General features: G+C 61.4%; 49 protein-coding genes, 1 tRNA gene and 1 pseudogene. 12 read left to right on the forward strand and 39 right to left on the reverse strand.

Annotated features, from left to right (window positions below; all coding sequences use genetic code 11):
• Nucleotides 1–112 precede the first annotated feature (112 nt).
• Complete coding sequence (locus AC13EY_RS01590) at nucleotides 113–397, reverse strand: hypothetical protein (RefSeq protein ID WP_482876075.1); 285 nt, start codon at nucleotides 395–397, stop codon at nucleotides 113–115.
• 314 nt (nucleotides 398–711) lie between these two features.
• Here AC13EY_RS01590 and AC13EY_RS01595 point away from each other — a divergent pair, with 314 nt between their 5' ends.
• Complete coding sequence (locus tag AC13EY_RS01595; RefSeq protein WP_412779056.1) at nucleotides 712–999, forward strand: hypothetical protein; 288 nt, start codon at nucleotides 712–714, stop codon at nucleotides 997–999.
• 200 nt (nucleotides 1,000–1,199) lie between these two features.
• On the opposite strand, the gene AC13EY_RS01600 is transcribed toward AC13EY_RS01595, so the two are convergent.
• The 6 genes from AC13EY_RS01600 to AC13EY_RS01625 form a co-directional block, all read right to left on the reverse strand.
• On the reverse strand, nucleotides 1,200–1,796 hold the full coding sequence (locus tag AC13EY_RS01600; RefSeq protein ID WP_088273694.1) for an IMPACT family protein: 597 nt from the start codon (nucleotides 1,794–1,796) through the stop codon (nucleotides 1,200–1,202).
• Between the two features lie 95 nt (nucleotides 1,797–1,891).
• Nucleotides 1,892–2,317, reverse strand: coding sequence for a helix-turn-helix domain-containing protein (locus AC13EY_RS01605; RefSeq protein WP_235005708.1), 426 nt, complete (start codon nucleotides 2,315–2,317; stop codon nucleotides 1,892–1,894).
• Nucleotides 2,314–3,630 carry a type II toxin-antitoxin system HipA family toxin gene (locus AC13EY_RS01610; RefSeq protein ID WP_088273692.1) on the reverse strand — a complete coding sequence of 439 codons (1,317 nt, stop codon included), beginning with the start codon at nucleotides 3,628–3,630 and terminating at the stop codon, nucleotides 2,314–2,316. Before AC13EY_RS01610 ends, AC13EY_RS01605 begins: the two co-directional genes overlap by 4 nt.
• 189 nt (nucleotides 3,631–3,819) lie before the next feature.
• Nucleotides 3,820–5,619: an acyl-CoA dehydrogenase gene (locus AC13EY_RS01615; protein WP_482876078.1), complete on the reverse strand. Its 1,800-nt coding sequence runs from the start codon at nucleotides 5,617–5,619 to the stop codon at nucleotides 3,820–3,822.
• A 126-nt stretch (nucleotides 5,620–5,745) separates the two neighbouring features.
• On the reverse strand, nucleotides 5,746–6,930 hold the full coding sequence (locus tag AC13EY_RS01620; protein WP_088273690.1) for an acetyl-CoA C-acyltransferase: 1,185 nt from the start codon (nucleotides 6,928–6,930) through the stop codon (nucleotides 5,746–5,748).
• A gap of 53 nt (nucleotides 6,931–6,983) precedes the next feature.
• Nucleotides 6,984–8,318: a spinster family MFS transporter gene (locus AC13EY_RS01625; RefSeq protein WP_233048218.1), complete on the reverse strand. Its 1,335-nt coding sequence runs from the start codon at nucleotides 8,316–8,318 to the stop codon at nucleotides 6,984–6,986.
• A gap of 171 nt (nucleotides 8,319–8,489) precedes the next feature.
• On the opposite strand from AC13EY_RS01625, the gene AC13EY_RS01630 reads away from it, so the two are divergent.
• The 3 genes from AC13EY_RS01630 (at nucleotide 8,490) to AC13EY_RS01640 (ending at nucleotide 11,661) form a co-directional block, all read left to right on the forward strand.
• Entirely contained in the window at nucleotides 8,490–9,590 is a 1,101-nt protein-coding gene (locus tag AC13EY_RS01630) for an FAD-dependent oxidoreductase (protein WP_233048219.1), read from the forward strand.
• Between the two features lie 116 nt (nucleotides 9,591–9,706).
• A complete protein-coding gene (locus tag AC13EY_RS01635) occupies nucleotides 9,707–11,269 on the forward strand; it encodes a methyl-accepting chemotaxis protein (RefSeq protein WP_233048220.1) in 1,563 nt (520 codons plus the stop codon).
• Nucleotides 11,270–11,313: 44 nt separating this feature from the next.
• The gene (locus AC13EY_RS01640; RefSeq protein WP_233048221.1) at nucleotides 11,314–11,661 is read left to right on the forward strand and encodes a hypothetical protein; all 348 of its coding nucleotides are present in this window, start codon (nucleotides 11,314–11,316) and stop codon (nucleotides 11,659–11,661) included.
• Nucleotides 11,662–11,844: 183 nt separating this feature from the next.
• Here AC13EY_RS01640 and AC13EY_RS01645 read toward each other — a convergent pair whose 3' ends face one another.
• From AC13EY_RS01645 to smc, 4 genes are all read right to left on the reverse strand, one after another.
• Entirely contained in the window at nucleotides 11,845–12,837 is a 993-nt protein-coding gene (locus tag AC13EY_RS01645; RefSeq protein ID WP_233048222.1) for a tRNA dihydrouridine synthase, read from the reverse strand.
• The gene (gene ligA / locus AC13EY_RS01650) at nucleotides 12,834–15,209 is read right to left on the reverse strand and encodes an NAD-dependent DNA ligase LigA (RefSeq protein ID WP_233048223.1); all 2,376 of its coding nucleotides are present in this window, start codon (nucleotides 15,207–15,209) and stop codon (nucleotides 12,834–12,836) included. Before ligA ends, AC13EY_RS01645 begins: the two co-directional genes overlap by 4 nt.
• 155 nt (nucleotides 15,210–15,364) lie before the next feature.
• The gene (zipA, locus tag AC13EY_RS01655; RefSeq protein WP_228246150.1) at nucleotides 15,365–16,201 is read right to left on the reverse strand and encodes a cell division protein ZipA; all 837 of its coding nucleotides are present in this window, start codon (nucleotides 16,199–16,201) and stop codon (nucleotides 15,365–15,367) included.
• An 89-nt stretch (nucleotides 16,202–16,290) separates the two neighbouring features.
• A complete protein-coding gene (gene smc / locus AC13EY_RS01660) occupies nucleotides 16,291–19,785 on the reverse strand; it encodes a chromosome segregation protein SMC (RefSeq protein WP_482876082.1) in 3,495 nt (1,164 codons plus the stop codon).
• A gap of 170 nt (nucleotides 19,786–19,955) precedes the next feature.
• Here smc and AC13EY_RS01665 point away from each other — a divergent pair, with 170 nt between their 5' ends.
• The gene (locus AC13EY_RS01665; RefSeq protein WP_233048225.1) at nucleotides 19,956–21,272 is read left to right on the forward strand and encodes an MFS transporter; all 1,317 of its coding nucleotides are present in this window, start codon (nucleotides 19,956–19,958) and stop codon (nucleotides 21,270–21,272) included.
• A gap of 18 nt (nucleotides 21,273–21,290) precedes the next feature.
• Here the strand turns inward: AC13EY_RS01665 and AC13EY_RS01670 are convergent, their stop codons facing one another.
• The 10 genes from AC13EY_RS01670 to ccmA form a co-directional block, all read right to left on the reverse strand.
• Nucleotides 21,291–21,653, reverse strand: a complete 363-nt coding sequence (locus AC13EY_RS01670) for a SpoIIAA family protein (protein WP_233048226.1) — start codon at nucleotides 21,651–21,653, stop codon at nucleotides 21,291–21,293.
• 104 nt (nucleotides 21,654–21,757) lie between these two features.
• Entirely contained in the window at nucleotides 21,758–22,960 is a 1,203-nt protein-coding gene (ccmI, locus tag AC13EY_RS01675) for a c-type cytochrome biogenesis protein CcmI (RefSeq protein ID WP_228246154.1), read from the reverse strand.
• Nucleotides 22,953–23,435: a cytochrome c-type biogenesis protein gene (locus tag AC13EY_RS01680; protein WP_233048227.1), complete on the reverse strand. Its 483-nt coding sequence runs from the start codon at nucleotides 23,433–23,435 to the stop codon at nucleotides 22,953–22,955. The genes ccmI and AC13EY_RS01680 overlap by 8 nt, the downstream gene beginning before the upstream one ends.
• Nucleotides 23,432–23,980 (reverse strand): DsbE family thiol:disulfide interchange protein, encoded by a 549-nt coding sequence (locus AC13EY_RS01685; RefSeq protein WP_228246156.1) that lies wholly within the window; start codon nucleotides 23,978–23,980, stop codon nucleotides 23,432–23,434. The genes AC13EY_RS01680 and AC13EY_RS01685 overlap by 4 nt, the downstream gene beginning before the upstream one ends.
• Nucleotides 23,980–25,953 (reverse strand): heme lyase CcmF/NrfE family subunit, encoded by a 1,974-nt coding sequence (locus AC13EY_RS01690; protein ID WP_228246157.1) that lies wholly within the window; start codon nucleotides 25,951–25,953, stop codon nucleotides 23,980–23,982. Before AC13EY_RS01690 ends, AC13EY_RS01685 begins: the two co-directional genes overlap by 1 nt.
• Nucleotides 25,954–25,962: 9 nt before the next feature.
• Complete coding sequence (gene ccmE / locus AC13EY_RS01695; protein ID WP_482876087.1) at nucleotides 25,963–26,421, reverse strand: cytochrome c maturation protein CcmE; 459 nt, start codon at nucleotides 26,419–26,421, stop codon at nucleotides 25,963–25,965.
• Nucleotides 26,421–26,588 carry a heme exporter protein CcmD gene (gene ccmD / locus AC13EY_RS01700; protein WP_088273675.1) on the reverse strand — a complete coding sequence of 56 codons (168 nt, stop codon included), beginning with the start codon at nucleotides 26,586–26,588 and terminating at the stop codon, nucleotides 26,421–26,423. The genes ccmE and ccmD overlap by 1 nt, the downstream gene beginning before the upstream one ends.
• Nucleotides 26,585–27,328 carry a heme ABC transporter permease gene (locus AC13EY_RS01705; RefSeq protein ID WP_482876089.1) on the reverse strand — a complete coding sequence of 248 codons (744 nt, stop codon included), beginning with the start codon at nucleotides 27,326–27,328 and terminating at the stop codon, nucleotides 26,585–26,587. Before AC13EY_RS01705 ends, ccmD begins: the two co-directional genes overlap by 4 nt.
• Before the next feature lie 19 nt (nucleotides 27,329–27,347).
• Nucleotides 27,348–28,022: a heme exporter protein CcmB gene (gene ccmB / locus AC13EY_RS01710; protein WP_482876091.1), complete on the reverse strand. Its 675-nt coding sequence runs from the start codon at nucleotides 28,020–28,022 to the stop codon at nucleotides 27,348–27,350.
• A complete protein-coding gene (ccmA, locus tag AC13EY_RS01715; RefSeq protein WP_482876093.1) occupies nucleotides 28,022–28,660 on the reverse strand; it encodes a cytochrome c biogenesis heme-transporting ATPase CcmA in 639 nt (212 codons plus the stop codon). The genes ccmB and ccmA overlap by 1 nt, the downstream gene beginning before the upstream one ends.
• 168 nt (nucleotides 28,661–28,828) lie before the next feature.
• On the opposite strand from ccmA, the gene fliK reads away from it, so the two are divergent.
• Together fliK and AC13EY_RS01725 are read left to right on the forward strand one after the other, a co-directional pair.
• Nucleotides 28,829–30,541 carry a flagellar hook-length control protein FliK gene (gene fliK, locus AC13EY_RS01720; protein ID WP_482876095.1) on the forward strand — a complete coding sequence of 571 codons (1,713 nt, stop codon included), beginning with the start codon at nucleotides 28,829–28,831 and terminating at the stop codon, nucleotides 30,539–30,541.
• Nucleotides 30,541–30,864, forward strand: a complete 324-nt coding sequence (locus AC13EY_RS01725) for an EscU/YscU/HrcU family type III secretion system export apparatus switch protein (RefSeq protein ID WP_373314989.1) — start codon at nucleotides 30,541–30,543, stop codon at nucleotides 30,862–30,864. The genes fliK and AC13EY_RS01725 overlap by 1 nt, the downstream gene beginning before the upstream one ends.
• 13 nt (nucleotides 30,865–30,877) lie before the next feature.
• On the opposite strand, the gene AC13EY_RS01730 is transcribed toward AC13EY_RS01725, so the two are convergent.
• From AC13EY_RS01730 to flhA, 14 genes are all read right to left on the reverse strand, one after another.
• Nucleotides 30,878–31,288, reverse strand: a complete 411-nt coding sequence (locus AC13EY_RS01730; RefSeq protein ID WP_228246161.1) for a DUF2802 domain-containing protein — start codon at nucleotides 31,286–31,288, stop codon at nucleotides 30,878–30,880.
• A 3-nt stretch (nucleotides 31,289–31,291) separates the two neighbouring features.
• Nucleotides 31,292–31,771, reverse strand: coding sequence for a chemotaxis protein CheW (locus AC13EY_RS01735; RefSeq protein ID WP_088273668.1), 480 nt, complete (start codon nucleotides 31,769–31,771; stop codon nucleotides 31,292–31,294).
• Nucleotides 31,772–31,841: 70 nt separating this feature from the next.
• On the reverse strand, nucleotides 31,842–32,606 hold the full coding sequence (locus tag AC13EY_RS01740; protein ID WP_228246162.1) for a CheW domain-containing protein: 765 nt from the start codon (nucleotides 32,604–32,606) through the stop codon (nucleotides 31,842–31,844).
• Between the two features lie 101 nt (nucleotides 32,607–32,707).
• A complete protein-coding gene (locus tag AC13EY_RS01745) occupies nucleotides 32,708–33,502 on the reverse strand; it encodes a ParA family protein (protein ID WP_088273667.1) in 795 nt (264 codons plus the stop codon).
• An 87-nt stretch (nucleotides 33,503–33,589) separates the two neighbouring features.
• Nucleotides 33,590–34,423: a flagellar motor protein MotD gene (gene motD / locus AC13EY_RS01750; RefSeq protein WP_482876099.1), complete on the reverse strand. Its 834-nt coding sequence runs from the start codon at nucleotides 34,421–34,423 to the stop codon at nucleotides 33,590–33,592.
• Between the two features lie 10 nt (nucleotides 34,424–34,433).
• A complete protein-coding gene (locus AC13EY_RS01755; RefSeq protein WP_088273665.1) occupies nucleotides 34,434–35,174 on the reverse strand; it encodes a flagellar motor protein in 741 nt (246 codons plus the stop codon).
• A complete protein-coding gene (locus AC13EY_RS01760) occupies nucleotides 35,174–36,295 on the reverse strand; it encodes a protein-glutamate methylesterase/protein-glutamine glutaminase (protein WP_482876101.1) in 1,122 nt (373 codons plus the stop codon). Before AC13EY_RS01760 ends, AC13EY_RS01755 begins: the two co-directional genes overlap by 1 nt.
• 125 nt (nucleotides 36,296–36,420) lie before the next feature.
• On the reverse strand, nucleotides 36,421–38,679 hold the full coding sequence (locus tag AC13EY_RS01765; protein WP_482876103.1) for a chemotaxis protein CheA: 2,259 nt from the start codon (nucleotides 38,677–38,679) through the stop codon (nucleotides 36,421–36,423).
• A gap of 155 nt (nucleotides 38,680–38,834) precedes the next feature.
• Complete coding sequence (locus AC13EY_RS01770; RefSeq protein WP_482876105.1) at nucleotides 38,835–39,623, reverse strand: protein phosphatase CheZ; 789 nt, start codon at nucleotides 39,621–39,623, stop codon at nucleotides 38,835–38,837.
• A gap of 27 nt (nucleotides 39,624–39,650) precedes the next feature.
• Nucleotides 39,651–40,028, reverse strand: coding sequence for a chemotaxis response regulator CheY (locus AC13EY_RS01775; RefSeq protein WP_172409633.1), 378 nt, complete (start codon nucleotides 40,026–40,028; stop codon nucleotides 39,651–39,653).
• A gap of 221 nt (nucleotides 40,029–40,249) precedes the next feature.
• The gene (locus AC13EY_RS01780; protein ID WP_482876107.1) at nucleotides 40,250–40,987 is read right to left on the reverse strand and encodes an RNA polymerase sigma factor FliA; all 738 of its coding nucleotides are present in this window, start codon (nucleotides 40,985–40,987) and stop codon (nucleotides 40,250–40,252) included.
• Nucleotides 40,984–41,811 carry a flagellar synthesis regulator FleN gene (gene fleN, locus AC13EY_RS01785; RefSeq protein WP_088273659.1) on the reverse strand — a complete coding sequence of 276 codons (828 nt, stop codon included), beginning with the start codon at nucleotides 41,809–41,811 and terminating at the stop codon, nucleotides 40,984–40,986. The genes AC13EY_RS01780 and fleN overlap by 4 nt, the downstream gene beginning before the upstream one ends.
• Before the next feature lie 32 nt (nucleotides 41,812–41,843).
• A complete protein-coding gene (gene flhF / locus AC13EY_RS01790; protein ID WP_482876109.1) occupies nucleotides 41,844–43,211 on the reverse strand; it encodes a flagellar biosynthesis GTPase FlhF in 1,368 nt (455 codons plus the stop codon).
• Nucleotides 43,212–43,279: 68 nt separating this feature from the next.
• On the reverse strand, nucleotides 43,280–45,406 hold the full coding sequence (gene flhA / locus AC13EY_RS01795) for a flagellar biosynthesis protein FlhA (protein ID WP_088273657.1): 2,127 nt from the start codon (nucleotides 45,404–45,406) through the stop codon (nucleotides 43,280–43,282).
• 290 nt (nucleotides 45,407–45,696) lie between these two features.
• On the opposite strand from flhA, the gene AC13EY_RS01800 reads away from it, so the two are divergent.
• Both AC13EY_RS01800 and AC13EY_RS01805 read left to right on the forward strand, forming a co-directional pair.
• Nucleotides 45,697–46,857, forward strand: coding sequence for a tetratricopeptide repeat protein (locus AC13EY_RS01800; protein WP_482876111.1), 1,161 nt, complete (start codon nucleotides 45,697–45,699; stop codon nucleotides 46,855–46,857).
• 17 nt (nucleotides 46,858–46,874) lie between these two features.
• On the forward strand, nucleotides 46,875–49,196 hold the full coding sequence (locus AC13EY_RS01805) for an EAL domain-containing protein (RefSeq protein WP_228246168.1): 2,322 nt from the start codon (nucleotides 46,875–46,877) through the stop codon (nucleotides 49,194–49,196).
• Here AC13EY_RS01805 and AC13EY_RS01810 read toward each other — a convergent pair.
• From AC13EY_RS01810 to AC13EY_RS01825, 4 genes are read right to left on the reverse strand one after another with little or no spacing between them, the layout of a single operon-like run.
• Complete coding sequence (locus AC13EY_RS01810; RefSeq protein WP_228246169.1) at nucleotides 49,193–49,630, reverse strand: group I truncated hemoglobin; 438 nt, start codon at nucleotides 49,628–49,630, stop codon at nucleotides 49,193–49,195. The two genes, AC13EY_RS01805 and AC13EY_RS01810, sit on opposite strands and share 4 nt — an antisense overlap.
• 7 nt (nucleotides 49,631–49,637) lie before the next feature.
• On the reverse strand, nucleotides 49,638–50,495 hold the full coding sequence (locus AC13EY_RS01815; protein WP_228246170.1) for a DUF3034 family protein: 858 nt from the start codon (nucleotides 50,493–50,495) through the stop codon (nucleotides 49,638–49,640).
• Nucleotides 50,496–50,505: 10 nt separating this feature from the next.
• The gene (locus tag AC13EY_RS01820; protein ID WP_482890391.1) at nucleotides 50,506–52,788 is read right to left on the reverse strand and encodes a putative bifunctional diguanylate cyclase/phosphodiesterase; all 2,283 of its coding nucleotides are present in this window, start codon (nucleotides 52,786–52,788) and stop codon (nucleotides 50,506–50,508) included.
• A 10-nt stretch (nucleotides 52,789–52,798) separates the two neighbouring features.
• Nucleotides 52,799–53,470 (reverse strand): methylamine utilization protein, encoded by a 672-nt coding sequence (locus AC13EY_RS01825; protein WP_228246172.1) that lies wholly within the window; start codon nucleotides 53,468–53,470, stop codon nucleotides 52,799–52,801.
• 174 nt (nucleotides 53,471–53,644) lie between these two features.
• On the opposite strand from AC13EY_RS01825, the gene AC13EY_RS01830 reads away from it, so the two are divergent.
• The 3 genes and pseudogenes from AC13EY_RS01830 to AC13EY_RS01840 form a co-directional block, all read left to right on the forward strand.
• Complete coding sequence (locus AC13EY_RS01830; protein WP_228246173.1) at nucleotides 53,645–54,643, forward strand: LLM class flavin-dependent oxidoreductase; 999 nt, start codon at nucleotides 53,645–53,647, stop codon at nucleotides 54,641–54,643.
• A gap of 43 nt (nucleotides 54,644–54,686) precedes the next feature.
• Nucleotides 54,687–54,760: transfer RNA gene (locus AC13EY_RS01835), tRNA-Gly, on the forward strand.
• Nucleotides 54,761–54,944: 184 nt separating this feature from the next.
• Nucleotides 54,945–55,091 (forward strand): annotated as a pseudogene (locus AC13EY_RS01840) (tyrosine-type recombinase/integrase); the annotation flags it as partial.
• Nucleotides 55,092–55,224: the final 133 nt, after the last annotated feature.

Here is a 55,224-nt window from a genome sequence, read left to right on the forward strand (position 1 = left end):
AACGGTTTATTCCAGGCAGCCCGATCACGTGCCCGCGGATACAGAAATGAGGCCAACTTCATTGCCATGATTTACTTGATTGGCAGCCCGGTGGGTCGCTTGCTCGATCAGGCTAAATCCACATGAAACGTCGAAGAACCCATTTTCCCTCAATGCCTACACCTGCTGTTTCATCGATATAGAATTTCGCTTTATTTTCTCTGCACCATTCTTCGAGTTCTTGCTTCAAATCTGAATACTGATTACGCGCCCAATCAGGAGATTTTGATTTCCAAGCTTCCTCAGTTGGTAAATATGCAGAAAGAATTCCCATTGGAAGCTCAAGGATAAATTGGCCTCCGTCACCTGTTACAACAAGTTCTTCTTTCCATCGTGGCTGAAACTTGAATTTGCTCACTGCGAACACCTAACAGTTGAGTAGACCGACGGCTTCGTCATTGCATATCAATGACTTCTTCATAACAACGCGACGCCCCACTTATCCAAAACAGATTATTCACATTTAAATCAAATACTTATATCCCTTCCACGGCGCACAATCTGTAATATCGTGACTTCTTCATTTTACGCCGCCAATAACACTGTACAAGCATGCAGCATTTATGGGATATGAGTGCCATACAAGCCAAGCCACGCCTGTGGGCACAGTTTCGTAACGTCGCCAGGGTGAGTCACTACAGCATTCGCACCGAGAAGACATGCTGGTAGTGGATACGCTATTTCCTGCGCTACCACCGGAAACGCCACCCTCTGGAGATAGGGCACGCGGAGGTCAGCGAGCTTTCTGGTTGGCTGACGGTCATTCGCCATGTGGTTGCTGTCACGCAGAATCAGCCGTTCAACGCGCTGGTGGGCGATAGCGGTGCCACTCGGGCGAAGCCGCCTGCACGGATACCGACGGGGTTGCCGCTGCTGGGGCATGCTGATGTGCGTACTACGCAGATTTATACCCATGTCCTTGGTAATGCCTTTGCCGGTGTGCAAAGTCCGCTCGGGTAGGCCTTTGGCTTAGCCGGGCAATCCGTTTTCTGCTTCAAGACTATTGCAGGGCGCAAAGCGCTGTCTATCCCCTGTGCGCAGCAAGGCCTCAAGTGGTCGGGCCTATTCTGCAGATCATGGTCGTTTGACTTGTGCAGGTGCGGGCCTTTCCTGACCGACAATCAGGCACGGTTTGGACTCACCATACCCCGGGCCAGGTATCACTCTCCCTGCCCCTCAGCCTCCCAGCCAAGCTCACCGCGGGTAATGGACATCAGCTGCTCACGCAGGGGCTCGGTGGCGCTGGCGGGCAGGCGCACCTGCAGCCGCACGGCCTGGCCATGACTGACCTCAAGCAGCTCACCACCCTGCTCTGCGATCAGATTGCGGGCGACGCCTTCGTGGGCGTAGGCCAGTTCGCAGTTCAGCGTCTGGCTGGGGATGTGTTCGATCTTTTCGGCTTGCAGCAGCGCCTGGGCGACCGCATCGGTGTAGGCGCGCACCAGGCCGCCGGCGCCAAGCTTTACGCCGCCGAAATAGCGCACCACCGTTGCCAGCACGCCGTCGAGCTGCTGATGGCGCAATACGTCCAACATGGGGCGCCCTGCTGTTCCCGATGGCTCGCCGTCGTCGACTGCGGCGCTATGACCGCCCGCCAGCAGCGCCCAGCACACATGTGCGCAGCCGGGGTGTTCGGCGCGCAGGGCGTCTACCCGCGCCTGCGCTGCGGCACGGTCAGCGATGGGCTCAACACAGGCGAGGAAGCGGCTTTTGCGGATTTCCAGCGAACTGGTGACGGGATGGGCAAGGCTGTACATCGCGCAAGAATAACCCGGCAGCAGCAGCCTAGTCAGTGCCTGGCAACAAACATGCCTGCGCAACTGACGCGGACAGGCCTGCTGCTTTCTCCGCCCTACCGCCCCTTGCCTGTTGCTGGCTTGCCGCGCGTCGCTCGATTGGGTTTGCTACCCCGGGTGACAACCCCAGAAGCTTTGTCGCTTGCTTTGTAGTTGGGGGGTGGCTCTGCCAGATGCGGTTGCCGCATCAATGCCATGCTGGTCTGTCCGGGCGCTGCCGCTTTCATCAGGCCCAAACGCAGACCAAATTTGCGCAGGACAGAGTCTAGGGTGCCGAGGGTCGGATTACCCTTATCTGTTTCCAACTGGTACAAGGCTCGAGTAGACATGCCGCACATCTTGGCGAAAGTTTCCTGATCAAAACCTGTAATCTCCAGGCGCAGCCTGCGGATCGCTACCCCAAGGGTAATGACGCCATCAGCGTGCTGCTGCATGATTTCTTCAATCAGTTGCTTGCGCTGCTCTCCCGTCGAGGTATTCATATCAGCTCCCATTGCCGCAGATGCTTGTCCAGATCATTCACTGGCAGCGCTGCGTTCTGGCGGATATCCAGCGGCATGTTTACGAGTAAGTCAGGTAGCGCTTTGAACTCCTTAGCTGCGTCACGTACACGCTGATAAAGGTCCTCGGGGGCATACCATTGCTGGAAGCAGGCGCAGTTTTTACGCCAGTCAGGAGCGCCTTTGCTTTCGGCCTCCCAATTTGGCGCCCGGGTTACGCCCTCTGCGTCCAGGATCATTGGCGCCAAGTCATAGATGGGAGCCAGCTCAAATCTTTCGCTGTGACGAAATACCGCGATATTGCGACCGTGGTTGTCGCTGTTGCCCAATATCCGGTTAAGCAAGTCACGGAGGATGTACTCAAAGATCAGATCCGGCACCTCAGACTCTTGCCCACCGATGCACCAAAGCTCAATCAGCCGCGCCAGCACAGCCTCGTGCTTTAGTCTGGAACCCGGTTCGGTGTTGCCCAACAACGAGTAGACCGATTCCACCGCGATGCGCTCTACGCCCTCCCCCTGCACAACGCGGTCAAAACGCGGCATCCAGAGGCTCGGCTTGTCCGCCTCTTCCAAGCTAAGACCGGCCGTAGGGACGGTGTTCAAACCCAGATCTGCTACGGCTTTGTAGTAATGGTATTCGGCGCGAAGAATATTCTTGTCGTTCTCTGTCACATTGTTGCGCGCAAACTTGACCAGCCAATGTGCCTGCACGAGTCTGTCATCCAGCATCGCGTCGGCGTAAAACTGGCCGTCACGGCTCTCTGCCAGCAATAACTTGGGCGCTTCACCCTGTGCTCCGGTCGCCCCGCCCAACGCTGCGCCCGCTTCGCAGGCATACTCGAGAAAGTCGTTGGTACGCTCAACAATATGCTGACGAGCAAAGGCCTCAGCGCCCGTATCCTCCAATGCCTCAGCAGACTCCTTTACCCTCAGGTTTCCGATAGCCGAGGGCGTACACCGACCAAGTAGAAACCAATCAGTATCGACGCCGTCGGGCTTTTCATCATGAAAACGCTTGAGCAAAGACCTTCTAGCGTGGCCAGCCGGAATGATGTCGTAAACAAACGCAGGGAAGCCTTTGCTGTCCACCGGATTCCAGCTGACAGGCAAGTTAACGCTAACGGCATATTCAAAGATGCTATCGATCGCCTCAACAAATTCTCCCAAATAGGTAGTTTTGTAGGAGGCGGTCATGCGTGCATCCGCAACAGAACCCGGATTAGACGGGCTCAATTCCAAGGCATCGTGCCATTGGCCGTTGGCATGGGTTTGTATCGTCAGGGCTGGGTACATTACAGCAACCACAATCGGAACTAAGATGCTGAAAGACTATGCCATAACCAGAAAACCAGCAATATAAGTCTTATAAAATGCGTAAAATCGCTAAAACCAGCACTTTAATGCTGATTTAAACTGAAAAGGTGCTCCTGCGCCCACAAAAAAGCCGGACACCAGGCCCGGCTTTTCGTCACACCTGCGGGATCAGAAACAATCCAGCGGCATATCCAGCGTGGTGCGATCCGCGCTGCGCAGCACGTCTGCCAGTGCCATCGGCTTGGGCAGTTCGTAACGCAGGAAGTAGTCGCAGGCGTTGAGCTTGCCCTGATAGAAGCTCGCCGGGCGCTCGCCGCCGTTCTGCAGGCCACGCAGGGCAGCCTGGGCCTGGCGCAGCCAGAGCCAGCCGACGACCAGATGGCCGAAGCACTCCATGTACAGGTAGGCGTTGGCCAGGGCTCGATCCGGGTCGCTCTTCTTCATCGCCTGCAGCGCGTCGGTGATGCCTTCGACGGTGTTCAGCGCAGTGCTCAGCAGCTCGGCATTGGCTTTCAGCTCGGCGACGCTGCCGCACTCGGCCAGGGTGGCGCGGATGCGGGTCAGCAGGCTTTGGTAGAAACGGCCACCGGCCATGCTCACCTTGCGGCCCAGCAGATCCTGCCCCTGAATACCGTGGGTGCCTTCGTGGATCGGGTTCAGGCGGTTGTCGCGGTAGAACTGCTCGACCGGGTATTCGCGGGTATAGCCGTAGCCACCATGCACCTGAATCGCCAGGCTGTTGGCTTCCAGGCAGAACTGCGACGGCCAGGATTTGACGATCGGTGTAAGCAGGTCGAGCAAACCAGCAGCTTCTTCGCGCGCTGCGGCATCCGGTGCGTGCTTCTTCTCGTCAACCAGGGTCGAGGAGAACAGGCACAGCGACAGACCACCCTCAACGAAGGCTTTCTGCGCCAGCAGCAGACGACGAATGTCGGCGTGCTGCACCAGCGGGATCATTGGGGTTGCCGGATCACGCTCGGCCAGACCACGCCCCTGGGTACGCTCGCGGGCGTATTCCAGTGCGTGCAGGTAACCGGTGTAACCCAACATGACCGAACCCAGACCCACGCCGATGCGGGCCTCGTTCATCATGTGGAACATGCCGGCCAGGCCGTTATGCGGCTCGCCGACCAGGTAACCGACCGCCCCGCCCTTCTCGCCGAAATTGAGCATGGTGGAGGTAGTGCCGCGGTAACCCATCTTGTGGATCAGACCGGCCAGTTGAACGTCGTTGCGCTCGCCGAGGCTGCCGTCGTCGTTGACCAGGAACTTGGGCACGATAAACAGCGAGATGCCCTTGGCACCGGGCGGTGCGTCGGGCAGCTTGGCCAGCACCAGGTGCACGATGTTCTCGCTCAGCTCGTGGTCACCGGCGGAGATAAAGATCTTGTTGCCACTGATGCGGTAGGTGCCGTCGTCCTGCGGGATCGCGCGGGACTTGATGTCACCCAGCGAGGAGCCGGCGTGCGGCTCGGTCAGGCACATGGTGCCGAAGAAGCGGCCGGCCATCATCGGCTCGGCGTAACGCTGCTTCTGCTCGTCGGTGCCGTGGGCCATGATCAGGTTGCAAGCAGCGATGGTCAGACCGGCGTAGGCCTGGGTGCTGACGTTGGCGCCCTTGATCAGTCCGATACAGGTCTGGGCAACAGCCGCCGGCAGCTGCATGCCGCCACGCTCGTAATCCTGCGAGGCAGCCATCAGGCCGGTATCACGCAGCACGGCCAGCGCCTCGGAGACTTCCGGGCGAATCACAACCTTGCCATTCTCGAAGCGCGGCTCGTCTTCATCGCACAGGCGGTTGTGCGGTGCAAAGGTCTCGCTCGCGACCTTCAGCGCCAGCTCGATGGCGGCATCAAAGGTATCGCGGCTGTGGTCTTCGTAACGCGGGAATTGGGTAAAGCGCTCGATATCCAGCATTTCATAGAGCAGAAACGCCAGATCGTCGGTATTGATGATTTTCTGGGACACGGAAAATTCCTCTGGAATTTTTAGCTACAAGCGCCAAGCCTCAAGCGGCAAGCCAAGCCCGAAAAGCGAAACCCGAGCATGGCCCGGGTTTGCTTGCAGCTTACGGCTTGCAGCCTGCGGCTGGGATCAGACGATCTCGAACAGACCGGCTGCGCCCTGGCCACCGCCGATGCACATGGTGACAACCACGTACTTGACGCCGCGGCGCTTGCCTTCGATCAGCGCGTGGCCGGTCAGGCGGGAGCCGGTTACACCGTAGGGGTGACCGATGGCGATGGAGCCACCGTTGACGTTCAGGTTCTCGGCCGGGATGCCCAGACGGTCACGGCAGTAGACAACCTGGGAAGCGAAGGCTTCGTTCAGTTCCCACAGACCGATATCGTCCATGGTCAGGCCATTGCGCTGCAGCAGGCGCGGGATGGCGAAGACCGGGCCGATGCCCATTTCGTCAGGCTCGCAACCGGCAACGGCGAAACCGCGGAAAATACCCATCGGCTCAACGTTCAGCTGTTCGGCAACCTTGCTGTTCATCACGGTGCAGACAGACGCGCCGTCAGACAGCTGGCTGGCGTTACCGGCGGTGATGAAGTTGCCCGGGCCACGGACCGGCTGCAGGGAGGACAGGCCTTCCAGAGTGGTGCTCGGACGGTTGCACTCGTCACGATCCAGAACCACTTCCTGGTCGGTGATTTCGCCGGTTTCCTTGTTCTGGACCTTCATGATGGCCTTGAACGGTACGATTTCGTCGGCGAACTTGCCGCTCTGCTGACCGGCAGCCACGCGCTGCTGGCTCAGCAGGGAGTACTCGTCCTGGGACTCGCGGCTGACGTTGTAGCGCTGGGCTACGATGTCGGCAGTCTCGATCATGGACAGGTACAGCTCGGGCTTGTTCTTCATGATCCACTCGTTGGTGCCGTGGAACATGTTGATCTTGTCGTTCTGGCACAGGCTGATGGACTCAACGCCACCGGCAACGATGGCCGGGATCTTTTCGCTGACAACACGCTGGGCAGCGATGGCGATGGACTGCAGGCCGGAGCTGCAGAAACGGTTCAGCGACATACCGGCAGTGGTAACCGGCAGACCGCCGCGGATGGCAGCCAGACGCGCCATGTTCTTGCCCTGGGCACCTTCGTGGAAGGTTGCGCCGAGGATCACGTCTTCAACCAGCGCCGGGTCGATACCTGCGCGCTTGACCGCTTCTTCAATGACGAAGCCGGCCATGTCAACACTGTGGGTGTTGTTCAGTGCGCCGCGATAGGATTTGCCCAGGCCGGTACGGGCCGTAGATACGATAACTGCGTCTGTCATGTTGTTGCTCCTGTTGAAATTCAAGTACATCAGCCTGCAGCCGGGGTTATCCCTCAGCCCGGCTGGCCCTGCTGTTCACCCCAGCGTGTCAGCGTGTCCCGTGCCTCCCGGTAGGGTTTGAGCCCCATGGCCAGAAGGATGATGGCGCCCACGGTAATCACGCTGGCAACGATGAATATGGAATAACGGATCGCCATGTCGTCCTGGAACACGTAGTCGGTGAACAGCGCGACGGCGGTCGGACCAATACCCAGACCGATCAGGGTAATGGTGAAAAGATAGATGGCCGAGGCCTGACCACGCATGGCGTTGGGCATGACCTCCTGAATCGCCGCCGGTGCGACACCAAACGGCATGGCGACCGTGAATACGTTAAAGAACATGATGGTCCACAGCAGCGGCATGTTGTCGACCAGATACACCACGTTGCACAGCAGGGTCAGGATAGCCGAGAGCAGACCAACCCGCATGTTGGCATCGCGACAGCCGCGGTGGGCAAGAAAGTCGGCGAGACGCCCGCCGAATACAATCCCCAGAGACCCGGCAACCATCACCAGCGAGCCGTAGTAGACACCGACTTCGCCCGGAGTCAGCCCGTGGTTGCGAATAAAGAAGGTCGGAATCCAGGCCGAGGCGCCGTAGGAAGCAAACGACAGACAGGCAAAACCGAAGTTATGGCACAGCACCGCCTTGCGAATACCCATCAGGTAACGGCCCACGTCCTTCAGCGGCACGGCGACGCCGGCACCAATACCCTTGCGGGACGGCTCCTTGATCGCCAGCAGCACCAGGCAGAACAGCAGGCCTGCGGCACCCAGCACCAGGAAAATCAGTTGCCAGGGGCGGACTTCACCCAGCAGCGGCAGCACCATCGGGCCTTGCGCGTTAGCCCACGTCACCACCAGGCCACCGAGCAAAAATGCAGCGCCAGCCCCAAGATAAATACCCATGGCATAGACACTGATGGCCGTTGCGCGACGATTGGCCGGGAAGCTGTCGGCGATCAGCGAATAGGCAGCTGGAGACAGCGCAGCTTCTCCTGCGCCCACGCCAATGCGACCAACGATGAAATGCCAGTACTGCTGCGCCAGACCGCAGAACGCGGTCATCAGACTCCACACGGCCACGCCCGCAGCGATCAGGCCGCGGCGGCTCTTGGAGTCGGCAATCCGCCCCAGCGGAATACCGGCTACAGTGTAGAAAACGGCAAATGACAGACCCATCAGCAGGCTCATTTCAGTATCGGAAATCTGCAGGTCCTGGCGAATAGGCCCAACCAGCAGGTTCAGAATCTGGCGATCTACAAAGGACAGGACATAGGCAACCAGCAAAATACTGACCGTCAGCCAGGCTCGTTTGGGCGACGGATAACTATTATTCTCGTCCACGCTATGCTCCATTTTTTGTAGTTGGAATTATCAGCAGGACGAGACTATCAGGTTCGCACAGCGAAAGTCGATTTCGAAATACAGCGATCAGCAACCTCAATGCGTGTCTATCACCGGAGGCTATGTATTGTTCAAACAGTTTCCGCAGCTCTCTGAAAAGGCCCTCGCACCATGAGCTCACCCCTAATCATGGTCGGTGCCGGCCATGCCCACCTGATCGCCCTGCGCGGCTGGATTGAACAGGGTTATCAGGTTCCGCCCGGCAGCACACTGATCTCGCCGGAACCCCATGCCTGGTACTCCGGCATGATGCCCGGCATGCTGGCCGGCCGCTGGCAGCCAGAGCAATGCCGCATTGCACTGGCCCCGCTCTGTGACGCCACGGGTCTGACCCTGCACATCGGGCGGCTGGCACATCTTGACGCCGACAACCGGCTGCTGGAGCTGGACAGCGGGGAGCAATTGCGCAGCACCGTACTATCCATCAACAGCGGTGCAATGAATCCAGCGCCGCCCGACAATGACCAGAGCCTTGCCGTCATCGGCGCCAAACCCTTTGCCGATCTGTTCCGTTACTGGCAGACATGGCAGGCCGGCGACAGCCCGGAGAAGCTGGTGATTCTGGGCGGCGGCGCAGCCGCGGTAGAGCTGGCTCTGGCGCTGCAAAGGGCTCTGCCCCGCAGTCAGCTGACGCTGCTGTGCGCATCCCGGCTGCTCGCCGGGCACCCAGCCGGAGCTGCGCGCACGACCCGATCCCTGTTTGCCCAGCGCGGTATCACGCTGCACGAGAATACTGCTGTCACGGCAATCGAGCGCGGCACCCTGAGATCGGCAGATGCCCCGCCGGTTGCCGCTGACGCAGTCATCCTGGCTACCGGTACCGCACCGGCTGCCTGGCAACCGCAAAGCGGGCTGGCGACCGACAAAGCCGGATTCATCAGCATCGATGCCACATTACAGAGCACCTCGCATCCGCAGATCTTTGCCAGCGGCGACTGTGCGGCGCTGGCCGGCTGCCCTCACTCCGGCGTTTACGCCGTACGCCAGGGGCCGATACTGGGCGCGAATCTGCGCGCCCAATTGCAGGGTGGCCCGCCACAGCTGCGCTTTGAGCCCCAGCCCAGAGCACTTGCCCTGCTGGCCACCGCAGACCGGCAGGCCCTGGCCTGTTATGGCCCCCTGGCGCTGCGCAGTCGCGCGGCGCTGTGGCTGAAGAACAGGCTCGACACCGACTTCATGCGCAGCCTGCAGCTTGACTGCCCCCCAGCCTGACGGCGGGCCAAGACCAAAGATCAATTGTCGGTACCCGAGACAAATGGCTAAATGAGGCTGAATCGACCATAACAAGAACAATACTGGGCATTGCGCCCCTGAATGGACCTCTGCTTATGCACACCGGATTTATCGGCAAAGCGATTCTCGCCCTGCTGCAACTGGGCACCCTTGGCTGGCTTTACTACAGCGCCGGCGTTGACGTGCTTGCGCCCGCGCTGATCCTCGCCGTGCTGCCCTGGATCGGGCTGCCCTGGTTTTATCCGCCCTCCGACCCGTCATCGGTGATCGAACCATCAGGCAGCACAACGGGCAGCGCCGATCTCAGCGCGCGCCTGTCCCGCGCTACCAGCCAGAACGCCATTGCCGCGGCCGAGGTCGCGCACTCGGTCGAGCAATTGCGCCAGCGCCAGCAGTCACAGCTGCTGGCGATTCGTCAGGTGACCGACAGCGCCCAGCAGATAGCCGCCGAGGTCGACGCTACCAGCCGTTATGCCGAGCGCGCCGACGGCGCCGCCGAACAGGCGCGCAGCCGCAGTCAGCAGGGCCGAGACGCACTGGATCAGGCCACCCAGGTGATGCACCAGTTGGCCAGCCAGACTGACGCAGCCAACACGGTACTCAACGAACTCAATGCCCAGACCACCCGGATCGTACAGGTCACCGAGGTAATCGACTCCATTGCCAGCCAGACCAATCTGCTCGCTCTCAATGCCGCCATCGAAGCCGCCCGTGCAGGAGACATGGGCCGTGGTTTCGCCGTCGTCGCCGATGAAGTCAGGGCACTGGCCGCCCGCACCGCCTCCTCCACCTCTGAAGTCGCCGATATCATTGAACGCATGCATCAGCAGAGTCAGCGGGTAAATGCCGACTTTGCCGCGCTGGTAGAGCAGGTCCAGGGCGGCGTCAGCCTGATTGAAAGTGCCGCCGGCCAGCTGGAAGAAATCAGCACCCAGGGTGACGAGGTTAAGGCCGTTACCGGGCAGATCGCCGACAGTAGCCTGACCAATCGTGACCAGCTGGCCAACCTGAGCAGCGCGCTGGAGCAGGTACGCAGCGATATCGAACAGAGTGATGAGCAAACCCGACGCCTCGGCGGCGAAGCGATCAACCTGGTGTCGCTGGCCGAGCAGGTCAGTGAGATGCTGGCTGATGTCGCCCTGGACGAATACCACCAACGCTTCTTCGATGCCGCACAGCAAACCGCCAGCGCCATTGCCGCGAGATTTGAGGCGGATCTGGCCAGCGGCAAGATCCAGCGCAGCGCGCTATTTGACCGTAACCTGAAACTCATCCCCGGCAGCAACCCGGCCCGCTACAGCAGCGCTTTCGACAGCTACACCGATCAGGTGCTGCCGGCCATTCAGGAGCCGCTCCTGCAACAGCACCCGGAACTGGTCTATGCCATCGCGGCCATTCCCTCGGGCTATGTGCCGACCCACAACCTGCGCTTCAGCAAGCAACCCACCGGCGACGTGCAGCACGACACCCTGCACTGCCGCAGCAAGCGACTGTTTGATGATCCGACCGGCCGGCGTTGCGGCAGCCATGAGCAAGCCCTGCTGCTGCAGACCTACAAACGGGATACCGGCGAGGTGATGCACGATCTGTCAGTGCCTATCATGGTGAATGGTGAGCATTGGGGCGGGCTGCGGCTGGGGTACAAGCCGGAACAGTAACGACTGACCGGATGCTTTGTCGGGTAAAACACGGGGAAAAGGCTATGGCGCTGTTTCGTGCCTATCTATTGGCAATAACACTGGGGCTGGTGACATACACCATGCTGGTCGGAATGGAGCATGGCTGGAACCTGCTGCCGATTTTCTTTGGCAATATCGTCGAAATGAGCTGGCAAGGGCAGTTCTACCTCGACTTCATGTCATTCCTCAGTTTGTCTGCTATCTGGGTAGCCTGGCGCCACCAGTTCTCGGGCTCCGGTATTGTGCTGGGCATTCTGGCATTTTTTGGTGGAATGCTGTTTCTTGCCGCCTATTTGCTTTGGGCAAGTGGACAGGCCTCAGGTAACACCAAGGTTCTGCTGCTCGGCCGTGAGCGGGCAAAATCCGCCTAGCACCAATCGCAGCCTCTAGGCCGGCGCCGCCGTACCGGCGGTCGCTGACAGGGCGATGGTGGCGAGGCCTTCGGCGTTCACCACCCTACCCGGCTTCGCACCCGACCGTAGGGTGGATTAAGCGCAGCGTATCCACCATAAGCGTCCCTGGCAGGATGGTGGCGAGACACCGGGTATGGTTAATCAGGCCGCCGATTGCAGCGGGCCTTCCAGCCGTCGGGTAACGGCATCAGCGCAGGTCTCGCGGCGCAGACTGTCAAACAACGCGCGCGCTTCAGGGTAATGCTGGCCGAGCATGGCCAACCATTGTTTCAGCCGGCCCGGCGCGTGACGATCTACCACCCGCAGCCGAGTCTGACGGAAGAAGTCACCGAGCCAGGGCCACAGTTCATCCCAGCCAAGCACGGCCGCATCGGCATCCTGCAGAATGCGCAGCCCCAGGTCCGGGCAGCGCACCAGTCCACGCCCGATCATCACGGCATCACAGCCGCTGACTTCACGAATGCGGCGGTAGTCCTCGGTGCTCCACACCTCACCATTGGCAATCACCGGTACGTCTACCGCGTCGCGAATGCGCGCCAGCCACTCCCAATGCGCGGGCGGCTTGTAGCCTTCCACCTTGGTGCGCGCATGCACGGTAATCTCGCTGGCGCCGCCGTCAGCCAGCGCCTGCGCGCATTCCAGCGTCTGACTGGTATCGGTCAGGCCCAAGCGCATCTTGGCGGTCACGGGAATATGCGCCGGTGTTGCCGCGCGCACGCTGGCAACAATCTCGCGCAGCAACTCGGGTTCGGTCAAAAGCGCGGCGCCGCCACGATGACGGTTGACCGTCTTGGCCGGGCAGCCGAAGTTGAGGTCAATTGCCGGCGCATCCATCGACGCCAGCAGCGCGGCGTTCTCGCCCATCCAGCGCACATCCGAGCCGAGCAATTGCGGGCGCACCGGCACACCGGCGCGGGTGCACCAGCCGTGCTCGCTTTCCGGCACGCTGCGGCGAATGGTGGCGACGTTGAGCAGCCCTTCGGTCACGCGAATGAACTCGCTCACGCACCAGTCGATCCCGCCGATGCGGGTCAGTACATCGCGCATGGGTGCATCGGCCAGCCCCTCCATCGGGGCCAGCACGACCGGGCCGTTTATCCGCTCAAGGCTGTTCATGCGCTCGGGGCCGCTCATGCGCTGATGCCATGCTCGGCCAGCATGTCGAGCAGCTGCTGTTCGGTCCAGACGTTCACACCCAGCTGCTCGGCCTTGGCCAACTTGCTGCCGGCACCGGGCCCTGCGACAACGCAATGGGTCTTGGCCGACACGCTGCCGGCGACCTTGGCACCGAGGCTTTCCAGATGCCCTTTGGCAACATCGCGCGACATGGCTTCCAGCGTGCCGGTCAGCACCCAGGTCTGCCCCGCCAGCAACAACCCGCCGGAGGTCTCCGCGCGCGGGCTTTGCCAGTGCATGCCGAAGTCGCGCAGCTGCTGCTCGACAGCTTCCGCGCCGGCGCGCAGGGCCTGGTTCTGGAAATACTCGCGCAGCGCCTTGATTGCCTTGTCGTTCAGGCGCTCGACCTGTTTCAAGTCCAGCCAGTCAGCGTTAATGATCTTCTCCAGACTGCCGAACTGGCTCGCCAGCCGCTCGGCACCGGTATTGGCGATGCCCGGGATATTCAGTCGCGCCAGAAAATCGGCCAGCGAGACGCAAGCAGCAAACTCGGCCGCCAGCTCGCCCGGCTCCTCAGGCGTGACACCGCGCTCAAGCAACTGGTCGATGACCTGGCGGTTATGGGCGTCGGCGAAGAAGGAGTGGATCTCGTGCGCCACTTCCAGCCCCACATCCGGCAGATAGACCAGCACCTCGGGCAAGGCACGCTCGATACGCTCCAGCTTGCCCAGCGCACGCGCCAGCAGTTTGGCGGTTTCTTCTCCCACATCGGGAATGCCAAGGGCATAGATGAAACGAGCCAGTGTCGGCTTCTTGCTGGCCTGAATAGCGGTCAGCAGATTCTTGGTCGACAGCTCGGCAAACCCCTCCAGTGCCAGCACCTGTTCAAAGGTCAGCCGGTAAAGGTCTGCCGGGGACGCCACCAGCCCGGTATCTACCAGTTGCTCGACGCTCTTCTCGCCCAGCCCGTCGATATCCATGGCGCGGCGTGAAACGAAGTGAATGATCGACTGCTTGAGCTGCGCCTGACAGGTCAGACGGCCAACACAGCGGTAGACCGAGCCTTCGCTGGTGGTCGAACCCGATTTGCCGCGCTTGACCAACTGGGTGCGCTCCACCGCAGAGCCACACACCGGGCACGCCGTTGGCACCTCGACCGGACGCGCACCGGCCGGGCGACGCTCGGCAACCACCTGCATCACCTGCGGGATCACGTCGCCGGCGCGGCGGATGATCACGGTGTCGCCGATCATCACACCCAGCCGTGCGACTTCATCCATGTTGTGCAGCGTCGCGTTGGACACGGTTACACCTGCTACCTGAACGGGCTTCAGCCGTGCCACCGGCGTCACCGCACCGGTGCGGCCAACCTGAAACTCGACATCCAGCAGCTCGGTCAGCTCTTCCATTGCCGGGAACTTGTGGGCAATCGCCCAGCGCGGCTCACGGGCGCGAAAACCCAGCTCGCGCTGATAACTCAGCTGATTGACCTTGAACACCACGCCGTCGATCTCGTATTCCAGCCCGGCGCGGCGCTCGCCGATATCGCGGTAGTAATCCAGGGTGCCGTCCACGCCCTTCACCAGCTTCAATTCACGGCTGATCGGAATCCCCCAGCCCTTGAACGCCTGCAAAATAGCGTACTGATTGTCGGGCAGCTCGCCGTCGACGCGGCCAAAGCCATAGCAGCAAAACTCCAGCGGGCGGCTGGCGGTAATGGTCGGGTCAAGCTGGCGCAGGCTGCCGGCTGCAGCGTTACGCGGGTTGGCGAAGGTTTTGCTGCCCGCCTCGCGCGCACGTTCATTCAACGCCTCAAAGCCGGCCTTGCTCATGAACACTTCGCCGCGCACTTCCAGCACGGCAGGCCAGCCCTCGCCACGCAGCTTGAGCGGAATATTGCGAATGGTGCGTACGTTGGTGGAAATGTCTTCGCCAGTTGTGCCGTCGCCACGGGTAGCGCCGCGCACCAACAGCCCGTTCTCGTAAAGCAGACTGACCGCGAGGCCATCCAGTTTAGGCTCGCAGCAGTACTCGACCTCCGCCCCACCACCAAACAGGTCGCCAGCCGGCAGGTCCAGCCCTTCACGCACCCGGCGGTCAAAATCAAGCATGTCCTGCTCGGCAAAGGCGTTGCCCAGGCTGAGCATCGGCACTTCATGCCTGACCTCACCGAAGCCCGATGCAGGCGCACCACCCACCCGCTGGGTCGGCGAGTCGGGGGTGATCAGATCAGGGTGCTCCGCCTCGATGGCCTTGAGTTCGTTGAACAGCCGATCATACTCGGCGTCCGGCACTGCAGGCTCGTCGAGGACGTAGTAGCGGTAATTGTGCTGCGCGATTTCCTCACGCAGGGCAAGGGCGCGTTCGGCGGGAGTGGCGTGCTGGGGCATGTGCGGTCGCTGGGCTGGGAGTTCGGTGGCTATTCTAACCGAACCAAAGCTTTAAGCCGCAAGCTGCAAGCGAAACCCAAAGCACTCCGAGCCCGAGCAGCGGAGCCGGGTTACTTGTAGCTTGAAGCTTGTAGCTTGCGGCTAGCCAGCGGCGCCTAGCGCCGTTGGCTGTAGTTGAGCCGCTCAAACTCGGCGATACGCTGCCGATAGTGCTCAATGGTCTGGGCGGTCAGTACGCTGCGTTGCTCGTCTTTCAGGTCACCGCCCAGTTCGTGGGCGAGCTTGCGGGCTGCGGCGATCATCAGATCCAGTGCCTGTTTGGGATGGCGCGGGCCGGGCAGGCCCATGAAGAAACTGACCGCGCGGACGTGGCTCTGGTCCAGCTCGTCCAGATCAAACACGCCCGGCTTGAGCGCGTTGGCCATGGAGAACAGCACATCACCATTGCCGCTCATGCTTTCATGACGATGGAAGATATTCATATCGCCGTAGCGCAGACCACTTTCGAGAATGCTCTGATGCAGCGCAGAACCGGGAAAGCCCTGCTCGTCACGAGCAACCACGTTGATTACCAGCACCAGCTCCACCGGCAGGCTTTGCTGCTCAGGGCGCGGAGCCGCTTCGCTGGCAGCAGGCTTTTCAGCGGCCGGACGGGCCTTGCTGCGCGGCTCGGCAACGATAGGGTCGACCAGCACCGGAGGCTCGTCCAGATCAAGACCAACCTGCTCTGGCTCATGCCACTTTTCATCGCCTGTGGGCGCAGCCGACGGGCCGCTGTCACCAAAGGACGGTTCGGCACGTTCCTGGCGATTGACAACGCGCGGCGGTCCGAGCAGCTCGTCGTTACCCTCCTCGGGGAGGTCAGCGAGGTTGCGTTCGAGCTTGAAGCGAATTTTTGATCGCCCACCCATGCGCCGCCAGCCATCAAACAGAATGCCGGCGATCACCAGCAGGCCAATGATGAAAAGCCACTCACGCAAACCGAAATCCATGAATACCCGTTCCTGTCGTCACTTTGCTGATCGGGCGGTTGACTGTCCGCCTCTCGTCTGGCCGGATGCTAGCACGGCCGCCATCAAAACTACACTGCCGCCAATGCAGCCGCCTCTTCCACATCCACTGTGACCAGCCTGGAGCAGCCGGGTTCATGCATGGTGACCCCCATCAACTGATCGGCCATTTCCATGGCGATCTTGTTGTGGGTGATGTAGATGAACTGCACCCGCGCCGACATCTCCTTCACCATACGCGCATAACGGCCGACGTTGGCGTCATCCAGCGGCGCATCCACCTCGTCGAGCATGCAGAACGGTGCCGGGTTGAGCTGGAAGATAGAGAACACCAGGGCAATCGCCGTCAGCGCCTTTTCCCCGCCGGACAGCAGGTGAATGGTGCTATTCTTCTTGCCCGGCGGGCGCGCCATGATGGCGACGCCGGTATCGAGCAGATCGTCGCCAGTCAGCTCCAGATAGGCGTGACCGCCGCCAAACACCTTGGGAAACAGCGTCTGCAGCCCCTGATTGACCTTGTCGAAGGTCTCCTTGAAGCGTGCGCGGGTCTCCCGGTCGATCTTGCGAATAACCTGCTCAAGCGTACTGAGCGCCTCTTCCAGATCGGCATTTTGCGCATCCAGATAGCGCTTGCGCTCTGACTGCTGGTCGTATTCTTCGATGGCCGCCAGGTTGATCGCGCCCAGACGCTGGATACGCGCATCCAACTGCGCCAGTTGCTGCTCCCAATCGCCTTCGTTAGCGCCCTGCGGCAGTGTTGCCAGCACGCCGTGCAGATCGTAACCGGCCTCGGTCAACTGCTCCTGCAGGCCCTGACGGCGGGTTTGCAGGTCGCGGGCGTTGAGCCGCTTTTCATCCAGTTGGGTGCGCAGCACCTGCGCCTGTTGTTCAGCCTGCACGCGGCGGGTTTCCTGCGCGCGCATTTGCTGGTCGACCCCTTCCAGCGCCTGACGGGCCGCGCTGAGCTCCTGCTCGACCGCAATGCGCTGCTCCAGCAGGGTTTCCAGCTCGATGCGCTGGTCATCTTCCGGCGCCTGACTTTCTTCCAGCGTCATGCGCAGCTGCTCACGGCGCTCGGACAGCCGCTCAGCCTGCACCTGCTGCCGTTCCAGCCCCTGCCGGGTGCTTTTCAACTGCGCATTGAGTGACTGCGCGCGCAACGCCAGTTGATGGGCACGGTCTTTTTGCTTACGGGACTGCTGGCGGGCGAGGTCCAGGGTTTCACGCGCAAGATCACGCTGCTGCAGCAATTCTTCACGCCGGCCGGTGTCTTCGGCCATGCTGTCCAGCGCCGCCTGCAGAGTCAGCCGGGCTTCACCGATCTGCTCCAGTTCGTCGCTGCGCTGGCGTTTGAGTTCTTCCAGATCTTCGCCGATGCGCTGACGGCGGGTGTTGATCTGCTCCAGGCGCACCTGACGCGCCGACCACTGCGCCTTGAGTTCGCCCTGCTGACGACCGGTGCCAGCCAGCGTCTGCTGCAACGCATCACGTTCAAGCTCCAGGCGACGCAGCGCTTCACGCAACTGATCGATCTTCTCCTGCCCCGACTCCAGCGCGGCCTGCTGCTCATCCAGGCTGGCCTGCAGCTGCTCCATCTCCTGCTGACGGGCCAACACGCCGGTTTCACTGGCCTCACCACGGCGGAACCGCAACCAGTTGGGACCCACCCAATGGCCTTCGCGGGTAATAAAGGATTCGTGCGCGGCCAAGATCGCGCGCGCGCTCAGCGCCTGCGCCAGACTTTCTGCCGGGCGAATGCTGGCCAGCCAGGGGCTCAAGTCCAGACCGCTGCTGACCTTGTCCAGCAGGCTGCCAGGTGCGCTGACCGACTCGCCGCCGCGTTGCAGCAGGCGCAAGCTGCCCTGTTCGAAACTGGCCAGCGCGGTATCCAGCTGATCAAGATCATCCAGCGCGATGGCCTGCAGATCATCCGCCAATACCGCCTCGACCGCACGCTCCCAGCCACTCTCGACCTGCAGCTGCTCGGCCAGCAGGCCATGGCCCTGTACGCCCTGGCCTGCCAACCAGTCACCGACGTCGCTGCCCTTGGCCAGGGCTGCCTGCTGCAACGCTTCAAGCGAAGCCAGACGGCCACTGCCACGCTGCAGTTCACCGCGGTGAATATCCTGTTCCTGCTGCAGGGCGTTCAGTGTCTCGCGATCCTGCTGCAGGCGTTCACTGACGTCGGAGAGCTTCATTTGATCCGTTTCGCTGCGCAGCTCCAGCTCGGCCAGCTGTTCGGCCAATTCGGCCAGTTCGTCATCCAGCGAGCCGGCGTTCAGCCCGCTGCGCTCGTCCTCCAGACGCTGGATGCGCTCGCCGAGCCGCTCGACCGACTGCTCCATGTGGCGAATGCGCGACTGCTCCACCTCGGCCTGCTGACGCGGTTCAGCCGCGCGCTGGTTGAACTGGTCCCAAGCGCTCTGCCAGTTCTGCATGGCGTCTTCGGCGCTTTGCAGCGTGATGGCGATGTCTTCTTCGGCGGCGCCGGCCATCTCCAGCTCGGGTTCAATGCCATCGAGTTCCGCCTGCAGGTCTGCCAGCAGGGCTTCGTCCTGGGTCAGATGGCTCTGCGCTTCCTGCCAGGCCTGCTCGGTTTCTTCAATGTCGCTGTGCAGCTGACGCTGACGATCACGGTTGAACTGCAGAATCTGCTCGATGCGGCTGATATCGGCACCGACGCTGTAATACTGGGCCTGTACCCGGTTGAAGGTCTCGGTCAGGTCGCTGTGCTGATCACGTTGTTTTTCGATCTCACTGTCGGCGTTGCGCTGTTCGGCAATCAGCGCCTCCAGCGCCACCTCAAGGTCGCGTACCCGGTGCTCACGCTGGCCCACCTGCTCGTTCAGCGTCTGCCAGCGCAGCGCCTGCAGCTGTGCCTTGAGCTGCCGCTCTTCAGCCTTGTATTCCTTGTACTTCTCGGCCGCCTGCGCCTGCCGATGCAAATGCGCGAGCTGGCGTTCCAGCTCCTCGCGCAGATCGGTCAGGCGCGACAGGTTCTCGTGGGTGCGGCGAATGCGGTTTTCGGTCTCGCGGCGGCGATCCTTGTAGCGGGAGATACCGGCGGCTTCTTCGATAAACAGCCGCAGGTCTTCCGGTTTGGCTTCGATCAGGCGGGAAATCATGCCCTGCTCGATGATCGAGTAGCTGCGCGGCCCGAGGCCGGTGCCCATGAAGATATCGGTAATGTCGCGGCGGCGGCACTTGGTGCCGTTGAGGAAATACTGGTTCTGCGCTTCGCGGGTGACCTTGCGGCGAATGGATATCTCGTTGTAACCGGCGTATTCGCCCTGCAGAGTGCCGTCACTGTTGTCGAACACCAGCTCGATAGACGCCTGGCCGACCGGTTTGCGCGAGTTGGAACCGTTGAAGATGACGTCGGTCATCGACTCGCCACGCAGGTTCTTGGCCGAACTTTCGCCCATGACCCAGCGCACCGCGTCGATGATATTGGACTTGCCACAGCCGTTCGGCCCGACCACCGCGCCCATGTTGGTCGGGAAGTAGACCGTCGTTGGATCAACGAAGGATTTGAAGCCGGCCAGCTTGATGCACTTGAGTCGCATTGAGGGGCATATCCTTGCACTGCCGTGTCGCAGGTCGAACCGACCAGCAAACCCGCATTTTTACCCGGTCTGCGCGCCCATGAGAAGCCCCTTGGGGCAATTCGCTGGCCTGATGCAGCCGCTTGCGGCACACTTTCAGCGCCGCACCATACAGGGATACCGGAACGATCATGGCCGCAGAACCGCGACTCGACAGCCTCTACAGCAAGCTGATGAACGAAGAAGACGCCAGAGTCTGCAAGGACATCCCCGATTCGGCCTGTTCAGACGTGCCGCAGAACTTCTTCCTGCAGGTGCTGGCCAACACCCTGACCAGCCTGGGCGATACCCTGACCAACCCGAAAACCACCCTCGCCTGGCTGCTCGGCGTGGTCGGTGCGCCGGTTGCGCTGATCGCCTGGCTGGTACCGATTCGCGAGTCCGGCTCGATGCTGCCGCAACTGCTGATCGCCGCCTGGATTCGTCGCCTGCCCTATCGGCGCGGCGTCTGGGTATGCGGCAGCCTGCTGCAGGCAGCGGCGTTGCTGGCCATGGGCGCGGTGGCGTGGTTCTTTGAGGGGGCGCTGGCGGGCGGGCTGATCATTGCCTGCCTGATCGTCTTCAGTCTGGCCCGTGGGCTGTGCTCGGTGGCCAGCAAGGATGTGATCGGCAAGACCGTCCCCAAGACCCGCCGAGGCCGGCTTAACGGCCTGGCGACCAGCCTGTCCGGCTGGCTGGCTCTGGCCTTCGGGGTCTACTGCCTGATCTATCCGCCAAATGACGACGATATGCTGTTCTACGCCGCATTGCTGATTGGCGCGGCACTGCTATGGATGCTCGCAGCGCTGGTTTACCGGCGCATCGACGAGGCCCCCGGTGCGACCGAGGGCGGCGGCAACGCCTTCAGCCACGCGCTCGGCAACATCAGCCTGCTGCGCGACGACGCGCCCTTCCGGCGTTTTGTCGTCACCCGGGCGCTGCTGCTGTGTTCGGCGCTGTCGGCGCCCTACTACGTGGTACTTGCCCGAGACGTGGAGAGCGGCTTTGGCATGCTGGGTGCCTTTCTGGTTGCCAACGGCCTGGCCAGCAGCCTGAGCGCGGGCGTTTGGGGGCGGATGTCGGATGCGTCGAGTCGTCAGGTGCTGATTCGCGCCGCACTGCTGGCGAGCCTGCTGGGGCCGCTGGTGATTGCGGTTGATCGCTGGGCCAACCTGCCCGACGCGCTGCATGCCTGGCTGTTTCCGCTGGCGTTCTTCGTGCTCGGTATTGCCCATGCCGGCGTGCGGGTCGGCCGCAAGACCTATGTGCTGGACATGGCCGGCGGCAACAAACGTACGGACTATGTTTCGGTCGGCAACAGCGTCATTGGCCTGATCCTGCTCGCCACCGGGTTGTTCGGCCTGCTCAGCGGCCTGATCGGCGCGGCAGGCATGCTGTTGCTGCTCTCGGCCATCGGCCTGCTTGGGGCGCTGCTGGCAACCACGCTACCCGAAGTACAACAGGACTAACAGCACAGCAGGACTGAATCAGAGGGCCTGAATCCAGTCGCGGGCGGTAGCTGCCTCACTGGTCGGAAAGACCTTTACCTCAACGCCCGGAATCAGACGGTCAGCCAGACCAACCATCACTTCGAGCCAGCGCTGATCCGTTACAACAGCCTCGCGCTCGAAACGGTTCCAGTGGCTGATGCCGTATTTCAGATCCTTGTACAGGGCTTCAACCGACATACCCTCAAAGGCCGGCATTTCGACATAGATCCGCGCTCTGGGGTGTTCCTGCAGTTTGGCTTCAACTACCGCAAGCATCTGCTCCAGCATCTCGCCGGTGATCTTGCCTTCGATGCGAAAGCCCAGCACCTTGTCGTTGGCGAAGGGAATCAGGGTGAACATGGCGACCGCCTCCTGTATGAGCGGCCCGTGGCAGGGCCATGCCGAATTGGACAACAGGAAACGGGGCATGACTCCCGGCCGGACAGCCGGGAGCCCGGACAGAGTTACTCGACGGACTGATCAATGACCAGTTGATACACCTGCTCGGAGCCGGCGCGAACCTCGTCGACCCTGCCGATATGGGTACCGCTGCGCGCATCGCCATCCAGCGATACCCGCGCGACCAGCTCAAGTGGCTGCTCTGCGCTCAGCTTGACGCCGGGCAGCATGGCATCGGCTTCACTCAGGCTCAGCTCCAGAGGCAGCTCGGCCAAGGTCAGACGTTTGGCCGCCAGCGGCATCGGCGGGCCGTTCGGCTCGCGGATGAAGACAAATACACTGGCGCTATCCGGCAGGCTGGCGCGCAGCGCCGGGTCAATGCTGATCTGCGCCTTGACCGCCAGCAGCACCGGCGCTTCCGGCGGTGTCTGGCCGGCATCGATCATGCGCTGACGGGCACGGTCAATACCGCCCTGAATGGCCTGAGCGCCGGGACTGTTCTCTGCCATACCCTGCTGCAACTGCTGCCAGTAACGAATGGCACCGGCAAAGTCATCCGCCTCGAAGGCGGCGATACCGAGCAGGCCCAGCGCGGTAGGCTGCTGCGGGTCCAGCTCGATGGCCTTGTCCAGCGCCAGCGCAGACTCGGCATCGAGCTTGTTGCCGTTGGCGAAATAACGTGCCTGTGCCAGCTGGGCCAATACCTCGGGTTGCTCACCCAGACGCGCCAGCGCATTGCCAAAGGCATCGGCCGCCTTTTCCGGGTTCTGGGCACTGATATAGGCGCGCCCCAGCATGTACCAGGCCTCTCCGTTCTCGGGTTGCACCTGCACTACCCGCTGGGTGCGGTCGATCAGCGCTTCTAGCGAATCCACCTGGGGGGTAGCCTGCATTTCGCGGTACAGCGCCAGGCCATCGGCCGCGCCCCACTGACGATAAAGCCCCAGCACGGCGAGCGGCAGTACCAGAACGGCGATAATCAGCAGCCAGGTGAACTGACGGGTCAGCGGCGCCTGCCGCGCGTCGGCAGCGGCGGTGTCTTCAAGCAGCAGCCGACTGGCCTCGCCCTTGGCGGCAGCAAGCTGCGACTCACTCAGATCCCCCGCCCGCGCCTGCGCTTCCAGCTCGGCGACGCGCTCCTCGTAAAGGGCCACGTTCAGGGCGGTACGATCCACCCGATCCATCCGCTGGCGCCGGCGCAGCGGCCACAGCATCATCACGGCCGCGACCAGCAACAGGGCGGCGGCTCCCAACCACAAATCAGTCATCTTGGCTCTTCTTGTTGAGCAGTTCGTCCAGCCGCTTTTGCTCCTGCGGCGACAGACCGGCATCAGAGGATTCATTCACCGCCCGCTGCCGGCGGCGAACCAGTAAGACCAGCGCCAGCACGCCTACCAGCAGGAACGCCAGCGGTCCGAACCAGAGCACCGCGGTATCGCGGTTCAGAGCCGGCTTGTAGCGAACGAACTCGCCATAGCGGGCGACCATGTAGTCGACGATCTCGTCGTCACTGCGCCCGTCCTCCAGCAGTCGAAACACCTCCTGACGCAGGTCAGCCGCAATCGGCGCATCGGAGTCGGCAATATTCTGGTTCTGACATTTCGGGCAGCGCAGTTCGGAACCGATGGCGTAGAAGCGATCACGCTCCTGCTCCGAGCGGAACTCGAAGGTATCCACCGCCGCCCCGACGCCGCCAGCCATCAGCAGCAGCCCGAGTGCAAGCCAGTGCAGTCGTCGGCTCATTTGGCCTCCTCCACCAGCGCCTGATAACGCGCGCCCAGGTCGGTGTCCCAAACCCGGTCGTCAATCACGCCGATAAACTTGTGACGGATCACGCCGTTGGCATCGATCAGATAGGTTTCCGGTGCGCCGTAAACGCCCAGATCAAGCCCGAGTCGGCCATCGGCATCGCTGATGTTCAACTGATAGGGGTTATGAAAGTCCTTCAGCCACTTGATCGCGTCTGCATTGGTGTCCTTGTAGTTGACCCCGTAGATCACCACGCCTTCGGCAGCGAGACGGTTCAGCACCGGATGCTCGACGCGGCAGGCAACACACCAGGTCGCCCAGATATTGACCAGCGCCGGGCCCTTGAGATCAGCCTGGGTAATGCGCGGCTCGCCGTCGATCACCGATGGCAGATCAAACGTCGGGAACGGCTTGTTCAACAGCGGTGACGGCAGCTCCAGCTCGGTCACGCCTTCTTCCTTGGTCATCAGGCTCTGCAGGAAGAAGCCGGCCAGCACCAGAAACAGCAGCAGCGGCACAATCAGCAATAGACGACGCATCAGGCAGGCTCCCCGGCAACGCGACTGGCCGGCTGGTCGGCGCGCTGGCGCGCCTTGAGACGGTAGCGCTTGTCACTGGCAGCCAGAAGGCCACCAGCCATCATCATCAGGCCGCCCAGCCAGATCCAGCGCACAAAGGGCTTGATATGAACCCGCATCGCCCAGGCATCACCCTCAAGCGGCTCGCCCATGGCAACGAACAGGTCGCGGGTAAAACCGGCGTCAATGCCCGCCTCGGTCATTACCTGATTCTTCACCCGGTACAGGCGCTTCTCCGGGTGCAGCGTGGTCAGCAGGCGGTCGCCGGAATAGACACTGACTGTGCCCTGATCTGACACCCAGTTCGGGCCCTCACGGTGGCGCACGCCATCAAATACGAAGGTGTAGCCGCCCAGATCCAGAGCGTCACCCGGCGCCATGCGCAGGTCGCGCTGATTGTCGAACAAACTGGCACCGACCACACCAACGGCACAGACCGCGATACCCACATGCGCCAGGGTCATGCCCCAGTAGCTGCGCGGCAACGCACGAACACCGGCGACCAGCCCCTTGTTGCGACTCTTGTGCAGGATGTCCCGCACACTGGCGCCACACACCCAGAAGACCAGCAGCAGCAGACTGCCGACCGCCAACTGGTGGGCACCGATCCACAGGGCGATAGCGACTGCAGCCACGGCTGCCAGCACCAGTACCCACTTGAGCTGGCCAACCAGCCAGTCCATCGGGGTCTGCTTCCAGCGGCTGAGGATGCCGACACCGAGGGCAGCCATCAGAATCGCCATCAACGGCAGGAACATGCCGTTGAAGTACGGCGGGCCAACCGACACCAGGGTGTCGAACGCCGACATGATCAGCGGGTACAGGGTGCCGAGCAGGACCATCAGCGCCGAAACCACCAGCACCACGTTGTTGACCAGCAGCAGCGCTTCACGCGAGTTCCAGGCAAAGCCGATCTGGCTCTTCACTACCGGCGCACGCAGGGCATACAGCAGCAGCGAACCACCAACCACGACCAGCAGGAAGCCCAGCACGAACACGCCGCGCTCCGGATCGGTTGCAAACGCATGCACCGAGGTCAGCACGCCGGAGCGTACCAGGAAGGTACCCAGCAGACTCAGCGAGAAGGCCGCGATGGCGAGCAGCACGGTCCAGCTCTTGAACACGCCGCGCTTTTCGGTCACCGCCAGCGAGTGGATCAGTGCAGTACCCACCAGCCAGGGCATGAATGACGCGTTTTCTACCGGGTCCCAGAACCACCAGCCCCCCCAGCCGAGCTCGTAATAGGCCCACCAGGAGCCAAGCACGATACCGATGGTCAGAAATGCCCAGGCGACGATGGTCCAGGGCCGCGACCAGCGGGCCCAGGCGGCGTCAAGACGACCGCCCAGCAGCGCCGCGATAGCAAAGGCAAAGGCCACCGAGAAGCCGACATAACCCATATAGAGCATCGGCGGGTGGACGATCAGGCCGAAGTCCTGCAGCAGCGGGTTGAGGTCGTTGCCGTCGACCGGATGGAACGGCAGCTGACGATCAAACGGGTTGGATGTGATCAGCATAAAGCACAGGAAGCCGACGCTGATCATGCCCATCACTGCCAACACACGGGCCAGCATCTCCTCCGGCAGATCGCGCGAGAAGATCGCCACGGCAAAGGTCCATCCCGCCAGAATCAGCGCCCACAGCAGCAGAGAACCCTCGTGCCCCCCCCAAACCGCACTGACCTTGTAATACCAGGGCAGTGCCGAGTTGGAATTGAGCGCAACATAGGTCACGCTGAAGTCGTCAACCACAAAGGCGTGGACCAGACAGCCAAAGGCAAAGGCCACGAACAGGCACTGCGCCGCGGCCGCCGGTTGACCGAGCCCCATGGCCATGCCGTCACCACGCCAGGCACCATACAGCGGCACTGTTGCCTGCAGAACCGACAGGCACAGCGCTATGATCAGGGCGATCTGCCCAAGTTCAGGAATCATGCTGCCCCCTTATTCCGCTTGCGGCTGCTGGGCAGCCTTGTTGGCCATGGCGTCATTCATCGCCTTGGCCACTTCGGGCGGCATGTACTCTTCATCGTGCTTGGCCAGCACCTCGTCTGCCTCCAGCACGCCATCGGCATTGATGCGACCCAGCGCGACGATGCCCTGCCCTTCACGGAACAGATCCGGCAGGATGCCACTGTAGGCAATGGTCACAGCCTTGGCGCCGTCGGATACATCAAAGCGGACATCGAGGGAGTCGGTCGAGCGCTTGACGCTGCCCTCGACCACCATGCCACCAGCACGAATGCGCGCACCCTGGGGTGCCTCGCCGTCGGCAATCTGGGTCGGGGTGTAGAACAGGTTGATGTTTTCGCGCAGGGCAGTCAGGGCCAGCGCCACGGCGGACCCTACTCCCAGCAGAACCAGCAAAATCAGAATCAGGCGTTTCTTACGTGCGGGATGCATCAGGATTCCTCTCGCCGACGACGGCGTGCTTCGGCCTGCACCAGCCGACGACGTCCGATCATCGGGGTGAGGAACAACAGGATCAGAACTGCAGCCGTAATTCCGTAGGCAGTCCAGACGTAGGGGCCATGTCCACCCATGGCAAAGTAGGTCGCCAGGTCGCTCATGAATTGTTCTCCAGCGCATCACGTACCCAACGGGTCTTGTGCTCGCGCTTCAGGATTTCCAGCCGCATGCGCATGAACAGATTCAGCGTAAACAGCCCGTAGAACGCCAGTACCATAACCAGCAGCGGCAGCCACATTTCCGGCGGCATGGCCGGCTTCTCGGTAATAGTGAAGGTGGCAGGCTGGTGCAGGGTGTTCCACCAGTCGACCGAGTACTTGATGATCGGGATATTGATCACGCCGACAATCGCCATCACCGACGTCGCCTTGGCTGCGGTATCACGATTGCTGATCGCCATGCGCAGGGCAATGATGCCAAAGTACAGAAACAGCAGGATCAGCATCGACGTCAGTCGCGCATCCCACTCCCAGTAGGTACCCCAGGTCGGCTTTCCCCAGATTGACCCGGTGATCAGCGCAACAAAGGTCATCCAGGCCCCGATCGGCGCCGCACACTGCAGCGCGACATCTGCCAGTTTCATGCGCCAGACCAGGCCAACGACGCCAGCTACCGCCAGCATCATGTAGCAGGATTGGGCAAGAATCGCCGCCGGCACATGGATGTAGATAATGCGGAAACTGTTGCCCTGCTGGTAATCCTGCGGGGCAAACACCAAACCCCAGACGCTGCCGACAACCAGTGCCAGCAGACTGAAGGCAGCGATCCAGGGCATCAGTTTGCCGCTGATCTCATAGAACCATTTGGGCGAGCCCAGTTTGTGGAAAAACATCCAGCTCATTCGCCGTTCAACTCCGCAATTATTCGCTAACCCCGATTCGCAGGCCCGCTGCGATTGCCAGCGGAGCCAGACTCAATGCCAGCACTGCCAGGCAGCCCAGCCACAGCAGGTAACCCTGCACCGGCAAACCCTGCAATGCCGCATCCATGGCACCGGTGCCGAGAATCAGCACCGGGATATACAGAGGCAGTATCAGCAATGCCAGCAGCATGCTGCCGCCGCCCTTCAACCCTACCGTCAGCGCCGCACCGATGGCTCCCAGCAGGCTCAGTACGGCCGTACCGAGCAGCAGCGTGGCACAGAGTACCGGGATCACCGACCAGGGCAAAGCCAGCATCATGCCCAGCACCGGCGTCAACAGCACCAGCATGACACCACACATCAGCCAGTGGTGCAGCACCTTGACCAGCACCAGCAGTGTCAGGGGATGGGGAGACAATACCCATTGCTCCAGCGAGCCGTCCTCAAAGTCACTGCGAAACAGCCCATCCAGCGACAACAGGGTCGCCAGCAATGCCGCCACCCAGATCACACCCGACGCCATGCGCTGCAGCAGCGCCGGCTCGGGGCCGACCGCCAGCGGAAACAGAGTAATGACCATGGCAAAGAACACCAGCGGATTGAGCACCTCGCCGGGGCGCCGCCAGGTCAGCTGCCATTCACGGCGCAGCAGTTGCCAGAGCACGTTACCCATCAGCAAACCCGCCCCAGATCCAGCCGCCGAACCTCACTCAGGTGGTCCAGACTGTGGTGGGTTGTCAGCACCGCGATGCCGCCGTCGCGAGCAAACGCCAGAATCTGCTGTTCCAACACCTGCACTGCCGCCCGATCCAGCGCGGTAAAGGGCTCGTCCAGCACCCAGATCGGCTTGGCGGTCTGCAACCGCAATCGTGCCAGCGCCACACGACGCTGCTGGCCGGCCGACATCTGCCGACAGGGCACATCTTCATAGCCGCGCAGGCCAACCGCAGCCAGAGCATCCCAGATCGCCTCACGGTCGACGGGCTGGTCGAGCGCGCAAAGCCAGGACAGATTCTCTTCTGCGCTCAGGGTCGCTTTTACCGCCGTGGCGTGACCAAGAAACAGCAAGTGGCGGCGCCAGAACTCGCGCCCGCTGCCACCCAGGATAGATCGGCCACCGTAATGAATATCACCGGCCGAGGCAGGCATCAGGCCAGCCAGAATACGCAGCAGACTTGTCTTGCCTGCACCATTGGGGCCGGCGACCTGCAATACGTCGCCTGCCTGAAGACAGCAGTCCAGCCGGGCAAAGAGCTCACGCTCATCCCGCTCACAAGCCAGGTCGATGATGTCGATCTGCTCAGCTGCCACCGCTGCTCCGAACGCTACCTGGGTGGTAGCGGCTAATTAATGATCCCGCCCCGTCTGCCGCTATACTCTGTAGCCAGCAAGACCTGCGGGAGCGCCTGTTTTCCAGCGGCGCCATTATACATGCCCCCCTTTTGCGGGGGACCTCGATTTACGTCAACATGTGACAGCATGAGCCCCGACTTTCGCCTGCCACCGACCAGCAACACCCCGCCAACCGGCAGCACCAGTGCTACGCCGGCGCGTTCTGCCGACGCCATCATGGTGGCGCTGCAGCTATTGCGTCCAATTGACGCACTGCAGGTTTTGGGCGGCGATCAGGCTGACGCGGATGTCGTGCAGAGCAGCGCCAAACCGAATGCAGGCGGCCAGTTCGATCTGCTGCTGAAGATCGTCAAGCAGGACATGAGCGGCACCACCACCCTGCCTGCCAGCAGCAACCAGCCGCTTGCGACCGGAACCCGCATGGTGGTCCAGGCGGTGACCCAAACCCAGCTGATGGCAGTCGTACAGCAGGTCAGCGCACAAAATGCCCAGCTGCTGACCCGCCTTGATCCGGCGCAGTTTCCTGCCGGCTCCCCGGTCCAGGCGCGGGTGATCAGCCAGCAAACGATTCCAGCCACCACCAGCCAGGCTGCGCGCTACGAACTGGTGGCCCAACTGGTCCAGCAGAGCGCCCAACAGACACTGCTGAGCATTAACAGCACGCGCCCGGTCGAGCCCGGCACCCTGCTCAACGCAACCGTTGGCAGCCAGGGCGAATTGCGCGTGCTCAGCAGCAGCGAGCAGGTCCGCCAGGCCGATCTGCTGCAAGGCTTGCGCGCCGCCTTCCAGCAGCAGGCTTCATCAGAACTACTGCTCACGCGACTGGCCTCGCTGGCGGCATCGCCAGGCGACTTGCCGGCCGTGCCGGCACTGCAACTGGCGGTTGCCAACGTACTGAAGCAGATTGTCGATGCGCCGCAACTGATGACTGCGACCGGCGTCGCCAATGCGGTGGCCCAGAGCGGCAATTTTCTGGAAGCCAACCTGGCACGTCTTGCCGATATCATGGGCCGACAACAGGCTGGCGAACTCAACCCGGACGGCAAGGCTCCGGTTACGTCGCCCGGTGACGGTGCCAAGCCGGCCCTGCCCGCTCTCGACAAGCTGCTGCCGCTGCTGGCCAGCCTGAGCGCACCACGCGCAACAGAGCCGCTGGCCGGCGCAGACTTCAAGGGTGCGCTGGTCAGCCTACTGGTTACCCTGCAGCAACAGCTACCGGGCTCGGCTCTGACGCCACCGCAGACACCGACCGGACCATGGCAACAGGCAATGCAGCTGGCGCAGCAAGGCGTAATCGTCAAGCCTGGCCTCTTCCCCCTGCCCGCCCGCGCCCTGCAGGCGCTGGGCGAAACCAACGATCTGGGCAGCCTGCTGCGCCTTACCGCAGCGCTGCTATCGCGTATTCAGCACCATCAACTGCAGAGCATGGGCCAAACCCAAACCTTCTCGGACGGCAGCAGCCAGACAACCTGGCAGCTTGAAATCCCGCTGCGCGACGGCCAGCAGTTCAACCATGTTCAGGTCCGCATCCAGCGCGATGAGTCGGCGCCAACACCACGTCAGCCGGAACCGGTGCCGATATGGGAAGTCAGGCTGGCGTTCAATCTGGATCACCTGGGCAACATGCAGGCAATTGCCCGTCTGCGAAATGACAAGGTCAGCAGCGAGCTGTGGGCAGAGCGGCAGGAAACACTGGGCCTGATCAACAGTGAAATCGGCGCCCTGCGCGACCGGCTGCTGGCCAAGGGGCTGGATGTCGGCGAGCTGAGCTGCCACCGGGGTACACCACCGCCACCACGCCAGCCGGTCCAGCAAGGCTGGATCGACGAGGTAACCTGATGAGCACATCCCGAGAAGCGATTGCGCTGGTCTATGACGGCGGAGAACAGGCACCGACCATTACCGCCAAGGGCGAAGGGGATCTGGCACAACAGATCATCGACCTGGCGATGCAGTACGAAGTACCGATCTACGAGAACGCCGAACTGGCAAGAATGCTGGCACGCATGGAGCTGGGCGATCAGATACCCGAAGCCCTGTACCGGACGATCGCCGAAATCATTGCCTTTGCCTGGTACATAAAGGGGAAGCGGCCGGCGGGATTCGACCCGGATGCCGGAAAGGAAAAACCACTGCAGCTGGAACGCAAGGAACAACAGTAGTCTGGCGTCCAGGTCAGCCCTGGCGGGAGGCGTGCAGTTTGACGAACAGTTCGGCCTCGGCCTTGGACAGACCGCAGGATTGGGTCAGATCTTCAATACTGGCGCCCATGCCAACCAGCCTGGCGGCCTGGTTATAGGGCATCGCCTGGGGGTCCTGCTGCTCAAGCTTGAGCTGCTTGTCTTCGAGTCGCTTGACCTGCTGGCGCAGTGCAGTCAGCTCTTCCCCCATGCGTATACTGCCCTGCTGGAAGGTGGCAAGATCCCGCGCCAGCTGGTCCATCCGCGCCTGCAATCGAACGTCCAGTTGCTGCTGCAGAGTCGGCAGGCGACGCACCTGGACGAACAGGGCAATGAGGCCGACCAGCGCGGCCAGCAACAGGCCGACCACACCGCCCACCACCAGCAGCAGCCAGGGCTCATTCATCTGTCAGAATCCCGACAATTCTGCCCACTCGTCCTCGGTCATCATCTTCTCGAGATCGACCAGAATCAGCAGCTCGTTGTTCTTGTTGCAGACGCCCTGAATAAACTTGGCCGACTCATCCGTACCCACATTCGGCGCCGTCTCGATCTCGGACTGACGCAGGTACACCACCTCGGCCACGCTGTCGACCAGGATGCCGACAACCTGCTTGTCTGCCTCGATGATCACGATGCGAGTGTTATCGGTGATGGGAGCCGGGCTCAGGCCAAAGCGCTGACGGGTATCAATAACCGTCACCACATTGCCACGCAGGTTGATGATCCCCAGCACATAGGAGGGCGCACCCGGCACAGGGGCGATCTCGGTGTGTCGCAGTACTTCCTGCACCTGCATAACATTGATGCCGTAGGTCTCGTTGTCGAGCCGGAAGGTCACCCATTGCAGGATCGGATCTTCAGCACCTTGTCCCGAATTATTCTTCATTGTCTTGCTTCCCGATCATCATTTAAGTCCAGGGCTCGAGCGCGTCACTCGGCAACGCCACCCTACCCGCTCATCCTAATGCTGGCGCCGCGGCATTACCAGCCGCAGCAGAGCCTGCGTTACCCACTATCAGCTCGGCCAGCGCAGACACATCCAGCAGCGCACACATGTGATCAATCACGGTACCCGCAAGCCAGGGTCGCTTGCCCTGCTGTGAGCGCCATTTGATCTGTTCCGGCGCGAGCCGAATCGACTGCTGTACGCCGTGCACGGCCATACCCCAGTCGTAACCTTCAACCGAGATCACAAAGGACAGGCTGTCCTTGAGCTCCGGCGTGTAGCGCTCGGGCATGACCCAGCGCGCCGTGTCCAGCACCTTGATATTGCCGGCCTGGGTGGCGAGGATACCGAGAAACCAGTCCGGCTGACCGAACAGCGGGGTAATTTCATCTTCCAGCGGGTAAATGGTACCCAGCAGCACCAGTGGCACCGCCAGTTTGAGCCCGCCAACATCAAACAGCAGCGCCTCGAAAGGCTGTTCCCGCCACTGCGGCACTGACCTGGCCGGCGGTACAGGTTCGGCGGCGATAGGATCGGGCTCTTCGCGCGCCGCCACCACCGGCGGCGCAGGCCTGGCCACAGGCCGATCAGGCTCCGATTTTTCCAGCACTCGCAGCGGCGTCGGCTCGGCAACCTCAGGCTGCGGAGCCGGCGCAAGACTTTCCTGTTCGGCACGGGCCAGCTCATCAGCCGCATCCTGCAGCAGGGCATCCAGATAATGCTGAATGGTCTGCTCGGGCACGAACTCCTGAACCGGCAACAAGGGTTTACTCATAACAACCAGATCGTCTCGCATTGCCGTCACCCCATAGGTAACGGCCTGTATTGGTTATCGGCGCGCCAAGGCAAAGCATTAGCGAACCCGGCAGCCCGTTCTCACGCCACCTGCTCACGGCGATTGAGCGACTGGGCCAGCAAAAACCGCAGCAACGCCCGGTAAGCCAGCACCCCACGGGCATTCTGATCAAGCTGCGATGGCACCACGCCCGCAAGGCTGGCGTCGCGCAGTTTCGTATCAATCGGAATGTACGCCTGCCACAGATGCTCCGCGTAGTCGCGACGCAGCAGCCGCAAGGTATTGAGTGACGCCTGGGTACGGCGGTCAAACAGCGTGGGCACGATGGTGTAGGGCAACGCCTGCTTGCGCGAGCGGTTGACCATGTTGAGGGTATGCACCATCCGTTCAAGCCCCTTGAGTGCCAGGAACTCTGTCTGTACCGGAATAATCAGTTGTTCGCACGCCGCCAGTGCATTGATCATCGACACGCCGAGGAGTGGCGGACTGTCGATAATGACGAACTGGTAGTCGTTCCACAGTTGCGCCAGCGCTCGCGAGATCACCAGACCATAACCGCCCTGCGCGGCCGACTGACGCTCCAGGGTCGCCAGCGAGGTGCTTGAGGGCAACAGACCGATATTCGGATGCGAGGTCTCTTTCAGCAATGCCGCCGCAAGCCCCTCGGGCACCTGCCCGTTGTGCTGAAACAGATTGAAAACGCTGCTGGTCAGCTGGTCGGGATCCTGGCCGAAATAACTGGTCATCGAGCCGTGCGGGTCGAGATCCACGACCAATACCTTCTGGCCCTGATCTGCAAGCAGGCCCGCCAGCGCGACGGCTGTCGTGGTCTTGCCCACCCCGCCCTTCTGGTTGGCTACAGCCCAGACTCTCATACCCTGCCTCCGAGGATGCCGGAACCACTGCGCATCCCGCAAAAATAATGAAACGCCAACATTCTGACAGCCCGCCGTCTGTTTTACCTATTGCAGAGCGTCCGATGCAGGAGCCGTGCCAGAAGGCAACGGCGTGCGCGCTTCACGCATCACATCAATACGCTCGTCAGGTTCAGCGACTTGCTCGTGCCGAGTGTCAAGATAACGAGATACCAGCAGCACCACCCGACGATTGGCCCTGCGGCCAGCCGCCGTCGTGTTATCGGCAACAGGCCTGAATTCACCATAGCCTACCGCAGCCAGCCGGTCAGGGTTGACTCCGCCATTGCTGAGCATGCGCACCACACTGGCCGCCCGCGCGGCAGAAAGCTCCCAGTTGGTCGGATAGCGACCGGAGCGAATCGGAATGTTGTCGGTAAAGCCTTCCACATGCACCGGATTGTCATAGGGTTTGAGAATGGCCGCGATCCGGTCAATAAGATCAAAGGCGGCATCCAGCGGGAGCGCATCGCCGCTAGGAAACAGCAACCCCGAACTCAGCTCGATCTCGACCCACATCTCGTTGCCACGGACCTCCAGCTCACCGGACTGAATGAGATCCCCGAAGGCCGCTTCCATCGCTGCGGTGATATCCTGCAAGGCGTCACTGGTGCCCTCCGGAGTCCCGGCACCGGTAGCGTCATTGTTCTCGCGGGTAATACCGCGCGGCAGTTCCGAGCCGATCTGAATCGGGTCGACCGAGCGCTGCGGCTGATTAAAGGCACCGACCAGCGTATCGGATAACACCTTGTACTTGCCCTCGTTGACCGAGGAAATGGAGTACATGACAACAAAAAAGGCAAACAGCAGGGTAATGAAGTCCGCGTAGGACACCAGCCAGCGCTCGTGATTCTCCTGCTCTTCCGGTCTGGATCGGCGCATCGTTCAACCTCTAATCCAGAAAGCCCTCAAGCTTCATTTCGATCGACCGCGGATTCTCGCCCTCGGCGATCGACATCAAGCCTTCGAGCAGCATTTCGCGGTATTTGGACTGCTGCAGAACCACAGCCTTGAGCTTCGCAGCAGCCGGCAGCATGAACAGGTTGGCGAGCGCCACGCCGTAGATCGTGGCAACAAAGGCAACCGCAATGCCGGCACCCAACCGCGACGGATCAGCGAGATTGCCCATCACATGAATAAGCCCCATCACCGCCCCGATAATACCAATGGTCGGCGCATAGCCACCCATGCATTCGTACACCTTGGCCGCCATCAGATCGCCGTGTTCCTTGTTGACCAGATCGACTTCCATGATGCTGCGCAGCGCTTCGGGCTCGCTGCCGTCAACCAGCAGCTGCAAGCCCTTGCGGGCAAAGTTGTCAGGCTCCAGCTCGGCCATGCTTTCCAGCCCGAGCAGCCCTTCCTTGCGCGCGATGGTGCTCCAGTTGATAACCTGGCTAATACCCTCACGCATGCGGTTGGCCGGCGGGAAGATGATCCAGGGCAGAATCGCCAGCGCCCGCTTGAACACGGTAAGCGGCGTTTGGATAAATGCAGCACCCAGGGTGCCACCAATGACGATCAGGCCTGCCGGACCGTTGAGCAGCGCGGTAGCGTGACCACCTTCGAGGTAGTTACCACCGATGATAGCGACAAAAGCCAGAATGACGCCGATGACGCTGAGGATATCCATCAGCCGAGCTCAGCCAGGTAACGACCGATTTCATCCAGGTTATAGATGCCATCAGCCAGATTAGCCTTGGCAACAGCCATCGGCATACCGTAGATCACGCAGCTGGCTTCGTCCTGGGCCCAGACCGAACTGCCGGCCTGCTTGAGCATGCGTGCGCCCTCACGACCATCAGCCCCCATACCGGTAAGAACCACCGCCAGCACCTTATCCTGGAAAGCCTTGGCGGCCGAACCAAAGGTCACATCCACACACGGTTTGTAGTTCAGGCGCTCATCACCGGGCAGAATTCGCACAACGCCGCGCGAATCCACCATCATCTGCTTGCCTCCCGGTGCCAGCAGCGCCCGGCCGGGACGCAGCACGTCGCCGTCCTCAGCCTCCTTGACGGAAATCCGGCACAGCTTGTCCAGCCGCTCGGCGAACGCCTTAGTGAAGGCAGCCGGCATATGCTGGACCAGCAGCAACGGAGCAGGAAAATTCGCCGGCAGCTGGGTCAGTACTTTCTGCAGCGCCACCGGCCCCCCCGTCGAGGTACCAATGGCCACCAGCTTGTAGCTCCGCTTGCGCGGGGCCGGACTGTTTTTCACCGGTGCCGACGGTGCGGGTGCAGCGGTCGGGCGCGCAGGGGCACTGCTCGACAAACCCGAAGCCGGGCGCGAGGCCAGCCCGGGTGCGGGGGCAGCAGCGGGCGACGGGCTGGAGTGCAGACCGAGCGAGCGACGGTTGGTTCGGGCCAGGGCGGTAACCCTCTCGCACAGCATCTGACGCACCTTGTCAGGGTTGCGCGAGATGTCCTCGAAGTTTTTCGGCAGATAATCGGCCGCGCCGGCGTCAAGCGCATCCAGGCTGACGCGGGCACCCTCGTAGGTAAGCGAGGAGAACATGATCACCGGCGTCGGACAGCGCTGCATGATCTGCCGGACGGCTTCAATGCCGTCCATGACCGGCATCTCGTAGTCCATGGTGATCACATCCGGGTGCAGCGCCAATGTCTGCTCGATGGCCTCACGACCATTGTTGGCAGTACCGACTACCTGGATTTGCGGATCGCCGGCCAGAATCTCCGTCACCCTGCGGCGAAAGAAACCCGAATCGTCGACCACCAGAACCTTAACCGCCATACCCTCTCCTGACCTGCGTCCTGCACATGAACTGATTCATAACTGTTTTGGCGGGCTTGCAGCTTCCCGCAGACAACACTTGCTTAAGCCTTTTAGGGGCGCTCGACGCGTCCCAAAGCAGGCTATCACATGCGTCGCGCATAACGCTTGAGCAGGCTCGGAATATCCAGAATCAGGGCGATACGACCGTCGCCGGTAATGGTTGCCCCAGCCATTCCGGCGGTACCTTGCAGCATACGCCCGAGCGGCTTGATGACAACCTCTTCCTGACCAACCAGCTGATCGACCACAAAGCCGACACGCTGGGTACCCACCGACACGATCACCACACTGGCCGCCGAATGATCGCTGGTATCTTCCACACCCGGCATCAGCCAGTGCTTGAGATAGAACAGCGGCAAGGCCTTCTCGCGCACGATGATCACCTCCTGACCGTCCACCACGTTGGTGCGGGACAGGTCGAGGCTGTAGATCTCGTTGACGCTGACCAGCGGCAGCGCGAACGCCTGGTCGGCCAGCATGACCATCAGGGTCGGCATGATGGCCAGGGTCAGAGGCACCTTGATTGCGATCCGCGAGCCCTGCCCCTTGGTCGACTCGATGCTGATCGTGCCGTTGAGCTGGGAGATCTTGGTCTTGACCACGTCCATGCCGACACCACGGCCGGATACGTCGGAGATTTCCGTTTTGGTCGAGAAGCCCGGCGCGAGGATCAGATTGAAGCATTCGGAGTCGCTGAGACGGTCCGCTGCGTCCTTGTCCATCATGCCTTTCTCGACCGCCTTGGCCCGCAGGATTTCAGGGTCCATGCCACGACCATCGTCGACGATGGTCAGCAGAATATGATCACCTTCCTGCTGCGCAGCCAGCACCACCTTGCCCGTCCGCGACTTGCCTGCGGCTTCGCGCTCGTCCGGCAATTCGATACCGTGGTCTACCGAGTTGCGCACCAGGTGCACCAGCGGATCGGCCAGCGCCTCAACCAGGTTCTTGTCCAGATCGGTCTCTTCACCAATCAGCTCAAGATTGATTTCCTTCTTGAGGTTGCGCGCCAAATCGCGAACAACCCGGGGGAACCGACCGAAGACCTTCTTGATCGGCTGCATGCGCGTTTTCATGACCGACATCTGCAGGTCGGCCGTGACCACATCCAGGTTGCCAACGGCCTTGCCCAGCTCTTCATCACCGCTGGCCAGACCCAGACGCACCAGGCGGTTACGCACCAGCACCAGCTCACCGACCATGTTCATGATTTCATCCAGCCGGGCGGTATCGACGCGCACTGTGGTGTCAGCCGCTGGCGCCTCGGCGGGCGCAGCCGACTTGGCCGGTGCCGGTGCGGGTGCTGCGGCCTTGGCCGCCGGCTTCGCTGCAGCCTTGGGCGCAGCGGGCGTTACCGGCTTGCTGGCAGCAGGTTGTGCAGCGGGCTTGGCAGCCTGGGACTGGTCGGCCTTGGCGTCAGCAATACCGGGTGCAGCACCCTTGCCGTGAAGCTGATCAAGCAGCGCTTCGAATTCGTCGTCAGTGATATGGTCATCGGAACTGTCGGCAGCCGACGTCTCCGGCGCAGCAGCAGGTGCTTCCTTGACACCGGGGGCAGCACCCTTGCCGTGCAACTGGTCAAGCAGCGCCTCAAATTCATCGTCGGTAATGTCGTCACCGTCAGACGCCGGCCTGGACGATTCAGCGGCTGCCGGCTTTTCTGCCGCAGCTGCCGGTGCCTTGCCCGGACCATGCAGTTCATCCAGCAGGGCCTCAAATTCGTCATCGGAGATCTCATCCGCGCCGGCGGCGGGCGCTGTCTGGGCAGCAGCAACAGAGGCTGCGGCAGCCGCACTGCCATCACCATGCAGGGCGTCAAGCAACTGCTCGAATTCATCGTCGGTGATGTCACCCTCGGCAGCGGCAGGTGCCGCAGCGTCAGCCGGACCAGCCTCGGGCTCCGGCTCAGGCGCTTCTGCAGCAGGCGGCTCGCTTGTTGCCTCATCCGCCGATGCGGGCTGAGCCAGAGCGGCCAACGCATCCAGCAGAGCAGGCGCAGCAGGAGTCGGTTCCTCGCTCTCTCGCACCTGGGCAAACATGCCATTGACCGTGTCCAGCGCCTGAAGAACGACGTCCATCAACTCGGGCGTGACGGTACGTTCGCCCTTGCGCAGAATATCGAATACGTTCTCGGCGATATGGCAGCAGGCAACAAGGGCATCCAGCTGAAGAAAGCCGGCCCCGCCCTTTACGGTGTGAAAGCCGCGGAAGATAGCGTTAAGCAGATCCATGTCGTCGGGCCGGTTTTCCAGCTCGACCAACTGTTCGGACAACTGCTCGAGAATCTCGCCGGCCTCGACCAGAAAGTCCTGGAGAATCTCTTCATCCGCATCGAAACTCATGCACCCACTCCCCTCGGGCGTGTTATCGGAAGGCCACGCAATGCCGCCTTGAATTTCCATCTCGGCGCTGCGCAGTCACTCAACGTTGCTGCCAGGCAGCGACCTTGAGCAGTCAGACCGGCCGCGCGCTCAGCGTGCGGCAGTTACAGCTGACATCAGAATCCCAGGCTGGAAAGGAGGTCATCAACCTCATCCTGACCGGAAACAACGTCTTCCCTTTTATCGGCATGAATTTGCGGACCTTCACCCCTGGAGGAGGATTTTTTTCCGTCCTCGGGAGATTCACCATGATTGATGCCGGTAATGCGGTCGACCTGTCCCGCCATTCGGACCAGGTTGACCAGGCTCTCTTCGACATCATGCACAAGCGTAGTCACACGCTTGATCACCTGGCCGGTCAGATCCTGATAGTCCTGAGCCAGCAGAATATCGTTCAGATTGGTGGACAGATCCTTGCTGGTCGATTCGGTCTGCTCAAGGAACTCGCCTACCCGGCGGTAGAGGTCGCGAAACTCGTCCGCCGCCATCTCCCGACGCTGCAGCCGCTGCCAGTCTGACTTGAGGGCGTTCGCCTGCTGCCCCAGATCAGCGACCTTGGGCACGCTGGCCTCGACCAGATCCATGGTCCGGTTGGCCGCCTTGTCGGTCAGCTGAACCACATAGTCCAGCCGGTCAGAGGCATCGGATATCTTGGAAGTATCGTTGTCACCACCCAGCGCGTGGGTCGTGTCGATCTGAAAATTGACGATGGCATTGTGCAACGCGCGGGTGAGCTGCCCCACCTCGTGATAAAGACCACGGTCGCGTGCCTGATTGATGGCATGAATGACCAGCAACGCTTCACCGAAGTTGCCGCTCTCAAGGTGACCAACCAGCTGGTGCGCATTGTCCTTCAGCGAATGCTCGAATTCCTGAGCGGTCGCCTGGCCGGGATCCTTACTCAAAGCCATAACCTGTACCCCGGTTGATTATTATTTAGCCTGAACTCGCTCAAAGATTTTTTCGATCTTTTCTTTCAAGGCCTGAGCCGTAAACGGCTTGACCACATAGCCATTGACGCCCGCCTGCGCGGCTTCAATGATCTGATCTCGCTTGGCCTCGGCCGTTACCATCAGCACCGGCAGGTGCTTGAGCCGCTCGTCGGCCCGCACAGCGCGTAACAGGTCAATGCCGCTCATGCCGGGCATGTTCCAGTCAGTCACCAGAAAATCGAAACTGCCGCTCTGCAGCATCGGCAACGCGGTGTTGCCGTCATCGGCTTCGGCTGTGTTGGTAAACCCAAGGTCGCGCAACAGGTTCTTGATGATGCGCCTCATCGTCGAAAAATCATCAACGATGAGAATTTTCATATTCTTGTCCAAGTCGACCTCCGTACAAACCAGGGAATGTGCAGGCCTGCACCCCAAAAACCCATCGCAAATAACCAATCAAGCCGCAAAAGAAGCTCTGATCAATCAGCTGGAAGCCAGCAGGCTGATCGGATGCACCCTCGAAAACGCCACCTGGACGTCCGGCCCGAAGCCACTACCTGTCGAGCAATCCGAGCATTGTCCGGATGTTGACGACAAAATCAATCATTTCGCCAGCTCATCAGCTTCGAGCGCAACCTAGCAGCACATTGACTGTGCAACTGACTGACCCTGGATTCACTGACACCCAGCACGGCGCCGATCTCCTTGAGGTTAAGCTCCTCATCGTAATAAAGCGACAGCAGCAGTCGCTCGCGCTCGGGCAACGTGTCGATTGCCGCGATCAAAGCCGCTCTGAAACGCTCATCCTGCAGCCCGGACGCCGGTTCCTCGCCGCCCTGCACATCTGCCGGCGCACCCGACTCAAGCAGATCATCAAAGCTGAACAACTTGCTGCCGGCGGTATCACTGAGAATCGTATAGTACTCTTCCAGGCTCATCTCCAGCTCGGCGGCAACTTCGTGATCCTTGGCGTCACGCCCGAGCCGCGCCTCGACCGCGCGCATCGCATCACTGACCATCCGCGTATTGCGGTGTACCGAGCGTGGCGCCCAGTCGCCCTTGCGCACCTCGTCCAGCATCGCACCGCGAATGCGGATGCCGGCATAGGTTTCGAAACAGGCGCCCTTGCCGAAGTCGAAATTGCGGGAGGCTTCCAGCAGCCCGATCATACCGGCTTGCATTAGATCCTCCACCTGCACACTGGACGGCAGCCGCCCCAGCAGGTGGTAGGCAATTCGCTTTACCAGCGGCGCATACTGCTCGACGAGTCGATCCTGCTCACCGCGAGAACTCTGTGCTCGTGTATACATGCTCAATCCGCCAGCCTGTGCTGTCATAGGCCAGACCCAGTCGGTTGCACCAGACGTTCGACGAAGAACTCCAGGTGTCCTCGCGGGTTGGCCGGCAGCGGCCAGGCATCAACTTTCTGTGCAATGGCGCGAATTGCCAGCGAGGCCTTGCTGCGCGGAAAAGCTTCAAACACCGCGCGCTGCTTTTGCACTGACTTGCGCACCGCCTCATCAAACGGAACGGCTCCGACATACTGAAGTGCAACGTCAAGAAATCGATCCGTCACCTTGGCGAGCTTAGCAAACACCATGCGGCCCTCCTGCGGCGTGCCGACCATATTCGCCAGCACGCGGAATCGGGTCATCCCGTAATCACGGTTGAGCAGCTTGATCAGGGCGTAGGCATCGGTAATCGACGTTGGCTCGTCACATACCACGACGAGCACCTCCTGCGCCGCCCGCACGAAGCTGACTACCGAATCACCAATGCCGGCCGCCGTATCGACGATCAGCACGTCGATATTGTCACCGATCTCGCTGAACGCCTGAATCAGGCCGGCATGCTGCTGGTGGTTGAGGCTCACCATGTTGGCGGCCCCCGAGGCGGCCGGCACAATACGAACGCCGCCGGGGCCGGTGACCAGAACGTCACGCAGATCGCACTTGCCCTCCAGCACGTCGGCCAGCGTTGCCTTTGGCTTGAGCCCCAGCAGCACGTCAACGTTGGCGAGACCAAGGTCAGCGTCGAGCAGCACAACGCGCCGTCCCATCTCCGCCAGAGCAAGGCTGAGATTCACCGACACGTTGGTCTTGCCGATGCCACCCTTGCCCCCGGTGACCGCGATTACCTGAACCGGATGTTTGCTGCCCATCTGCGCTGATTACCTTAATCCTGTGAAATTGCTTAACTGGCCCGCTGGCTGTTCATCATACCGGCAAATACGTCGGCCATGGTCTGATCTGCCGGCGCATCATTACCAGCCATACTAACTGCACGACTCACCAGCTGATGCCCAACGGCACGACTGATATCGTCGGGAATGCGCTGGCCATCTGCCAGATAGGCTACCGGCAAACCCTGCTCCATCGCCAGCCCCAGCGACTCACCGAGCGTTGCGGCCTCGTCCACTTTCGTCAGAATGCAGCCCGACAGACCGCACACCTTGTAAGTATGGTAGGCCGCTTTCATGACTCGGTGCTGGCTGGTCGCCGGCAGCACCAGCAGATTGCGTACCCGACGCCCCTGACTGGCCAGGGTGTCGAGCTGGCCGCGCAGGTAGGGATCGTTGGCCTGCAGACCGGCGGTATCAATCAGAACCAGGCGCTTGCCGGCGAAATCGGCCAGCACGTCATTGAGATCCTGCTGTTCATCTACCACCTTGACCGGCACATTGAGAATGCGGCCCAGGGTGCGCAACTGTTCGTGCGCGCCGATACGATAGGTATCCATGGTGACCAGAGCAACGTGCTGACTGCCGTGCTTGAGCACGTAACGCGCAGCGAGCTTGCCCAGCGTAGTCGTTTTGCCGGCACCGGTGGGGCCGACTAGCGCGATCACGCCGCCGGCATCGAGCGGCTCTTCGCGCAGCACCGGCACACGATGCGCCAGATAGGCCAGCAGCATGCGCCAGGCCTGACGTGGATCACTCACGTCAGAAACCTGACGCAGCAGATCCTGACTGACCTCGGCCGGCAAGCCCATCTGGGTCAGACGGCGCCAGAGACCGGCCTGTTTCGGCTTGTGCTGATTGAGCTGCCCCCAGGCCAGCCCCCCCAGCTGAGACTCCAGCATTTCCCGCAGCCCGGCCAGTTCGGCGCGCATGGCGCTGAGGCTGGCATCTTCAACGGCCGCTGCCGCCGGCGAGCGCTCCGCAGCAGGCCGGCTGGCTGCAGCCGGCGCCGCCGGCTCAACCGGCTCCTGAATCAGCCGATCCAGCAGATCACGGGCCTCCACAGAACCCTGGCGAGCCGCGTGGCGCATGCTGTCACCAAACAGCTGACGATTGACCAGCGGCTGATCGTGGGAGGCCATCTCGCCCACCTCCAGCTCGGCGCGCGCGGCAACGATGCGCTCCTGGGTCTTTTTCAATTCAGCATCCAGACCCGGTGTCGGTGCCGTCAGACGGGGCGCCTCGTAGTCCAGCGCAGCGGTCAGCTCAACGCCACCGGCCACCCGGCGATTGGCGATGATCGACGCATCAGCGCCCAGCTCATCGCGAACCAGCTTCATCGCCTGGCGCATGTCTGCGGCAAAGAAACGTTTGACTTTCATGGCTGACCTCGTCGCTTTTCTGGCACCGCCCGCTGGCGGTTGCTGTCATTCATTCAGAGTGCTGCAGTTCAGTTCTGGCCAACCGTCGCAATGATGGTGACCTGCTTGCTGTCCGGAATTTCCTGGTAGGACAGTACATGGGCGCCCGGGGCTGCGTAGCGTACAAACTTGGCCATCATCATTCGGATCGGCCCCGCTACCAGCAGTACTGCCGGCTTGCCCTGCACTTCCTGCCGTTGCACGGCATCAGACAGTGAGCGCTGCAGCTTCTCGGCCATGCCAGGCTCCAGCAACATACCGTCGTCGGCGCCCTGACCGGCCTTCTGCATACTCTGTAGCAACATCTGTTCCAACCTTGGCTCCAGCGTGATCACAGGCAGCTGAGAGTCAAGCCCCACAATGCTTTGCACGATTGAGCGCGACAACGCGACACGCACAGCGCCGATCAGCGCGCCGGTATCTTGACTCTTGTTCGAGTTGTTGGCGATGGCCTCGGCGATGGTCCTGATGTCACGAACCGGCACCTGTTCCTGCAGCAGCCCCTGCAGCACCTTGAGCAGGTTGGACAGGGAGATCAGCCCCGGCACCAGCTCCTCGGCCAGCTTCGGCGAGGCCTTGGCCAGCACCTGCATGAGCTGCTGCACTTCCTCGTGACCAATCAGCTCGTGGGCGTGCTTGTAGAGAATCTGGTTGATATGGGTGGCAACCACGGTGCTGGCGTCAACCACGGTATAGCCGAGTGACTGCGCCTGATCCTTCTGGTTAGGCTCAATCCAGACTGCGTCCAGACCAAACGCCGGATCCTTGCCGGGCACACCCTTGATCTCGCCAAAAACCTGACCCGGGTTGATCGCCAGCTCACGGTCGGGGTAAATCTCGGCCTCGGCCACACCCACGCCCATGAGCGTCAGGCGGTAGGCATTGGGCGCCAGATCGAGGTTGTCGCGGATATGTACCGAAGGCATCAGAAAGCCCAGATCCTGCGAAAGTTTCTTGCGAACGCCCTTGATCCGCGCCAGCAGTTGCCCACCCTGATTGCGATCAACCAGCGGGATGAGCCGATAACCGACTTCAAGCCCGACCATGTCAACCGGGGTCACATCATCCCAGCCAAGCTCACGGGCCTCCGGCGCCTGAACGGCCGGCAGCTGGGCCTGCTGACGCTCTTCCTGCACCTTTTCCTCCTCCTTGGCCTGCTGACGCTTGGCGATGAGGTAGGCGCCCGCCGCCGCAATCGCACCGAGACTGAGAAAAGAGAAGTGCGGCATACCAGGGATAAGCCCCATGACGATCAGGATGGCCGCAGCCACCGCCAGCGCCTTGGGTGAAGCAAACATTTGACGCTGAACCTGCGCCCCCATGTCTTCCGAGGAGGAAACCCGGGTCACCATGATCGCCGCAGCAGTCGAAAGCAGCAGCGACGGGATCTGGGCAACCAGGCCATCACCGATGGTCAGCAGCACATAGATGCGACCGGCCTCGGCAAACGGCAGCCCGTGCTGCGCCATGCCGATAGCCAGACCACCAATCACGTTGATGAACAGAATCAGCAGGCCGGCGACGGCGTCACCGCGCACGAATTTGCTGGCACCGTCCATGGAACCGTAGAACTCGGCCTCCTGGGCCACTTCCTGACGACGCGCCTTGGCCTGATCCTGATCGATCAGACCGGAGTTGAGATCGGCATCGATTGCCATCTGCTTGCCCGGCATGGCATCCAGGGTAAAGCGCGCACTCACCTCGGAAATTCGGCCTGCGCCCTTGGTGACAACCACGAAGTTGATGATCATCAGGATCGCGAACACCACCAGACCAACGACGTAGTTACCGCCAATCACCACCTCACCGAAGGCCTGGATTACCTTACCGGCCGCATCCCCACCCTCGTGGCCATACAGCAGCACTACACGGGTCGAGGCCACGTTGAGCGCCAGACGCAATAAGGTCGAGACCAGCAAGATGGTCGGGAAAACGGCAAAATCCAGCGGCCGCAGCGCGTAGGCGCACACCAGCAATACGACCAGCGACAACGCAATATTGAAGGTAAACAGTACGTCGAGCAGAAATGGCGGGATCGGCAGCATCATCATGCCGAGCATCACCAGCAGCAGAATCGGGATACCCAGACTGCCGTGGCGCAAGCCGGCCAGATTGGTCCGCATATTTCCCATCAGTTGCGCGCGATCGACAGCCATTGGCGAAAAAGTCCCCAGATCAAATATTTGACGCAGATTGCGTTGTACCCGGGACTACGCAAGAAGCGTTCCACTTTAGCAACCCGCAGGCCCGGCACAGGTCTACCAATGGCTGTTCGCCTGTACTCGAGTTCTGCTTCGTCCCGGCAAACCTTCTGATAAACTGCCTGACGCTGTAACGGCAAAGGATGGCCAGATGACTGACCCGGCAGATTCGTCAGCACCGAACACTGCCATCCACTGCCACTACAGCCCGATACTCGCCGGCTGGTCGCAACCCGAGAGGTATCATGCGCGCGCCTATCGCTCTGCTACTTGGACTGAGCATCGCCCTCAGCGGATGCCAAACCCTGTCTGAACCCGACAGCCTGCTGAGCCGTTCCGGTGAAATAATCAGAACCCAGAGCCAACGCCTGGCCGACCTGGCCTCCAGACTGACCAGCGACCCGGCTGCCCGGCAGCGTCATGCCGACGTCGAAGCGCTGTTCGCGCAACCGTACATCGATCCCCTCACCCGCTACCTGAACGCCCACGCCGACGATCCGGTCTACTCAGACTACATTCCACTGGTCGAAGAAGAACGAGACAGCCGCTGCGAGGCCATCGGCCAACGCTACGCCGCCGAGCAACCGACCCGCGACAACTTGCGGAGACTGCGTGCCGGCTATCAGTTTTCCTGCCCAAACCAGGTGGACGCGTTTGCATCCCGGGTACCGCAGCCCGCAAGCACACCGTCCAGAAGCAGCCCAACCACGGACCAGCAGGAAACCTGCTACCTGCTGTTTGCCATCCGCAACTACAGCCAGGCTGGCAATGCCTGCCGCGGCGCAGCCGAGGCAGGCGACGCCAAGGCCCAGCATCACCTGGCAAGTATTGCCGACAGCACCGGGCAAGGCGACACGGCACTGCGCTGGGCCCGCGACTCTGCCGAACAGGGCAATACTGCGGGCCAGCTGCTGCTGGCTGATCTACTGCAGCGGCAAAACAGCAGCGAAGCCGACAGGGACGCCTTCAGCTGGTTGAAAAAGGCAGCCGACAGCGGCCAACCCGAAGCCCGCTATCAGTTGGCCCGGGCGTATCTGAACGGAACCGGAACCGCCATCAGCCCGGACAAGGCCGAGGATCAACTGCGCCGGGCCGCCCTGGCTGAGCACATACCTTCAATACTTCAGCTGGCTCGCAACCACCCAGACACCGCGTCTGCCCGCCGCTGGCTAACCGAGGCTGCAGAGCTTGGGTCAGCCGAAGCGCAATACCGTCTGGGGCTTGATTACATGCAGGGTAATGGCGGCCCGCAAGATCTGGAGCAGGCATACTTCTGGCTAAGTCTGGCGCTGGTGAACGGAGAGTCCCGCGGCCGACGCTACGTCGAACAGCTCTCTGGCCAACTCAGCAACGACCAGCTGACCAGTGCGCGCAGCGCCCTGCAACAGCGTATCAACAGCCGCTAAGGCAGAGGGTGACAGGGATGCTGCCAGTCAAACGCGCAATCATGGTTCTGCTCAGCCTGCTGGTCGGCCTGTTCCTGCTCGGCAGCTGGTTGATCGCCAGCCTGAATCTGGAGTTCGCCGAGAATGCGATGGGTACGCTGCGCGAACGCCAGATTACCGACACCTTTTATGCCAACCTTGATCGCATCAATGCCCATCACCGACTGATGGAGCAGAGCACCCGCGGCCTGGCCCGAGCCGGCGGACTGCTGCTGCGCAACCCTGCCGATCCGGCGACGCAGGCAGATACCCTTCGCAACGCCCTGCAGGATTTTCCCGACAGCTACGGCAGCAGCCTTTGGTACAGCGAGCCCGGACGCCCGGCCCACTATGCCTACCGCCAGGGACAGGGCATACAGGTCGAGCCGGTCAGTGCCGACGAACAGCAGCGTCTCACCACCTGGTTTCAGCGTCTGCGCGGGCTGCAGCCACCCATCGAGCCAGCACAGCAATGGACCGCGGCGTATTACAAAAGCAGTATCAACGCGGTGGTGATCAGCCATGCCACACTGATACGTGATGCGCAGGGACGCCCTCTTGGTCTGGCCATGACCGACTGGCTGGCCGATGACATCATCCGCACTGTCAGCCGGGTCGAAGTGACGCCCGGCACCTTTGCCTTTTTGCTGGACCACGACAACCGCAACCTTTCCAGCCTGTCTGACGCCGCCGACGTCGATCGCGCCCAGCGGATGATCGACAGCGTGACTGCGCTGCAGCTTCATCAGAGACTGCAGGACCAGCCGCTTCCGATTATCAGTTCAAGACAACTGGCATCGCCGATGCAGCAACTCAGACATCAGGTAGACAAGCAGGACTACAGCCTGTTTTACTCACCAACCCGTGCCGGCATGATCTTCGGCATCGGTGTTCCGCAAGCCGAGATCGATGCGGTACTGACGCCGATGCGTGACAGCAGCACCCGCATTCAGCTGCTGGCGGGCACGGTCATGCTGATCATTTCCGCGCTGATTCTATATCTGGTGGCCGGCACCCTGCGCCAGCTGCGCAACCTGTACACCGACCCCCTAACCCATCTGCCCAACCGCGAACGGCTGCTGGCTGATCTCAAGAAAACCCACACCGCGAGCCTGCTGCTGCTCAATCTGGATGCCTTCAAGGAAATCAACGATTTCTACGGCCACCAGTGCGGCGATCACGTTATCGCAACGCTGGCCGAGGCGCTGCAGCAGCACCTGAATGAACGCGCAGACTGGCGCGGCAGCCGGCTGTACCGGATGCCGGCCGACGAGCTGGCCATCTGGCTACCAGGCCATCACAGCCAGGAACAGCTAACCCCTGCCCTGACGCGGCTGCTCGGCTTCATCAGCAATCTGGAGATTCGCTGGCAAGAGCAGGATATCCCGCTCCACGCCAGTATTGGCGTGGCGTGCTGCAACCAGCGCGAAGCGCAGGACCTGAGCGGCGAGCAGTTGCTACCGGCAGCCAACATCGCACTCGAGCTGGCGCGCGCCGGCAACGAGAGCTTCGTGTTTTACGACGCCAGCCGGGGCGTGCGCGAAGGATACGAACAGAACCTGATTGGCGCCAACCGGCTGCGTGCAGCGCTGGAGGAACAGCGCATCGTAGCCTTCTTCCAGCCGATCATGGACGTCACCAGCCAGCGTATTGAAAAGTACGAATGCCTGGTGCGAATGATCGACGAGCAGGGTGAACCGGTCAGCCCGATCCATTTTCTTGAGCTGGCGAAGAAAGTGCGCCTGTATCGCGCGATTACCCGTTGCATGATCGACAGCGCAATCGCCCGTTTCGCTGATCAGCGCCACAGTTTCTCGATCAACCTCTCCTGCGAAGACCTGCTTGATCCGGAGCTGGCCGACTACATCATCTCGACGGTAGAGAGCCACGCTGTCGGACAGCGCGTCATCTTTGAAATTCTCGAATCGGAAGGTATCGAAAACTACGCTGCCGTACGTCAGTTCATCGACCGCGCCAAGGCTCTGGGCTGCCTCATTGCCATTGATGACTTCGGCACCGGCTATTCAAACTTCGAACACCTGCTCAGACTCAACGTCGACCTGATCAAGATCGACGGCAGCCTGATCCGCCAGCTCGACGAGAACCCCACCGCACTGACCCTGTGCCGCGGCATCGTCCAGTTCGCACAGGAGCTCGGCCTGCAGACCGTTGCCGAGTTTGTTCACAGCCCAGCCGTCCTCAAACAGGTTAAGGCCCTGGGTATCGACTTCGCCCAGGGCGCTGCCATCGGCATGCCATCGGCCAGCCTGATCACCGAGATCAGCGTGCTGGATGCCGACGAGCCGGGCACCCGCAGCTAGCGGTAAATGATATCCGCGCGCATTGGTGCAAGACGCTGCAGCAGGCGATTCTGCACGGTGACGGGCAACCGCTCGGCCTCCATCGCCGCAATCAGATCTTCAACCAGCGCATTGAAGTCAGCTTCGGTGAGGTCAAACCCGGCGTGCACGTCGGCCATGCTGTCACCGGTATACTCGCAGGGGCCTCCCGCCTCGACACAGAACTGCTCCTGCAGTTTTTCCTGCAAGCGGGCAATATCGGTGTCGGCGAAGTGGTGGGCGATACGCACGTCATCGGCGATGCGATACAGCAACGCCTCGACCACACGATTGATACCTGCCTGCTCTCCAAGGGCCTGATACAGACTGTCATTCTCCGGAGGCTGAGAGGCACATCCGGCCATGCCGATCAGCACCAGCGCAGCGCAGGCCGTTGCACGTAATTCTCTGTACATGATGACCTCAGTAGCTCAACTGCATGGAAAGGAAGAGGCCGCGCTGGCCTTCCAGCGTGGCAATCTCGCCCAGATCGGCCCAGGCCGCAGCGAGCGCCAGACGCTTGCTCGGAAAATAGCCGACAAACACATCCTGCCAATCGCTCTCCCCGGCAAACGACAGGTTGTCCGGCTTCTCGCGGTACTCAACCCCCACCACCCAGCGAGGGCTAAGCAGCAGCGCCACACTCCCCTCCTTGAGCAGTGAGCGGCTGTCGCGGCGATCACCACCAAAGCCCAGCAGACCGGTTTCATTGGCGCGCGAGTAGCGCAGCGTGCCGTTGACCAGCAGGTTGTAGCCGCCGACTGCACCCAAAAACAGCCGGGACCCCGCCAGATAGAAATCGGTATCCGAATCTCGCTGGGCGCCGACCAGTGACGGGATCAGGAAATTGGTCTGGCGCTTGTACTGCGCGCCCACGACAACCTGTGGCAAGCGGTCATATACCAGATCCCCAAACAGCCGCAGCTTCACGCCGAAGACGTCCTGATTCAGGCTTTTGTGCGGCAGGCCCGCCGCCTTGGTCAGCGCATCCATGTCCAGCCGCTGGCGCGCCACCGACAGCTCCACCCGGTTGTTGAATGCCAGCGACGCGCCAAACGCGTCGAGCCGATAGTCACCCGTGTCGACGCGGGTGGCAAAGGCATCGCCGCCCCACTCGTCCCGGGTACCGTAGCCAGACAGCACAGCCCACGGCACGATGCCGCCGCCGGCCGAGCCTTCGATATTGGTCACCCCTCCGGTCGCCAGCAGGCGCCCGCCGGTATCAGCACAGGCACTCCCCGCCAGACACAGCAAAATCCCACACAAAGCAGTTTTGTTCATGGCAGCCTATCTAAACGAACGTTCCTCGCGTCTCCGCCATCCAGCGCTCAAGATCAGCGGCCGGCAGCGGACGACTTATGAAGTAACCCTGCGCCACATCGCAGTGACGCTCCTTGAGCCAACTGAGCGAGCGTGCATTCTCAATACCTTCAGCAATGACTTTCAGGCCCATGTTGTGGGCCAGCTCGATGGTCGATTTGACGATGACCGCATCATCGCTGTTGTCGGCCAACTGGAGCACAAACGACTTGTCAATTTTCAGATCCTGAACCGGCAGGCTCTTGAGCGTGGCAAGCGACGAGTAGCCCGTGCCATAGTCATCCACCGCCAGCGCGATTCCCAGCTCGCGCAGGGCCAGCAGGCTATCCAGACTGCGCTGCGGGTCGCGCATGACCGCGCTTTCAGTCACTTCCAGTGAGAGGTAGTCCGGGCTGATTTGCTGGGCGCGCAGCATCCGCTCCATACGCTGCGGAAACGCTTGGTCATCAAGGTCGCGGGCAGAAATATTCATGGCTACCTGCAGATGGATACCGCGATCAATCCAGCTGCGCAGCTGCGACAACACCGCGGCCATCATCCACTGCGTCAGCATGCCGATACTGCCCGTCTGCTCGGCGAGGGTAATGAACTCATCAGGCCCGATCACGCCGAGTTCACTGTGCTTCCAACGCATCAGCGCCTCAACCTGCCGCACTTCCCCGGACGCCAGATCCAGCTTCGGCTGGAACACCACACTCAACTCCCGGTACTGCGGTGCGTAGCGCAGGTCCCGCGCCAGACGAATACGCCGTTGATAGGCCTGATCACGCTGCGCCTGATAAACCGCAATACGATCCGCCCCCGGAGCAGCATCGTTCAGCGCAATGCTGACTTGCCGCAGCAGTTCCTGCGGATCACGGCCATGCAGCGGCCAGGCCACCAGTCCAGCCAGCCACTGCGAGCTGAGCTTGATATCCTGAACCTGCATTTTCTCCCCGAGCCGCGCCAGCAGCCCGTCGATGAGCACGACGGCCTCCTCCAGCTCATAGCCCTTGAGCAGCAACAGAAAACCGCTCCCCGGTTGCCATGCCAGCAGGGCGTTGGGCGGCAGAACGCCTTCCACGCTGGCGACGGACTGACGTATCAGCGCATCCAGAAACTCCTGGCCGCGCGCCTTCAGCAACAGGTCCGCCGTGAGCAGGTTGCACTGCGCCAGAACCCCACCCGCGCCACTGGCGATGGCATCGTCGAGCTGGCTGCGAACTACCCCGATGTTCGGCAACCCGGTCAGCGGGTCGTGCAGAGCGTTGTGCATGATCAGGTCTTCGCGCTCGGCGATGCCCGATCGCATAGCGTCAATGCGCTCAGCCAGTAAGCCAAGCTCATCGTTACGCTCAAGCCTGACCTGCCCGGTATAGTCGCCGCGGCCGATCCGTGTAGCGGCTTCAGCCAGCAAAGCAACCGGCCGAGCGAGACTGCCCGACAGATGTACCGCCAGCAGCGAAGACGCCAGTAGCGCGATCAGAGTGATGATCAGCAGCTCGCGCTTGAGCAAATCGAAGCTGGCAAGAGTTTCGGCCATTGGGCTGGCCAACTGCGCCGATACCCGGTAATCGGCCTGATCCAGCAGCGCAATGACCGTCGTCAGATAGCCTTCGGACTCCTGCATTTGCCCGCCGCTCTCTGCATCCATCTCGAGCACGCTGCTGGTCATCGTCGAATAGCTGCTCATCACCGCGTCATCGTGACTGCTGACAAACCGAATCTCCAGCCCCGTCAGCTTTTGCAGTTCGTGCGCCAGCGCCTCGTCCAGACTGAACGCCATCGCCACCTGCCCCAGCGTCACCGGCGCGCGCACCACCGCCTCCACCAGCAGGTAGGGACGGTCATCAATAATGGCGATCATGGCCTGATCGGAAAAGCGTTGCAGTGCCTGCACATCAACCGGCGCGGCAATGCCATCCTTGACCGAAGCGATGCGCATCACACCCTGCGCGTCGAACAGCATTGCCTGATCAGCGCCAATGCGCCGGACCTGATTCAACAGCGCCGAACGAATGGTCGGCAGATCGCCGGTGGCGACCGCCTGCCGGAAGCCAAAATCCGCCACCAGAATTTCAGTGGCGCTGGTCAGCTCACGGGCACGCGCCTCCAGCAAATTGCTGAAAACGTTGCTGCCGACCTGCAGGTGCTGTTGCGCCTGACGCTTGGCGGAGACGTCGGTAGCCGTATAGACCACCAGAAACACCGCACCCAGAACCAGCGCCAGCAGGCCGACGGAGGTAAGGATCAAGCGCGTCCGCAGATAACGCATACGCATGCCGTTATTGCAACGACTTGAAACGCTGTTGCAGGGGAGACAGCGCTGGAGCAGGAGCCTCAACCGTTGCGGAAATCGGCAGACTCAGCGTCTGGTCGGGCTGGTTCAGGTCCAGCTCACCCAGCGCCACGGGGGCCTGTTGAAACTGATCAGGGTGCCACCATGAAACCGGCCATTTACCCTCGGGCAAGTCTGGCAGCACCACCTGCCCCGCCGCATCGCTGACAGCAAAGCGCGGGTGCTCGGTCACCAGTATGTAGCCCACCATGGCGTCGTGAATATTGCAGCCCAGAACCACTACGCCAGGCCGTTCAAAGGTCACCGGTGGCGCCTCTTCGCCCTTGAACAGGCGCAGCTCGAAGGGTTTGGCTTCGGAGAAGGAGTAAACGTGATGCCGCACATCATCACTGTTGGGGAAATCAACCTGAGCACCAACCGGCACCACCAGCGTATGGGGCACGAATTGACGGTCAATCTGGTCCATCACATAGCTGTCTTCGGCACGCGGCGGCACCCCTTCAACCAGCAATACCGCGTTGGCCAACGGCAGGCCGTCGGCGTCGGTCACCCGTATTTGCGCCGCCATGGTGTGACAGGCCCAACCGAACTGCCCGGACAGCAGCAGCGCAAGTAATCCGAAACGACGTACGCCGCGCGCTGTGAGACGATTCTGCATGGTACTTCTTCCCCCCAAAAAGAGACGCCCCCAAAGTGCGACGTACCACCCGTGGCCGGCGCACCCCCTGCTCGCACGGCAACCCGTTGCAATACGGATTGACGCTTCACAGTGTCGCCCTTTGCCAAACGACGCTAGCATAGCCTGATTGCAAACTGATGTGCAGGAGCGAAAATGCCTAACTCGACCATCCCCCTCTCCGTGCTGGACCTGTGTTCCATCGCAGAAGGGGGCACCGCCGCCGATGCGTTACACAACGCTCAGGCGATGGCACGGCATTGTGAAGCGCTTGGCTACCAGCGCTACTGGGTCGCAGAGCACCACAACATGACCGGCATCGCCAGCGCGGCCACTTCGGTCGTCATGGGGTATCTGGCGGGCAGCACTCAACGCATTCGTATCGGCTCCGGCGGCATCATGCTGCCGAACCACGCACCACTGCAGATCGCCGAGCAGTTCGGCACCCTGGAATCCCTGTATCCCGGTCGCATCGACCTTGGCCTCGGCCGCGCCCCCGGCACCGATCCGGCCACCGCGAATGCACTGCGCCGCGGCCGCACCGACGGCGAAGACTTTCCGCAAATGCTCGAAGAGTTGCGCCGTCTGTTTGCCCCGATTGAGCCCGGGCAGCGCCTGCGTGCCGTGCCGGGCAACGGCTTGAACATTCCGATCTGGCTGCTCGGCTCCAGCACCTTCAGCGCCCAGCTGGCCGGCCGCCTCGGCCTGCCCTTTGCCTTTGCCGGACAGTTCTCTCCGGATTACCTGTTCAGCGCCCTGCGGCTGTACCGCGAAAGCTTCCGCCCGAGCGATGAATACAGCGAGCCCTACGCCATGCTCGGCATCAACGCCTATGTCGCGGACGACCGCGAGCAGGCCCATTACCTGGCCAGTTCCCATCAGCAGGCGTTTCTCAACCTGATCCGCGGTACACCGGGACAGCTGCCACCGCCGACCCGGGATATGGAATCACTCTGGCAACCGCATGAACGCCATCAGGTGATGTCGACGCTCGCTGGCAGTCTCATTGGCGACCTGCAGAGCGTGACCGGCCAGCTGTCCGATTTGCTGGAGCGAACAGGCGCCAATGAACTGATCGTGAACAGCCCGATTTTTGACCAGAATGCACGAAAGCACAGCTACCAACTGCTGATGCAGGCCAGCCAGCAACTCTGAGCCCCTTCCCTGATGCAGGCGACTCTGGTAAAAAGACGCCTGCGCGGGTGTAGTTCAATGGTAGAACGGCAGCTTCCCAAGCTGCATACGAGGGTTCGATTCCCTTCACCCGCTCCAATCATGATTTCCGCCGACGCCCCCACATACAGCAAAACACCCACGCATCAGCCTACGCAAAGGCCTCTAGGCATTTTTCCGCACACAAACTTGCTTCCATACACCCCACTACACCGAAGCACACCCAACACAATTTCTTATACCGTGTATTATATCGGCACGTAACCCGAACTCAGGTATAAGAATGAAACGTGCCGACATCAAGAAACGTCCCATGACCGCGACAACGCTGGATAGTCTTGAGCCGGAGGAGAAGGCATACAACGAACTGGATGAACCCAATCCGTGTGGCGCGCTTTATTTTTCAGTCAAACCAAGCGGCTCTAACAGCCTGTTGAAATTCGCCTACGGTCTGTCTGACTTTGCCGTGTAAGGTTTACGATATCGGCTCCAATCTGCCGGGAACCCCGATTTCCATGCGTGGCGCCGATATCACTCAGGAATCCTTGTTCACTGTCGCCAAG

This window comes from Halopseudomonas sp. L-58 (assembly GCF_056859475.1).

Coding starts and splice junctions, on each gene's coding strand:
- smc (WP_482876082.1), bottom strand. CDS start 19,785: ATGCGACTCAAGTGCATCAAGCTGGCCGGCTTCAAATCCTTCGTTGAT.
- flhA (WP_088273657.1), bottom strand. CDS start 45,406: ATGGCTGTCGATCGCGCGCAACTGATGGGAAATATGCGGACCAATCTG.
- AC13EY_RS01765 (WP_482876103.1), bottom strand. CDS start 38,679: ATGAGTTTCGATGCGGATGAAGAGATTCTCCAGGACTTTCTGGTCGAG.
- flhF (WP_482876109.1), bottom strand. CDS start 43,211: ATGAAAGTCAAACGTTTCTTTGCCGCAGACATGCGCCAGGCGATGAAG.
- AC13EY_RS01670 (WP_233048226.1), bottom strand. CDS start 21,653: ATGTTCACCCTGATTCCCTTCGCCAACGACAAGGTGCTGGGCTTTCGC.
- AC13EY_RS01600 (WP_088273694.1), bottom strand. CDS start 1,796: ATGTACAGCCTTGCCCATCCCGTCACCAGTTCGCTGGAAATCCGCAAA.
- AC13EY_RS01610 (WP_088273692.1), bottom strand. CDS start 3,630: ATGTACCCAGCCCTGACGATACAAACCCATGCCAACGGCCAATGGCAC.
- AC13EY_RS01805 (WP_228246168.1), top strand. CDS start 46,875: ATGCTGCCAGTCAAACGCGCAATCATGGTTCTGCTCAGCCTGCTGGTC.
- AC13EY_RS01635 (WP_233048220.1), top strand. CDS start 9,707: ATGCACACCGGATTTATCGGCAAAGCGATTCTCGCCCTGCTGCAACTG.
- AC13EY_RS01800 (WP_482876111.1), top strand. CDS start 45,697: ATGCGCGCGCCTATCGCTCTGCTACTTGGACTGAGCATCGCCCTCAGC.
- AC13EY_RS01825 (WP_228246172.1), bottom strand. CDS start 53,470: ATGCAGAATCGTCTCACAGCGCGCGGCGTACGTCGTTTCGGATTACTT.
- ccmI (WP_228246154.1), bottom strand. CDS start 22,960: ATGACTGATTTGTGGTTGGGAGCCGCCGCCCTGTTGCTGGTCGCGGCC.
- AC13EY_RS01830 (WP_228246173.1), top strand. CDS start 53,645: ATGCCTAACTCGACCATCCCCCTCTCCGTGCTGGACCTGTGTTCCATC.
- zipA (WP_228246150.1), bottom strand. CDS start 16,201: ATGGATTTCGGTTTGCGTGAGTGGCTTTTCATCATTGGCCTGCTGGTG.
- AC13EY_RS01620 (WP_088273690.1), bottom strand. CDS start 6,930: ATGACAGACGCAGTTATCGTATCTACGGCCCGTACCGGCCTGGGCAAA.
- AC13EY_RS01745 (WP_088273667.1), bottom strand. CDS start 33,502: ATGAGAGTCTGGGCTGTAGCCAACCAGAAGGGCGGGGTGGGCAAGACC.
- AC13EY_RS01775 (WP_172409633.1), bottom strand. CDS start 40,028: ATGAAAATTCTCATCGTTGATGATTTTTCGACGATGAGGCGCATCATC.
- AC13EY_RS01730 (WP_228246161.1), bottom strand. CDS start 31,288: ATGAATGAGCCCTGGCTGCTGCTGGTGGTGGGCGGTGTGGTCGGCCTG.
- motD (WP_482876099.1), bottom strand. CDS start 34,423: ATGCGCCGATCCAGACCGGAAGAGCAGGAGAATCACGAGCGCTGGCTG.
- AC13EY_RS01815 (WP_228246170.1), bottom strand. CDS start 50,495: ATGAACAAAACTGCTTTGTGTGGGATTTTGCTGTGTCTGGCGGGGAGT.
- AC13EY_RS01640 (WP_233048221.1), top strand. CDS start 11,314: ATGGCGCTGTTTCGTGCCTATCTATTGGCAATAACACTGGGGCTGGTG.
- AC13EY_RS01755 (WP_088273665.1), bottom strand. CDS start 35,174: ATGGATATCCTCAGCGTCATCGGCGTCATTCTGGCTTTTGTCGCTATC.
- AC13EY_RS01740 (WP_228246162.1), bottom strand. CDS start 32,606: ATGAGTAAACCCTTGTTGCCGGTTCAGGAGTTCGTGCCCGAGCAGACC.
- AC13EY_RS01630 (WP_233048219.1), top strand. CDS start 8,490: ATGAGCTCACCCCTAATCATGGTCGGTGCCGGCCATGCCCACCTGATC.
- AC13EY_RS01780 (WP_482876107.1), bottom strand. CDS start 40,987: ATGACAGCACAGGCTGGCGGATTGAGCATGTATACACGAGCACAGAGT.
- AC13EY_RS01735 (WP_088273668.1), bottom strand. CDS start 31,771: ATGAAGAATAATTCGGGACAAGGTGCTGAAGATCCGATCCTGCAATGG.
- ccmE (WP_482876087.1), bottom strand. CDS start 26,421: ATGCATCCCGCACGTAAGAAACGCCTGATTCTGATTTTGCTGGTTCTG.
- ccmD (WP_088273675.1), bottom strand. CDS start 26,588: ATGAGCGACCTGGCGACCTACTTTGCCATGGGTGGACATGGCCCCTAC.
- AC13EY_RS01810 (WP_228246169.1), bottom strand. CDS start 49,630: ATGTACAGAGAATTACGTGCAACGGCCTGCGCTGCGCTGGTGCTGATC.
- ligA (WP_233048223.1), bottom strand. CDS start 15,209: ATGCCCCAGCACGCCACTCCCGCCGAACGCGCCCTTGCCCTGCGTGAG.
- AC13EY_RS01665 (WP_233048225.1), top strand. CDS start 19,956: ATGGCCGCAGAACCGCGACTCGACAGCCTCTACAGCAAGCTGATGAAC.
- ccmB (WP_482876091.1), bottom strand. CDS start 28,022: ATGGGTAACGTGCTCTGGCAACTGCTGCGCCGTGAATGGCAGCTGACC.
- AC13EY_RS01820 (WP_482890391.1), bottom strand. CDS start 52,788: ATGCGTTATCTGCGGACGCGCTTGATCCTTACCTCCGTCGGCCTGCTG.
- fleN (WP_088273659.1), bottom strand. CDS start 41,811: ATGGGCAGCAAACATCCGGTTCAGGTAATCGCGGTCACCGGGGGCAAG.
- AC13EY_RS01725 (WP_373314989.1), top strand. CDS start 30,541: ATGAGCACATCCCGAGAAGCGATTGCGCTGGTCTATGACGGCGGAGAA.
- AC13EY_RS01645 (WP_233048222.1), bottom strand. CDS start 12,837: ATGAGCGGCCCCGAGCGCATGAACAGCCTTGAGCGGATAAACGGCCCG.
- AC13EY_RS01685 (WP_228246156.1), bottom strand. CDS start 23,980: ATGCGTCGTCTATTGCTGATTGTGCCGCTGCTGCTGTTTCTGGTGCTG.
- fliK (WP_482876095.1), top strand. CDS start 28,829: ATGAGCCCCGACTTTCGCCTGCCACCGACCAGCAACACCCCGCCAACC.
- AC13EY_RS01605 (WP_235005708.1), bottom strand. CDS start 2,317: ATGAATACCTCGACGGGAGAGCAGCGCAAGCAACTGATTGAAGAAATC.
- AC13EY_RS01690 (WP_228246157.1), bottom strand. CDS start 25,953: ATGATTCCTGAACTTGGGCAGATCGCCCTGATCATAGCGCTGTGCCTG.
- AC13EY_RS01680 (WP_233048227.1), bottom strand. CDS start 23,435: ATGAGCCGACGACTGCACTGGCTTGCACTCGGGCTGCTGCTGATGGCT.
- AC13EY_RS01705 (WP_482876089.1), bottom strand. CDS start 27,328: ATGAGCTGGATGTTTTTCCACAAACTGGGCTCGCCCAAATGGTTCTAT.
- AC13EY_RS01760 (WP_482876101.1), bottom strand. CDS start 36,295: ATGGCGGTTAAGGTTCTGGTGGTCGACGATTCGGGTTTCTTTCGCCGC.